This is a genomic window from uncultured Sphingomonas sp. (assembly GCF_913778135.1).
Classification (GTDB): Bacteria; Pseudomonadota; Alphaproteobacteria; order Sphingomonadales; family Sphingomonadaceae; genus Sphingomonas.
The window spans coordinates 1-55211 of sequence record NZ_CAJYVU010000036.1 but is presented as its reverse complement, the minus strand read 5'-3'; the positions used below and the strand labels follow the sequence as shown (position 1 = coordinate 55211).

Here is a 55211-nt window from a genome sequence, read left to right as displayed (position 1 = left end):
AGCGGGGGGACTGAGGAGAATACATTTGTCAGCAATCGTGCCGGTGATCCTGTCCGGCGGATCGGGAACGCGTTTGTGGCCGATGTCGCGGCCGGAGCGACCCAAGCAGTTCCTGGCGCTGACCGCGGCCGAGACAATGCTGCAACTGACCGCGGCGCGCGCGCACGGCGACGCCTTTGCAGCACCCATCGTGGTCGCGAATGCGGCGCATGCCGATCAGGTCGAGACGCAACTAGCCGAGATCACCGCCTCGCCGCAGGCGGTAATCCTGGAGCCCGCCGGCCGCAATACCGCACCGGCGATCGCGCTGGCTGCGCTCGAAGCCGACGGCAAGGCGCCACTGCTAGTCATGCCGTCGGATCACGTGATCGCCGATCCGGACGCCTTCCACGCCGCGATCCACGCTGCACTGCCGCTGGTCGAGGATGGCTGGCTCGTCACCTTCGGGATCACGCCAGATGCACCGGAGACGGGCTACGGCTACATCAAGGTGGGTGACGAGGTCGCTGCCGGTGTTCACCGCGTCGCGCGCTTCGTAGAGAAGCCGCAGCGTGATGTGGCGGAGGCGATGATCGCGAGCGGCGATCATGCCTGGAACGGCGGCATCTTCCTGTTCTGCGCCGATGCCTATTTATCGGCACTAGAGCAGTTCCGACCCGATATCCTCGCGGCCGCGAAGGCGTCTCTCAGGGGCGCGCAGCGCGATGGTGTGCGGGTTCACCCCGACAAGGCGGCGTTCGAAGCCTCGCCGTCGGACTCGATCGACTATGCAGTAATGGAGAAGGCCGATCGCGTCGCGGTGGTGCCGGTCGCGATGGGATGGAGCGATGTCGGCAGCTGGGACGCGCTGCATGCGATCGCCGACAACGACGAGCACGGCAATGTCGTGAACGGCGATGCGATCGTGCTCGACAGCCGCAATTGCCTGGTACGCAGCGATGGCGCGCGGATCGCGATGGTCGGCGTCAACGACCTGATCGTGGTTGCGAGCGGCAACGATATCCTGATCCTGCCACGTGGCCGCAGCCAGGACGTCAAGCTGCTGCAGGAGGAGATGAAGCGGAGTTGAGACGCACGCGGCGTGGCAGCCACGCCCAGCACTCCTCCGGTCCGGCTATTAACTGATCAGCTTCAATTTCGTCTGTGCGCAACTTGTTCAAGTCTAATGCCGATCACATGTGAACACCACTGATTGTAGCTGATCGACTGGCATACGTTATGGACGTTCATTCGTCGCATGTGCGGGAATGGTATACGAACATAGTCGGCTCGTGTGCATGCGACGTGCCGCACGTAAGTGGCCACATGTAGTGAGATACAAGGCGCTGCGTTGGCGCGCGGCATGTACGCGATCGGTATCTGTTTGGAAATTTCGCTGGAATGGTGTAAACAGGCTAAGTCCGTAGTAATTACGCGCCAGCGATGCCGACTGACGGGCACTTGATTTGCAAGCGGATCGATAATCGTCCATGCAACGTCGCCGCTTTAAGCTAACGCTACTACATACGCTACGTTGCTGTCGAATATAATTGTTTAAAGACTTATTGCTCTGCATTTCACGTGGTTACTAGTCTTTTGCCAATGAGACAAGTAAAATAACGGGTTATAAGTTTTATAATACTGTGATCTTTTATCCTATAACTTATTTATAGATTTTAGCGCACTTTTGATGTTTTAAACATGCGCAACGTACAAAACAGCTAAATTCATTATGTTCATACCACGTACACCCTCAGGAGTGATAAGGCCCTCGTGTGAATTAATGTAGGTAGCAAAGATTGCTTAGCTTATTGCCAGCTTCTGCTTTAGCTGAGATGTGTCTTTTTTGCCACTACCTTTTCGGGTGGTGATTGGCTACCCGGCATGGTCTTAGTGGTTAGTGTGTAACATGTTGGATACGACCGTCGCAGGAAAGCGGATGTCGCTGAAACGTCAAACGCGCATGCGGCTTTATGCCGCAATCCTGCTCGTTGACGCGGTGGCGGTGTCGCTGGGCTTCTGGCTGGCGCGCTACCTGCAGCCGAGTGTTTCGCCGGATATCCCGACGCTGGGACTGTTTGTCGCCACTTTCTCGCTGTTCCTGCTGCTTGAGGTTCGCAATCTGCGTCCATCTACGCTCGAGCAGTGGCTGCGTGGTACCGGTGCGAGCCTCGCATCTCTGATGGGCGCCATGTTGCTGGCTGTGTTCATCTCCTTCTGCCTCAATCGCGCCGTTTACGTGCCGCGTCTACTCGCTGGCACCTCGCTGCTGCTGTCAGGGGTGCTGCTGACCATATTACGTGCCTTGTTAGGCGCTGTCGGCGCGCGGTTGCTTGCTGGTTCAGCGGTATCGCGCCTGGTGGTGCTCGACGGCTTGGCAATCGATCTGCCACCTAACGTCGCAACGCTGGACGCGCGCCGGATCGATCCTGGCGCAGGAACACCGCACCCGTATTTTCTCGATCGGCTGGCACAGGCGCTGAAGGGTGTAGACGAGGCGTTCATCGCCTGCCTGCCCGAACGACGCGCATTCTGGGCTGTAACGATGAAGGGTAGCGCGGTGCGTACCGAGTTGCTGGTGCCCGAGCTCGATCAGTTCGGCGCGATCGGTAACAAGCATTTCGCCGGGATTGCCACCGTTCTCGTCTCCATTGGCGCGCTGCCACTTCGTGAGCGGGTGATGAAGCGCATGCTAGACCTCGCAATCGTAGTGCCCGCGATTATTCTGCTTTCCCCTCTGCTGCTCGCGGTGTTTGTCGCGGTCAAGCTTGACAGCCCGGGCTCGGCCTTCTTCGTGCAGCCACGGGTTGGTTACGGCAACCGGCTATTCCCAATGTTTAAATTTCGCAGCATGCGTAGCGAGCTATCGGACGCCGCGGGTGCGCAATCGACGTCGCGCCACGACAAGCGTGTGACCCGCATGGGCAAGCTGATCCGCGCGACTAGCATCGACGAGCTGCCTCAGCTGTTCAACATCCTGCGCGGCGACATGAGCTTCGTGGGTCCGCGCCCGCATGCGCTCGGGTCGCTGGCGGGTGACCGCTTATTTTGGGAGGTGGACCCGCGATATCACCATCGACACGCATGCAAGCCAGGACTTACCGGCCTCGCGCAGGTGCGTGGCTTTCGCGGTGCGACGCATCGTACCGAAGACTTAACCAATCGGCTCGATGCTGACTTGGAATACATCAACGACTGGAGTGTGCTTCGCGACATCCAGATCCTAATCGCGACATTCAAGGTGCTGGTCCACCGCAACGCCTTCTGAGCGAGGCGCTGCGGTGAAAGCACGACTTATGCCGGGATCGTGAACACCGATCCCGCGTCGACGCGGACGCCCGCGCCGGTGATGAAGCTCGCGCGTTCGGAGCAGAGGAAGGCGGCGACGGAGGCGACTTCCTCCGGGCGGCCGCGGCGACCGAGTACCATGCCGGGGCGCTCTTCCTTGAGGAAGCTGTCGATCGCCTCGTCGAAGCTGGTGCCTTTTTCCTCCGCACGCTTTTCCATCATCTTGTCGGTCATCGGCGTTGCGATGAACGCGGGCGAGACGGTGTTGACCAGCACGTTGTCACAGCCGTACGCCTTCGACAAACCCTTCGCCAAGCTCAGGATTCCGGCTTTGGACGCGCAATAGGCGAGTTCGTCGACATAGGGCTGCACGGCGTCTTCGGACGCGAACAGCACGATCCGGCCCCAGCCCTTCGACCGCATCGCCGGGATCGCCTCGCGGCACATCCGAACCGCTCCCATCAGGTTGATGTCGAGCGTTTCCTGCCAGCCGGCATCGTCAACCCCGAGGAAGTCGCCCGTCGCGCCCGTCACACCCGCCGCATTGACGTAGATGTCGGGGTCGCCGAGCTTCTCGCGCACTTCCTGCCAGAGCTTCTTCACCTCGTCAGGCTTCTGCACGTCGGCCGCAACCGCGATCACCTCGCCGAGCGACGACAGCTCTTTTGCCGCCTCGTCCAGCGTATTGTCGCCCTTGTCGGTCAGCGCGACGCGGCAGCCCGCCTCAAGCAGCAGCCGCGCGGTCTCCTTGCCCATGCCGGAATCGGCGCCGCTGACCAGTGCGACGCGGCCCTTGATACCCAGATCCATCAACGCTCTCCTTCTTGTTCGATATGGCGGACGTACGCAGCAATCAGCGCGGCGAGCGCCTCAGGCTGCTCGTAGGGGATGAGGTGCGCCGCATCGGCGACCGCCTCGATCCGTAGGTGGGTGTAGTGCGGCGCGTTGAGCCGGCGCTGCGCGTCCTCGCCGAGGTCGCCGTCCTCGCTCCCCGCGACGATCAGTGCGGGCAGGTCGATCACCCCTACCCTCGCGTCCCAGTCCTCGCACGCGCCCTGTTCCAGCCAGCCACGCCACGCCGCGGGCGAACTGCGTCGCACATCCACGATCGCCTGCTCGGCGAGGTCATGCGGCAGCGGACCCGCGGTGTTGGCGGAAATGAACTTTTCGGCCTGTGCGTGGGTAGCGGGACCATCGGCGAACCAGCCGATCATCTCGGCGCGGCGTGCCTCGTCCATCGGCTCGGGCGCGGGCGGCGAGGCCGCTACGAGGACGATGCCAGCGAGCCCGGCGGGGCGACGCGCGACGGTCAGCGTCGCGATCTTGCCGCCCATGCTGTGGCCGACGACGATCCAACGTGCGCTGTCATGACTTGCGACCTCGCCCGCGAACCAGTCGAGCGTCTCGGCAACACTCAGGTGTCCCATCGCTTCATGGTCGCCGAACCCCGGCAGGTCGAGCGCGACGCAATCATGGCCGGGCAATGCCTCGATCACCCGGTCCCACGACCGCGCGCTCGCGCCCAGCGCGTGGAGGAAGAACAATCGCGTCATGCACATCCGGGACAGTGAAGCTGATGCACGTTAAAGACCGGCGTGCGCGAAGCGTTCCCCCGCTGCATCGCGCATGCGCGAAAAGCCGGCCGCGACCATGCACTTGGTCGAAATCACGCCCGTCAGGGAACAATCCCAACTTATGTTGGTTGGTGCGGCCGAGGGCCGGCACTTCGGGGTTTGCCTCCACGCATGTACCCCAGGGACATTGATGGCCGACGAGACGAGTGAAACCCCGCCCGGCGGCCCGCCCCCGCATCTGGCCGGCATGGCGAATCACGACATGGGGGACGATCACAACACCATCTTCTTCGCGGCGGTGAAGACCACGCGGATGCCGATGATCGTCACCGATCCGAACAAGCACGACAATCCGATCGTCTTCGCCAACCCCGCGTTCATGAACATGACCGGCTATGAATGGGACGAGCTGGTCGGGCACAATTGCCGCCTGCTGCAGGGCCCCGACACCGACCGCGACACGGTGGCGGAGGTGCGCCGCGCGATCGAGCAGCGGCGTGAGACCTCGGTCGAAATCCTCAACTACAAGAAGAATGGCGCCTCGTTCTGGAACGCGCTGTTCATCTCGCCGGTGTTCGATGCCGACGGCAAGCTGATCTACTTCTTCGCCTCGCAGCTCGACGTGACGCGCCGGCGCGACGCCGAGGAAGGCCTGCGTCAGGCGCAGAAGATGGAAGCGGTCGGGCAGCTGACCGGCGGGGTCGCGCACGATTTCAACAACCTGCTGACCGTGATTCAGGGTTTCGGCGACATCGTGCTCAACAATCTGGAGAAGCCGGGCGAGTTCGACCGCGGCAAGGCCGCGCGCTCGATCCGCGCGGTGATGCAGGCGGCCGAGCGCGGTGCGACGCTGACGCAGCAATTGCTCGCCTTCTCGCGCAAGCAGAAGCTGCAGGGACGCGTCGTTAACCTGGTCGACCTGATCGACCAGTTGCAACCGCTGATCGAGCGGACCGCGGGCGGCGCGATCCGCATCGACATTCGCCATGCCGAGAAGACGTGCAACGCGCGGATCGATCCGACGCAGGCCGAGCTCGCGATCATCAACGTGCTCTTGAACGCGCGCGACGCGATGCCAAACGGCGGCACGATCACGATCCAGGCGTCAAACCGCACGCTCGAGGCGGGCGACAAAGGCTTCGGTGAGCTCGAGCCCGGCGATTACGTCATGCTGACGATCGCCGACCAGGGCACGGGCATGTCGCCGGAAATCCTTGCGCGCGTGACCGAGCCGTTCTTCACCACCAAGGACCAGGGCAAGGGTACCGGGCTGGGGCTCTCGATGGTCTACGGCTTCATGAAACAATCGGGCGGGTCGCTCCGGCTCTACTCGGAGGAAGGCCACGGCACGACCGTGCGCATGCTGTTCCCGTGCGAAGCCGCCAAGGTCGAGCCCGAGGGCGCGCAGCCGCAGCGGTCGATGGCAGACAAGCACGGCAACGAGACGGTGCTGGTGGTCGAGGATCAGGTCGATGTCGGCGACTATGCCGAGGCGGTGCTGAGCGAGTTCGGCTACACCGTGCTGCGGGCGGAGAATGCCGATCAGGCACTGGCGGTTCTCGACGGCGCGGGCGTGAAGATCGATCTCCTGTTCAGCGACCTGATCATGCCGGGCGGCATGAACGGCGTGATGCTGGCGCGCGAGGTCAAGCGACGCCGCCCGCGGATCAACGTGCTCCTGACCACCGGCTACGCCGAATCCTCGATCGAGCGCGTCGACGCGCGCGGCGCGGAATTCGAGCTGATCCAAAAACCGTACAAGCGCACCGAACTCGCCACCAAGGTGCGCCGCGTCATCGACGGTCCGACCGGGGTCGGCACGCACGGGGCATAAACCGAACCGATACCAAGAAGGGGAGTGCAGATGGAAAGCTACTACCGCGAACAGGCCGCATCCTGCGCCCGCGACGCCGACGCCGCAACGCTCCACCACGTCCGCGAACGCTGCCGTCGTTCGGAAAGCGCCTGGCTCCAGATGGCCGACCGCGCCGCCCGCACCGCGAAGTTCAAGGCAGCGAACGAGGGGTGATCTACCCCGGCGCGTGACGCGCCCGATCGAGCCGGGCTCAGTCGTACCATCGATAGGGACGACCGCGCCCGCGTTTGCGCGCGAGCTGATGCGGCAGCCGGGTCTCGAACCGTTTCATCTGCGTGAGGTAGTCGGGATCGAACCGGCTCGCACGCCGCAACCAGTATCGATAGCCGGCGCGATCGCCGCGGTTGAAGGCGTCCATTGCGAGATGCTGCGCAGCATATTCATACCCGCCCCTGTCCGCGCGGCGGTACAGCCCTGCCCTGCTGAACCGGTCGGCCATCCGCCCAGGACGATCAAACGTATCGGCGAGCGTCACCATCGCCGAACAATCCCCGCCAAGCGCCAAGTGCCACAGGATCGGTGTCCAAAAACCGCAGCCGTGCGCTTCCCTGATCGCCCAGTAGCGCGCCCATAATCGATCACGCTTTTCGTGGACGTCGCGCCGAGCCATCCATCATCTCCTTGCTACACGCCATGTCACAGGCTGTGCCGCGTCGATGATCGCGCCACAGCCGAACGCTGGTTGAGCAGGTTTCCACTGCCACGCGTGCCCCTCTAGGGCGTGCACAGCTCAGGCATAATGCCGCCTTTGCTCCACCGCTTACAAACGCGAATGCGAATATTGTTTCATATCAACGCTCTAGCTTTGCGCCAGAACTACTTACCAAGACAGTGATTATCACGCTTTATTATTATGTTATCGCTGCAGCTAATAGGACAATGATTGTTGCTTATTTTGTGTCATAGATGACACATTAATTTACAATGACGCATTCCCACTCACATGATCGTTGCGCGGAAACTACCACTGCAACATCATCCTCTCGGGCCGAAACGGTCGCAACATGCCGTCACCGGGGGGTGACGAGAGGGGAACAATAAGTGGCATCACCGATCCGTCGTTATCTGCTCGCGTCCACGTTGCTGATGGGGGCGTTCACCGCGGCGTCCGGCGCGTCGGCGCAGGTGACCCAGCCGGCCGAGGCCGCGCCCGAGGTAAAGGAAGAGACGACGCAGCAGGCGGACGCGGACGTCGTCGTCACCGGTTCGCGCATCGCCCGCCCCGACCTGACCACCGCCAGCCCGGTCAACGTCGTCAGCGGTGCGGAAATCGCGTTCCGCCAGCCCGCGACCGCCGACGACCTGTTGCGCAGCCTGCCCGCGGTGCGCCCGAACCTGGGTCGCGCGGTCAACAACGGCTCCGACGGATCGTCCTCACTCGACCTTCGCGGCATCGGCACCAACCGCACGCTGGTGCTGCTTGACGGTCGCCGCATCGTGCCGTTCGGTCTCGACAACATCGTCGACACCAATGTCATCCCGGTCGCGCTGCTCGAGCGCGTCGACGTGGTGACGGGTGGCGCCTCGACCGTTTACGGCGCCGACGCGGTCGCGGGTGTCGTCAACTTCATCACCAAGCGCAATTTCACCGGCTTCGACGCGCGCGCACAATACGGCATCTCGGAACGCGGCGACGCGCGCCAGTTCAAGGCCGATCTGACGATTGGCTCGAATCTCGCAGACGATCGCGGCAACGTCGTGCTGGGTCTGGGCTATACCAAGGCAGCCGAACTGCTGACCACCAACCGTGCGTCGGGCACGATCCCGATCAGCTCGGTCACGGGTCTGTTCAGCGGATCGACCGCATCGGTGCCGACGATCTTCACCTCGCCCAACGCCAGTGCTTTCTTCGGCTCGACTGCGGGCGCGCAGGGGATCATCGGCGGGGTGATCAATCCGACAACAGGAGCGCTCGACCGCGCGACCGCGGGCAACACCTACAACTCGAACCTCGGCACCTATTACCAGACGCCGATCGACCGCTACAACGTGTTCGCACAAGGCCGCTACGAGATCACCTCAGGGATCGAGGCGTACGCGTCGGCGATGTACACGCGCAGCGAGGTGCGGTTGCAGCTCGCCCCCTCGGCGACCTTCACCAACACCTATCAGCTGTCGCTCAACAACGCCTATCTGCCCGCGGCCGCGCGCAACCAGCTGTGCGCCGCACGCGGCATCACGGCAGCCGCCTGCGCGACCGCGGCTGCGGTACGCGGTGGTCCCGGCACGCCCGGCTATCTCGAGATCCCGGTGATCGCGCAACGTCGCTTCACCGAATACGGCCCGCGCGGCAATCCGATCGAATCGCAGCAGTTCCAGGTCCAGGCCGGCCTGCGCGGTGAGATCGTCAGCGGTCTGAAGTATGACTTCTCGGCGCAGTACGGCGAGACGACGCAAAACCAGGATCGCGAGAACTGGGGCTCGTTCACCCGCGTCCAGCAGGCGCTGCGCTCGTACCGCAACGGGGCTGGCGCACCCGTCTGCACCGACACGACGAACGGCTGCGTTCCGCTCAACCTGTTCGGGGCCGAGGGTTCGATCACCCCCGACATGATCAACTTCTTCGATCTCGACGCGCGTATTCGTCGCAAGACGCGGCTGACGGTCGTCAACGGCAACATCACCGGTGATTTCGGCCGCTTCGCCTCGCCGTTCGCCTCGGCGCCGATCGGGTTCAACATCGGTGGCGAGTATCGCAAGATCGAGGCCGCCTCCTTCCCCGACTTCCCGTCGCAGATCCAGGGCGAAGTGCTCGGCACCGGCGCGCGTACCCCACCCGATCGCGGCCAGTATGACGTGAAGGAAGCATTCGGCGAGATCATCGTGCCGCTGATCGCCGACGTGCCGTTCCTTTACCGCGTCACCGCAGAAGGCGGCATCCGCTATTCCGATTACTCGACCACCGGCGGGTCGACGACGTGGAAGGCGGGCGGCAGCATCGAGCCGGTGCGCGGTTTCAAGTTCCGCGGCATGTACCAGAAGGCGGTCCGCTCGCCCAACATCTCCGAGCTGTTCCAGAGCCAGGTGCAGGGTCTGGGCAATCTGACCACCGACCCGTGCCAGCTGGCGCTACCGAACGGCAATGCCGCGCTGACCGCGCTGTGCGTCGCGACCGGCGCACCCGCGAGCACGATCGGCAGCATCTCGCCGCCTTCGTCGACGCAGATCAACGTCACCACCTCGGGCAATCCGAACCTGGATGTCGAGCGCGCCAGCACCTACACCTTGGGCGCAGTGATCGCGCGCGAGGACGTACTGCCGGGCTTCTCGCTGACGGTCGACTATTTCAACATCAAGGTGACCGACGCGATCACGACGCCGGCGCAGGGTGACATCCTGAACGGCTGCTACTCGGCCGCGCTCAACCCCACCTTCGCGTATAACGGCTTCTGCCAGCTCATTCAGCGCAACCCACTGAACGGCACGCTGAACGGCGCGGGCGAGACGCCGGGCGTAATCCTGGGTGGATCGAACCTGGGCGTGATCCACACCGCGGGCATCGACATCGGCGTGGCGCAGCGCATTCCGCTCGAGGACTTCGGCCTCAACAATGCGGGCGCGCTGAGCATCGGTTTCAACGCTACCTGGCTCGACTATTACCACTTCCAAGCGACGCCGAACTCGATCAATCGCGACTGCACGGGCTATTACAGCACGAACTGCCTCAACCCGCGGCCCGAGTGGAAGTGGAACGCGCGCACGACCTACTCGCTCGGCGGGTTCGACGCCTCGATCCTGTGGCGCCACATTAACCGCGTCGACCTGGAGCCGTACCGCGCGACCGCGACCAACCCGCTGACGACCGCGCAGCCGGGCGGTCCGAACCCGGCGCTGTCGGGCAGCTCGACCGTGGTCATCAACGGCGTCACCTACACCGGCGTGCCGACCGCGGGCATCCAGCCCGGCTTCCGCTCGATTGACGCATATGACTACTTCGATCTGGCGCTTCGTTTCCAGGTCAACGACCAGCTCGACCTGTCGCTGACGGTCGACAATCTGCTCGACAAGAAGCCGCCAATCGTCGGCTCGGGCGTGGGCGGCACCGCGTTCAACAGCGGCAACACCTTCCCGACCACCTACGACGTGATCGGCCGCTACTTCACCTTCGGCGCGCGCGTACACTTCTAGGCGCCGGCGACATACCTGCGGGCGACCGAGACCCCGCCCGCAGTGTCCGCTCAGCCGCGTGAAGGGCCTCCACCCTTCGCGCGGCCTTTTTGGCTAACCCCCGCCGCTCTCCGATATTTGCATGGCTCTTCTTCGATGAAGGGCCAACCCGAACAGACGAAGCTTGTAGCGGTTCTCTCGAATATGCGGATCAAGTTGCTAAGGATGACTGAAGCGATGAGCGACAGCCCGCGTCATCGATCGCATCTTGTCACGTAGCTTGACTGATCTCGACGCGCCGGAAATCCAACCCCGGCTTTTCGCCTCGGCAGCGAACGCATTGGCTACCGGGTCACCGGACGACGAGTCGCTTTGGATCCACTCGGCAAGCAGCTTCTCATCGGACCACTCACCGATTTCTTCTGGTGAAGCATGAGGATCGGACATCGGATCAGCATAATGGCGCGACGCAAATTTACAAAGCAGCGCCGTCACATTCTGATCAAGATCGGACTTAAAACCATGCATTTTCGCAGACTGGTACATTCGCGCTGGCCTCCTGCACACGCTGCGACCTTGGCCCTGCTCTACGCACCAAGCGTTACAAACCGGTTAGTTGCCGGCACGCCAACTCACAGCGATCTGACGGGCACATCGAGATCGCATGCAGGGGATCGGAACAAGGCGAACTACGCCGAGTACCACATCGGTGTTATTGATAGTCACTTGCATTAGCTTTCGATCACCGCCAAGAGACCACCATAAGGTTCTTGGAGGAACACCATGTCTGCCCTGCTCGCTGCCCTGATGGCGGCTGCCGATCCCAGCGCGATCGCCATCGCAACCCAGCCTGTCGCCGCCTCCGACGCGGCGCCTGCCGACACGACTGCGGCTGCACCGCAGGCGGGTGAGGACATCGTCGTCACCGGCGCACGCACTGAGGGCAGTCAGGACTATACTATCCCCGGGCAGACCACCGCGACGCGGATGAACCTGTCGCTGCGTGACACGCCACAGTCGGTCAGCGTGGTGACGCGCGCGCAGATCGAGGATTTCCAGCTCAACGACGTCAATACGCTGCTCGGCACCGTGCCCGGCATCAACGTCCAGGCGGGCGAGACCGACCGCGTTTATTTCTCCGCGCGCGGGTTCGACATCCAGACGTTCCAGATCGACGGCATCGGCGTGCCGTTCGCCTTCGGCATTCAGACCGGTTCGATCGACACCGCCTTTTACGACCATATCGAAGTGGTGCGCGGCGCGCCGGGGCTACTGTCATCGACCGGCAACCCGTCGGCTGTCGTCAACTTCATCCGCAAACGGCCGACCCGCGACCTGCAGGTGCGCGCATCAGCGCAATACGGCTCGTTCGACCAGTATCGCGGCGAGGCGGATCTGAGCGTGCCGATCACCAAGGACGGCAGCGTCCGCGCACGCGCGGTCGGGGCGTATCAGGACGGCGACAGCTATCTCGATCGCTACGGCCTGCGCCGCTGGGTCGGCTACGGCATCGTCGAGGCCGATCTCGGCGCCAACACGACGGTGAGCGGCGGGTACGGCTACCAGGATCACAAGAGCCGCGGTGCGATGTGGGGCGCGATCCCGCTGACCTACACCGACGGCACGCCGCTGAACTTCAATCGCTCGTCGAACGTCGCACCCGACTGGTCGAGCTGGAATGTGATCGACCGGCAGATCTTCGGCGACATCACGCACCGCTTCGGCAACGGCTGGATCGCGCGCGCCTCGGCGATCCGCCGCGCGACTGATGAAAATAACACCTTGTTCTACGTCTACGGCAACCCGGTGCGCGGCGCGCCAAATGGAATCGGTACCGACGCCGATGGAAACTCGATCGGCATCGCGAGCTACCCAGGCAAGTTCCGCGCGACCACGCGCAATCTGACGATGGAGGCCTACATAACCGGCCCCGTCACGCTTCTGGGACGCGAGCACGAGATCAACATCGGCGTGAACCGCAGCGCGCAGGAGTACGTCCAACTCTCGAGCTACGACAACAGCACGATCGGCAACATCCTCCCCTATCCCGACCTGTTCGCGGGTGATTTTCCGCTGCCCAATTTCCCGACGACTTTCTCGACCGATCCCGCGTCGAGCCAGAACACGCACACGCGGCGCGAAACGGTCTATGGCCTCGTCCGGCTCAATCCCGGCGACGGCGTCAAGGTGATGTTCGGGGGCAACGTGACTCACGCCAAGAGCACCGGCTTCTCCTACGGCGCGAACACCGATTTCGACGCGACGCGCTTCCTCCCCTTCGCCGGCGCGACCGTGGACCTGTCGCGGAACGTGAGCATCTACGGAAGCTGGACGACGATCTTCAATCCGCAGAACCAGCTGCTCGACATCAACGACCGCATTATCGACCCGATCGAGGGCGAGAACCTCGAGGTCGGTCTAAAGGGCGAGTGGTTCGACGGACGCCTCAATGCGACGCTGGCGGCATTCCAGACGCGGCAGGACAACACCGCCGAGGCCGCCGGGATCAAGACCGTCGATGGCGTCACGCGCACCTATTACCAGGGCATCGACGCGCGGTCGCGGGGACTCGAACTCGACATCGGCGGGCAGCTCGCACCCGGCTTGCAGGTGACGGGCGGCTATACCGTGATGCGGATCGAGGATCCGGAGGGACGCCCCGTTCGCCGCTACGTCGCGCGCAACACCGGGAGGCTGAACGTCAGCTACACGCTGCCGATGCTACCGGCGCTGAAGCTAGGCGCGGCCGCGCAATACCAGAGCCGCATCATCTCGCCGACCGGCCTCGGCCGCCAGGGCAATTACGCGCTGCTCGACCTGCTGGCGGCGTACAGCATTACCCCGAATGTCTCCGCCGCGGTCAACCTGCGCAACGTGACCAACACCAAATACCTGACCGCGACCAACTTTGACGGCGGATATTATGGTGCGCCCCGGACGGTGATGGGGACGATCAGCGTGCGGTATTGATGCGGCAGGGCTGGACCGTGTGGTGGTGACGGTCCAGCATCCCCACGTGACCGTCAAAGGCATGAATGCTTCATCGACACCGGGAGTATTATCGACACCGGGGGTATTGCAGGATGGCCAGGTACCGCCTGCTTACCGCTGTCGCCTTTGCCGCCTCGGCATCCGCCGCGGTGGCACAGTTCGAATCGCCCGATCCGAAGGTATACGCCCGCGTGGAAGACCGCACACGTGCTCAGTTGCGTGGGGTGCCAGGCACCGAGGCCGATGTCGACCGCGGCTGCTATCGAATGGGCGAGCGCCTCGTACGCGAGTCCCCTCTGCTCGACGTACCGCGATTGCGTTATCTACGGACTAACGACTGCCAAGTGCGTCAAGATGACCCGCTCGCAACGCTTCCGCGGCATATGGGTCGACCACTTCGAGGGGCAGGCGTTCATTCCTGCCGGCAGCACACCGCCCCAATGGCCTGACAGCAAACTGCCCCCGGCCGAGTGGCGTGCGCAGTACGAACGTTCCCGCGCCGCCACGATCTGGCTCGACGTGGATCCTGAGAAGGTACCACCGAACTGGCATCGCAGTCAGCAACGCGCGGTAATCGACTTCATCGGCCGCAAGACCCGCTATCCGGGCCATTATGGTCACATGGGAATGGCGGGACACGAGATCGTCGTCGATCGCATCATCTCGCTTCAAAAGTGCCCCGGCGCGGCGGGTTGCAATTGAGCGATCGCTGATCGACCGATTTGACCCCGCGCGCGGTTCCGCTACAGGACAAGCGCGTCGGGGAGTGGCGCAGGCTGGTAGCGCACCTGGTTTGGGACCAGGGGGTCGCAGGTTCGAATCCTGTCTCCCCGACCATTGAGCGCCCATGCCGGCGCTCGGCCGCACGCCGCCTTTCCCAGCAAGCAAATATGCTATGCACTCTCGCTTACTCACCTACCATCAGTTCCACTGTCGCCGCGCTGCACCATAACGTCCTTATTAGTACGCGTGAGGTGATGATGACTGCTATCATGGTGGATTTTGTATGGAAAAACGGAGCGAAGAATCTGCTTCCAAGAAAATAAATCCTAATGTCGCTGCAGCCATAGAACGGCGGCAGTAGCCCGGGTTCGGGGTGGAACGACGTGACAGTGGCGACAGTCGTCGACCGTGCATGGCCGATGCTGAGGGAACATGATGCATTGGCAAAACGAGCTTGGCGAAATTATAGCGACGCGTGAGGCTGGGTGTCGTGCGTTGCCATGCTACGGGAGGACCCCCAGCGCCCGGCCGGGAAGTTTGAATGAAGCCACGATTTCTCACGCTCGATGCGCTGCGCTGCGCGGCGTCGCAGCGATCGCCGTCTACTTCCACCATAGCAACGGGATATCTGCGCCGCTCGGCATGTCGGCCGGGTACCGCGCAGTGGACCTGTTCTTTATCCTCAGCGGCTTCGTGATCGCGCACGCCTACGAAGAGAAATTGCGCCGCGACCTGACGCCGCTGCAATTAACGCTGCTTCGTATCGCCCGCATCTACCCGCTCTACCTCGTCGGCTTGATTATCGGCGCAGGCGGCGCTTTTCTGGCGGTGCTGCTACACGGTGGCGACCTGAGCATGCACGTTGTCGTAGTTTCCACCGTTGCGATGCTGTTCCTCCTTCCCTCGCCGGCCACCAATGCGTTCATGCCGCTTAATGTGCCGGCTTGGTCACTGTTCTTCGAACTGCTCGCCAACGCGATCTACGCGCAACTTGCCAAGGTGTTGAACAATCGCCGCCTCATACTCCTGATCGGAGCTGCAGCCGCGATCCTGACGTGGCTGTCGGTTCGTGCGGGAACGACGAACATGGGCGTCGAGTGGAGCGGGTTCGTCGGCGGAGTCATGCGCGTCTTGTTCTCGTTCTTCGCCGGCATCCTGCTCTACCGCGTTCGCCCGCGACGCATCTTACACACTCCATGGGCGTGGATATTGCCACTGATCGCGCTGCCGTCACTCTATCTCGCGTCGGAGGAACTTATACCGGACCTGCTATGTGTCTTTGTGGTATTCCCCACCATGATCTGGCTCGGCTCGGCGGTCGAGCTTCCGACGCGGCGGGTGGCAAATTTCCTCGGGGACACGTCCTACGGCCTGTACGTAATCCATGTGCCAATGATCCTGCTGTCCTACAAAACATTCAGCTATTTCGGCAGCGATGCGAACCGGTTTGCGCCCTGGACTGGATTGATCCTGCTCGCTGCGTTACTGCCGGGGATCTACATCCTAGACCGAATCTATGACCAACCTGTCCGCTCCTGGGTGGCAGCAAAGGTCAGATCGCGATTTCGTGGGTAGCTTCACGTAGCGGCGATGCGGATCGTGTCATCACCGGCGGTCGCTTGTGGTGAAGCGGTCGCTCGTCTAGGCGTATGGGCTTGTTGTGGGATGTAAGCGTTAAGTATGAACAAACCGGTTTTCTCGGCTGCCGCGTTGCTGTTGCTCCTTTCGGGATGCGTCGGTGGCGATCAGCTGATCGGGCGATCCGACTTGACCATCGTCCAGAACAAGGAACTACCGCCACCCAACAAGCAGGATCAAATCCTGCAACAGCGTTCCTATGTCGTTGGGCCGCTCGACCGCGTGATCGTTGACGTTTACGGCGCTCCCGATCTGTCACGCACGGTACAGGTTGATGCCAGCGGCCTGATCTCGCTGCCGCTGATCGGCAGCATATCCGCAGCCGGCAAGTCGCCGGCGGAACTCGCGCAACTCGTTGAAGCCAGGCTGCGCGGTCGCTACGTGAAGTCGCCGAGCGTGACCGTCACTGCCGATACGGTCAACCAGGTCGTAACGGTGGATGGGCAGGTGCAGAAACCCGGGCTGTATCCGGTGGTCGGGCGCATGACTCTGATCCGCGCCGTGGCCAGCGCGTCAGGCTTGACCGATTACGCCAACACCAATTTTGTCGTGGTTTACCGCAGGGTCAATGGCCAGGACATGGCCGCTCTATATGACCTCCGTGCGATACGTCAGGGCATATATGCCGATCCGGAAGTGTTCCCTAATGATGTTGTCTTCGTCGGGGAATCTGGCGGACGCCGCGCCTTCCAGACGATCATCGCGAGTGGCGGCCTATTGGTCGCCCCCGTGGTCGCGCTCCTGAACTAACGGACGGACATCGCAGTCGCATGAGTACGCTGGAATTTCACCGCCAGGGTGACGCACCCGTTGGCGCACCCGAAGAACCGGTGAACGCATCACCACCAACCATGCCCAATCTTCGCCCGGACATGGTCACCCAGGTGCTGACGATTGCCAGGCGTCGCAAATGGATTATTATTGGCGCATTGGCGATGGCCCTGGTAGCGGGCATCGTCATCACGCTGCTGATGACGCCCAAATACACGGCATCGACCATTGTCGAAATCCAGCGTGAAAACGGCTCGTTCATCAACGTCGAGGGCGCAGAACCCAAGACCGGTTTCGTTGATCAGGAATTCTACGAAACTCAATATGGCCTGCTGCGCTCCGACATGCTTGCGGAACGAGTTGCGCGTGATCTTCGCTTGTACGACGACGCCTCGTTTTTTGCGCTGACGCATGCTGGTCCGGAAGACTGGTTCGAGGGTGGTCGCGTGAAGCAGGGTGCATCGACGCGCGAACAGCGCATCCGCGCTGCGGGCGATGCGCTGCTGCGCCGCCTGGGTGTTCGGCCCGAACGCCTATCGCGACTGGTGACGCTCAGCATGACGACACCGGATGCGACATTGTCGCAGCGCATCATCAACGCCTGGGCATCCACCTTTATCAAGGTAACGCTAGAGCGTCGTTACGGCGCAACCGCCTACGCGCGGAATTTTCTCGACCAGCGTCTCGTGCAATTGCGCAACAGGCTGGACGAGTCCGAGCGGCGGCTGGTCAGCTATGCACGACAGGAAGCGATCATCAACCTGCCGACGGAAGGTGATGGCAAGGGCGAGGAGCGTTCGCTTGCGAGCGAGGACCTGATTGCGCTCAACACCGAATTGGCGAGCGCCAAGGCTGACCGGATTAGGGCCGAAAGCCGACTGAACACACCCGGCGGTACCGCTACCGAAGCGCTCAGCAATCCTACCCTCGGCACATTGCGTTCGCGTCGTGCCGAGCTCAGCGCCGATTACGCACGGTTGATGACGCAGTTCGAGCCGCAATATCCCCCGGCGGTCGCGATCCAGAACCAGATCGGCCAGATCGACCGTTCGATCAGCCGCGAAGAGTCGCGTGTCTCGGGAACGCTGCAACAAAATTACAATGCAAGTGCCGAGCGTGAGCGAGCCTTGCAGCAGCGTGTCGATCAGGCGAAGGGAAGCGTATTGGACCTGCGTCAGCGCAGCATTCAATACAATATCCTTCGGCGCGACGTCGATACCAGCCGTGAACTCTACAATGCGTTGCTCCAGCGCTATAAGGAGATCGGCGTTGCGGGTGGGGTCGGCGTCAACAATATCTCAGTTGTCGATGAAGCCGAACTGCCGCTTGGTCCGTCCAGTCCCAACTTGGTGCTGAACCTTGCATTGGCCGTAGCAGTAGGACTGCTACTAGGCATCGGTGGAGCACTGATTGCGGAGCAGCTGGATCAGGCAATCTCCGATCCAGCAGAAGTCGAGAACGCGCTAGGCGTTCCGCTGGTCGGCACCATCCCCAAGACCGCAGCCGGACAGACCGAGCAGGAGTTGAACGATCGCAAATCGATCCTAAGCGAGGCATATTTCTCGCTGCAGACCAACCTTGCTTTCGCCACCACGCACGGCATGCCGCGCACTATTGCCGTAACCAGCACGCGACCCGGCGAAGGCAAATCGACCACCAGTTACGCACTGGCACATTCGATCGCACGATCGTCGCGCCGCGTAATCCTGGTCGACGCCGACATGCGGTCGCCTTCTGTGCAGGAATGGCTGAAGCAGCCTAACAAGATCGGGTTGAGCAATTATCTCGCCGGCAACGACGATCTCGCCTCGATGATCCAGCAGACGCCGTTCGAGAACATGTCGATGTTGTTCGCTGGTCCATATCCGCCGAGCGCACCCGAATTGCTGTCGGATGATCGGATCGAAAAACTGATCAACGAGCTAAGCCAGCAATTCGACCATATTGTGTTCGACTCACCGCCGGTGATGGGCCTCGCGGATGCGCCGTTGATCGGTAGCCGTGTCGAGGGAACGGTGTTCGTCATCGAAGCCGGTTCGACGCAGAAGGTAATGGCACGGGTCGCGATCGACCGGTTGCGCGCCGCGCATGCCGCCTTGGTCGGCACGGTGATGACGAAGTTCAATCCTCGTCGCGCTCAGTTCGGCTACGGCTACGGTTATGGGTACGGCTATGGATATGGCCGGACGGACGAAGCATAACGTGGCCGCAGCGGTGATGCCGGAGCACGGCCATCGTTTCACGCGATCATGGTGGTGGCGCACGCTGATCGTCGTGCTGACCGTCACTATTGCGGCGGCATCGGCGATGTTGTCGGCGTCGCTCTATCTGTCGCGCATCGATCCCGTGCGGGCAGTGGCGTTGTGGCCCGGAAACTCGCTCGCGCGGGCCAACATGGCGAGCAATGGCCTGCTCGCCAAAATGCAGCGTTCCTCGGCTCCCGCCGCACGCGCCGCAGCGAGTGCCGCCCTCACAGCTCAGCCCGGCAACGTGGCAGCCGCACGAGTGATGGCGCTCGCCGCGTCATTGAACGGTGACGAGCCTCGCGCACTGCGGTGGCTCCGCTACGGCGAACAGCAGTCCAGACGCGACCTAAGCACGCAGCTCGCGCTGATTGAATATGCGGTCAACCGCGGCGAGATCGCCGAAGCGCTGCGCCATTACGACCGCGCGCTGCGTACCGAGCCGGAAAGCTATCAGCAGCTTTTCCCGATCTTATTCGCCGCCTCCGCCGAAGCCGCAGTCAGGGAGCCGTTGATAGCATTGTTGCGCCAACGTCCCTTCTGGCGCGAATTCTTCCTGTCGCAGCTGACGGGTGGCCCGACTCCCTTCGCCATCACCGCGCCGATCGTCGCCGCCGTCTCGCTCGATCCCGCCGTGCCGCGCGAGCGCGAGATCCTGTCACGCACGATCACGAAGGGCGTGGGCGAGAACCGGCTGGCAGCCGCGCGGCGCTTCGTCCCCGGCCCCGCCTCTATCGGCATCCGGAATGGCGGCTTCGAGGCGTCGAACAACTGGCCCCCGTTCGATTGGGCGCTCGCCGACGACGCCGAACTCGGATCGGTGATCGAGCAGGGTGTCCGCGATGGACGCGGTTCGGCGTTGTTCCTCGACGCCCGCAACGGTCGTTCGGGTGAGGTCGCGCATCAGGCGGAAGTGTTGCCCGCTGGACGCTACATGCTCACCCTTGCCGCCGGTGACGTGACCGGCGCCATGGACGAGCGGCCATTGGTCACGATCCGGTGTGCCGGATCGAACACTGCGCTGCTGACGTGGCGGCTGCCTACGCTGCCGACCGCGGGCGCTCAACTGCGTGCGCCCTTCACCGTTCCGCAGGGGTGCACGGGGCAGTTGCTGTCAATCACCGCCAGCAGTCCGGCAAATGAGGGGACCGATGCGCCGCGGCCATGGATCGACGATGTGGCGGTGAAGATGGCGCGCAGCACCTCATGAAGATCGCGATCATCGGCCCTTATTACCGCCCGCTCCTGTCCGGGATCGAGAAGATCATGGACATGCAGGCGCGTCTGCTGTCGGCACGCGGCCACGAGGTTCTCGTTCTGACCAGCAAGCTGCGCTTCCCTGACGGTACGTTCGACGTTCCAGAGCGCGAAACGATCGACGGCGTCGCGGTCCGCCGCCTGCATGTCGCCCGTCGTCGACCACCGTGGCCGATGAGCTATCCGAGCAATGGCGGATGGCGGATCGACGGACTGGCGCAGGCATTGCGCGAGTTCGCGCCCGACATCGTCCATGCCCATAATATCGGTGCACCCGCCTGGGCGGATGGCGCGGCCGCCTATGCGCGGGATGCCGGAAAGCCGTTCTTCTACTCAAGCTATCACCATCCCGACACACTGCGGCTCGATACGTTGCGCAAGCTGGTCCTGCGCCGGCTCAACCGCCATCCGCTGCGCGATGCGGCGCGCGTGTATCACCTGACGCGGTCCGATTTTGACAAGCTGCTGATCGACTACCCCGACGCGCAGGCAGACACGTTCGCGGTCCTGTCCGCAGGTATCAGCGCGCCGTTGGAGCAGTTGCGCGGCGTACCGCATGGTACGAACCTGCTGTTCGTCGGTCGGGTAGACGACGCACGCAAGGGCTTTTCGGTACTCGAGAAGGCCTATGATCGGCTTCGTGCGCAGCATGGCGATGCCGCACCGACACTCGCCGTGGTTGGTGCCGTAGGCGAGGAGACGCGCGCGCGCCTGTCCGCCAAATACGGCAGCACGATCGACCTGGCGGGGATCGTTGACGAGGCCGAGCTGGAGCGCCGCTATGCCAGTGCGGGCGTGTTTGTCATGCCGTCCTATTACGAAGGTTTCGGCATGCCGTACATCGAAGCGATGCGATACGGCGTACCGGTGGTCGGCACCCGTGTCGGTGGCATTCCCGAGGTGGTGCCCGAGGAAACCGGTCTGCTGGTCCCCCCCGGCGACGCCGACGCGCTTGCTGCGGCACTGACGCAGTTGATCGCGAATCCGGCGCTACGCTACGAACTCGGCACGGCCGGACGGTCGTGGTCCGAGCGGTTCCATTGGCCCCGTATCGTCGACCAGCTCGAAGCCGATTACATCGCCGCAGCAGAGGTAAAGCGATGAGCCCGTCGGCTTTGCGCATCCTGATGGTATCGCTGTCGCGCAACGATCCGATGGGTGGTGCCTCGCGCGTGTTCCACCTGCTGAACGAGGGGCTGCTGGCGCGCGGGCACGCTGTCACCACGATCCACCGCGAGGATCTGTTCACCGACAAAGAGCCGGGGCGGCTCGTCGGGCGGGTCGCACTGCCGCAAGTCGCGAGCCGCGCCGCGGCGCGGCTCGCGCCCGAGCGCTACGACGTCGTCTTCTCCGCGTCGGGGATGCTGTATCCTCTGTTTGGACGCATGGGGGCGGGCAAGACGTTGCGCGTTCATCACCTGCTCGGCGCCGCATTCTTCGATCATCGTGCAACCATGGACGAAGCCGCACGCGGCCATGTCGCGGTTTCGTCCACCTATCGCACGCTGACCGGACCGCTGCCGACGAAATGGGATCTGGCAGGCGCGCGCGCTGCCGATCTGGTGACGCTGAACTGCCGGCGCGACCTTGATTACATGATCGACCAGGGGATACCGGCGGAGCGGTGCCGCTGGATTCCGCTCGCCGTCCACCCCGATCTGCTCGCCGCCCTTAGCGCTGCGTCCGCCTCCCCGCCGCGCATGCCACGCTCGGCAATCTGGTTCGGGTCATGGTCGGATCGCAAGGGCACCGCCTATCTCGTCCGCGCCTGGGCCGAGGTATTGGCGCGTCATCCCGATGCCACGCTGACCCTTGGTGGGACCGGGATGAGCGAGGCAGCACTTCATGCCGCCTTCGCGGGGATGGACACGTCGCGCATCCGCGTGCTCGGGCGCGTCAGCATCGCCGAGCAGGTCGCCGCGTTCGAGCGCCACGAACTGTTTCTGTTTCCGTCATTGTCCGAAGGGTTCGGGCTCGCACTGCTGGAGGCGATGGCGTGCGGGCTCGCAGCGGTCACCACGACGACCGGCATGGGTGGCGACCTGATCCGCCCCGAACACGACGCGCTGATCGTTCCGGCCGCATCCGCGACGCACCTCGCCTCGGCAATCTGTCGCCTGTTCGACGATCCGGCGTTGCGCGAGCGGATCGCGGCCCAAGGGCGCCGGACGGCCGAAGCCTATACGCTCGAGCGTCTTGCCCTGGCCTATGAGGAGACGTTTATCAGCTACCGCGACAAGGCGGCGCGATAGGCGTCCACGGTCAGGTCGGCGGTTCTGTTCCACGTGAACGTCGCGGCGCGCGCGCGCGATGCCTGCCGCATCGCCTGTTCGCGTGCGGGATCACCCAACACCCGGGTGAAAGCCGCAGCGAGCGCGGTGTGATCGAGCGGATTGACGATGATGCCTGCGTCGCCGACGACTTCGGGAATGCTGGCGCGATCAGACACGATCACCGGTAGGCTGCACGCCATCGCCTCGAGCGGTGCGAGCCCGAACCCTTCGTACAATGACGGAAAGGCGAACAGGCTGGCACTCTGATAGGCGGTGCCCAGCTCCTCCTGCGGCAACAGCCCGGTCAGGATCACCCTTCCCGGCCCGGCAAGGTCGGCGATTGCGGCATGGATGGCGAGATGATGCGGCGCATCGTTACCGACGCGGCCGGCGATGACGAGATTGGTCGTGGCGCGCAGGTCCGGTTCCAGCAGTCCATATGCCTTGACCAGCGCCGCGACATTCTTGTGCGCGGCCGTGCCGCCAGCGTAGAAGATCGAGCGGGCGCCGATCCCGTACCGAGCACGGAACACGTCGACCTCGGCCGACGGGCGTTCCACCACGATGTCGGGCGCGCAGGCAAGCGGCGTGACATGGATGCGGTCGCGGTCGATCCTAAACAGCCGCTCGATCATATTGGCGGAAAAAAGGGAGTCAGTGATGATCAGGTGCGCGCGACGTGCGGCCTGCCCCAGCAACCACAAATCGACGCGTTCGCTTCGCGCGGTCGGGGGATGGTCCCACAAGAAACAATCATGGATGGTGATGACGCGCCTTCCCCCACCCCAGCAGGTCGTCGCATGATAGGGTATGTGGACGATGTCGGGGCGACTGGCCAGCGTATGCAGCGGGTAGCGCAGATTTTCCCACAACAGCTTGCCCTTCAGATCACGGATCGGCGGGCTGACCAGCGTCTGCCGATCGCGCGGCAATTCCTCAACCACGTGATCGGCTGCAAAGTGCAACGCAACGGATGGATGCCGTGTCTCCAATGCCGCGATCAAATTGCGCAGATAGGTTGGTACGCCCGCGAACCCGCCGTCGAGCGGCTGGACGTTTAGTTCGACGTTCATGAGCGATCCGGCGCAATTCGTGGGGAAATTGCTCGGCTAACGACTGGCTTCCCGACTGCCAAGCTTGATCGATCGCGGCGGTACGAGTGACGCGCTGCATTGACACCGTGTCGAAAGCAGTGGTTCGGGCGCGACCATAGCTGCTGCGACCTTGATCCGGGAACCTTTCGATGAAGATTACCATTCTCGTGCCCACCTATCGCCGCCCAGTGGACCTGCAACGCTGCTTGGGGTCACTGGAACGGCTGGACCGTTTACCCGACGAGGTACTGGTTGTGCACCGCCCCGACGACGACGACACCAAAGGTGTGCTGGCACAGGCGTGGGCCCTGCCGGTCAGAGCGGTTGAGGTTCGTGTCGAGGGGGTGGTCGCAGCAGTCAATCGTGGGTTCGATGCGACGACAGGCGACGTGGTCGTGATGATTGACGACGATGCCGCACCCCATCCCGACTGGCTGACGCGGATCGTTGCGCACTATGACGCCGATCCGAAGCTCGGCGCGTTGGGTGGGCGCGACGTGATTTATGTTGCCGGTGAGGCGGTATTGCCGGGCGAACAAGAGGTCGGCACGGTATCATGGTACGGGCGGATGGTCGGTGCGCATCATCTGGGTGTCGGCGACGCGCGGTCCGTCGCGGTGCTGAAAGGTGTCAACATGAGCTTTCGTACCGCCGCCTTGCGCGATCACCGCGCCGACGAGCGCCTGCTCGGGCGCGGCGCGCAGGTGCATTTCGAAGTTGGGCTGTGCAACGACATCACGAAAGACGGCTGGCGCATTGTCTACGATCCGCACGTGCTGGTCGATCATTTCCCATCGGTCCGCCACGATTCCGATAAAAGATCAGGCTTCGCGTTCGATGCCCAGTTCAACAAGGCGCACAACGAAGAGGTCATGATCCTCGACCACCTGAAATCGTGGCAACGCCCCGCATTTGTGATCTGGGGGTTCGCAATCGGGACCTCGGACGTTCCCGGACTGCTGCAACTGCCGCGCATCGCCTTGATGGGGCGTCAGGTACCGGTGCAGCGACTGGTCGCGTCGTGGCGGGGACGCGCTAAGGGAATGGGAACGTGGTGGCGGACGCACCGGTGACTGCGGTTGCGTTACGGTTTGACGTGGCGGCACGAGCCCGGCTGGCTTAGGGGGGGGGTGATGGCTGTTCAGTCTTTACCCGTGCCGTGGCGCGATCCGCGGACGCGCCGTGCCTTGGGGTTGCAGGCGATGCTCGCTCTGGGAACCGCGGTGATTGGGCTGTCGCCAGCGGCCGGGGTGCTCAACTTCCTATACACGCCGTTGATCGTGGCGTTCGCCGCGTGGCTGCTGTTCTTTCGCCCGCTGGGCTATATCGGTTTTGTCGTCTGGGTCTGGATGTTGACGCCGCTGGTGCGGCGGCTCGCCGATTACGCCTCGGGTTATCATGTCGTTAGCATCGTCATGATCGCTCCCCTAGCGGCCACATTGCTGTCCGTCATGGCTCTGCTGCGACAACGTCGCACGTTGCCCGTGAGCATCATGTTGCCCCACGCCGTTATCCTGATCGTGCTGATCTACGGTTTCTTTGTCGGCGCTCCAACAGCGGGACTGGTGGCAGCATCCTTTGCCTTCCTCAACTGGGCGTCACCGGTTCTGTTCGCACTGTACTTGCTGTGCACGCCCGGTTCGGCGGCCGACAAGGCGGACGCGCTTTCCGGCGCGTTCATCTGGGGTCTGGCGGCGATCGGCCTTTATGGCATCTATCAATTCTTCTACCTGCCACCGTGGGACGAATATTGGATGCGCTTGTCCGAGCTGCGGTCGATCGGTGCGCCGGCACCGATGATGGTTCGCGTGTTCAGCACGATGAACGGACCGGCGGTGCTCGCCTTCTTCGCGGGCGCCGGGTTGATTACCGCCATGGCATCGCGCGGGGCCATTACAAAATTCCCGATCATAGCCGGTGCGGTCACCTTCCTGCTGTCGCTCGTCCGCAGCGCCTGGGGCGGCATCGTGTTGGGAATCATCGTCCTCGTTTCGCGGTCCGATGCCAAGCGCAAAGCGGCTTATATCATCGGCATCGTCGTTCTCTCGATCGCCACACTCCCCATCATCGCCACCGGGGAAATTGGTCGGACGATCGCGCAGCGGTCGAGCAGTTTGGGTAATCTGTCACGCGACGACAGCCTGTCGGCACGGCTCGACATCTACAGCAGCTTCAGCAGTTCCCCGACATCAGCGGTGTTTGGCCTGGGGCTCGGCAACACGGGCGATACGGCTTCACGGCTAGGCAATACCAGTGGGGATGCCGCGGCCAACGTGATCGACAGTGGGCTGCTTGAAGTCATCTCCAACTTCGGAGTGGTCAGCATCTTCATGTTCGTCAGCTTGGGTGCGTTGCTGCTCGCGGCGTGGCGGTCGGCCGGTTTCGATCGCGCCGGCGCAGCACTCGCGGCGGTGGCGGTTGCATCGGCGAGCCAGTTCCTGCTCGCCAATCCCTTCTTCGGCCCGGCCGCGATATGCTTCTACCCGTTCGCAGCCTTGGCAATCCTGTTCGGCATCGAACATGGAGTCTTTTCCGTCGGACAGACGGCACCGCAGCGCGATCTGCGCGCAATGAGACAGACACGTTGAGGCACACACGTTGACGACACCGTTGCGCACGTTGCAGATCGGCCTAGAGTGGTTTCCTGAGCATGGTGGAGGGCTGGACCGCTACTTCCATGATCTTATGCGTCACGCTGATAGCGTCGGGATCAAGGTGCAGGGGCTCGTAGCCGGACGCGCTAGCGTCGAGGACGAAAGCAGCGGCCTGGTCACGAGTTTCACCGATCGTACCGCCGCTCTGCCACGCCGTTTGGCGGCGGCACGACGCGCAGTGCGCCACGCCTTACGCGAACGGCATACCGATCTGGTGGCATCGCATTTCGCGCTGCATGCCTTTCCTGCGCTCGATCAAATTAACGTGCCGCTGGTTATTCATTTTCATGGGCCATGGGCGGTGGAGAGTATGGCTCAAGGCCAGGGTAGTGCGGCAACCATGGTCAAGCAGCTGATAGAACGCAGTGTCTATCGACACTCCACTCGCTGCATTGTCCTGTCAAACGCGTTCAAGCGATTGCTCGTGGAACAATATGGAATTGATCCCGATCGCATTGATATCTCGCCGGGGGGAATAGACACTGATCGCTTCGCCGCGGTCGCCACCATGCCACGATCGCAGGCCCGCGAAGCGCTGGGTTGGCCAGTCGATCGCCCAATCGTGCTGGCGGTGCGGCGATTGGTCCGCCGTATGGGACTGGACCACCTTATTGCAGCAGTTGCGCACGTGGTGGCGCGCCACCCCGACCTCCTGCTGGTGGTTGCGGGACGCGGTCCCGAGCAGGCGGCCTTGCAGGCGCAGGTTGATGCGCTAGAGCTCAATGATAACGTGCGCCTGATCGGCTTCGTGCCCGATGACGACCTGCCCCTCGCCTATCGCGCCGCGGATCTGACCGTCACGCCAACCGTCGCACTTGAAGGTTTCGGTCTCATCACTGTGGAGGCGATGGCAGCCGGAACGCCCGCCATGGTGACCCCCGTCGGCGGCTTGCCCGAAATCGTGCAACCGCTGGCGCCCGATCTGGTCGTCTCAGGGCCGGGCACCGGGCCGCTGGCTGAGGGCCTGACCGGCTGGTTGGACGGACGGATCATTGTTCCGGACGAGGTGGCCTGTCGACGTCATGCCGAAACCCACTTCTCGTGGCCAGTTTCGCTTCAACGCATCAGAACGACGTACGAACGGGCGACGCGATGACCTTTCCTCGCACGCTGTTCGTCAACCAGAGCAGTGAGATCGGTGGCGGGGAGCTCGCCTTGTTCGATTTCGTCCGTTCCCTGCCCGGCGCACACGTTGCGGTGTTTGCGCCGGGACCGTTCCTGGACCTGCTTCAATCCGCCGGTGTCGCGGCATCGGTGGTCGACGCGGGTGCCGTTCTGGGCGTGAAGCGCGACGCCGGAATAACTGCGTCGTTGAAGGGCGGCATGGGACTTGCCCAACTGAGCCTGCGATTGCGCCGGCTCGCGCGCGATTACGACGTCATCTACGCCAATTCGCAGAAGGCGTTCATGGCTGCCGCACCCGCCGCGCTGCTCGCGCGCAAGCCGTTGATCTGGCACCTTCACGATATCCTGTCGCCCGAACATTTCAGCGGCGTGCTGCGACGCGTCACGGTGACGCTCGCCAATCGGATCGCCGACCGCGTGATCGCCAATTCGGCCGCGACGCGGGCCATGTTCGTTGAACAAGGTGGCCGAGTACCGGTGGAGGTTGTGCACAACGGCATCGATCCGGCACCCTTTTGCGACGGCGTTGACCCACGTGCACGTGCCGAACTAGCGCGAACGCTGGGAACGGGAGACGCACCGATCGTCGGCATCTTCGGTCGGCTGGCGGCGTGGAAGGGCCAAGAGGTCGCTATCCGCGCCCTAGCCGACTTACCCGACCATCACCTCGTTCTGGTCGGTGGGCCGTTGTTCGGCGAACATGCCTATGAGGAGCACCTCCACCGTGTGACCGCACAGTTGAACCTCGGTAGCCGCGTCCATTTTCTCGGCTTTCGGCGCGACGTTGCCGCCTTGATGTGCGCGGTCGACGTAGTGGTGCACAGTTCGATTTTTGCCGAGCCGTTCGGTCGGGTGATCGTCGAAGGCATGATGGCGAGTCGCCCGGTTGTCGCCACCGCGGCGGGTGGTGCGCTGGAGATCATTGAACATGACCGCTCCGGTTTGCTCGTACCACCAAATGACGTTCTTGCATTGGTGCAAGCACTTAGGCAGTTGTCAACCGATCCCGGTCATGCTGCGAAGTTGGCTCAAGGAGGCCGCGAGCGGGCATTGAATGTCTTCGCACTACCAGCCTCGATAACGCGATTGCGGAACGTGATCGAAGCGGTGGTTGGCGAACGCAACAAGGGAACCTAAAGAGCCGCGGGGCTCAAAGGGCAGTGGAGTAACATTCGAATGACCAAGCGTGCGCTCATTACGGGCATCACCGGACAAGACGGTGCGTATCTGTCGCAGTTCCTGCTCGACAAAGGATATGAGGTTCATGGTGCCGTACGGCGTTCGTCCCATGGCGGCGTAGCCGATCACCGGCTGCAATGGCTGGGGGTGCTTGATCAGATCAAGCTGCATGACTCCAACCTGCTCGACCTGTCGTCGCTGTCCAGGCTCATCCAAGAAATCCAACCTGACGAAGTCTACAATCTCGCCGCACAATCGTTCGTCGCGACCTCGTGGCATCAGCCGCTACTGACCGGCCAAGTCACCGCCATGGGCGTCAACAACATGCTCGAGGCGATCCGCCTCATGAAGCCGGATACGCGCTTCTATCAGGCATCGTCGTCGGAGATGTACGGCCTGATCCAGCAGCCCGAACAGTCAGAAACAACGCCGTTCTACCCGCGCTCGCCTTATGCGGTCGCCAAGCTTTACGGTCACTGGATCACGGTGAATTACCGCGAAAGCTTCGGCATGCACGCATCCTCGGGCATCCTGTTCAACCACGAAAGCCCGCTGCGCGGCCTGGAGTTCGTCACCCGCAAGGTCACCAACGGTGTTGCGCGCATCAAATTGGGCCTGTCCAATGAACTGCGGCTGGGTAACATTGATGCCAAGCGCGATTGGGGCCATGCGCGCGACTATGTGAAGGCGATGTGGCTGATGCTGCAGCAGGAGAGCGGTGACGATTACGTCGTCGCGACCAATCGCACGACCACAATCCGCGACATGTGCGAGATCGCGTTCAGCTACGTCGATCTGAAGCTCGACGATCACCTAGTCATCGATCCGGCGTTCTTCCGCCCGGCCGAAGTGGACGTGCTGTTGGGCGACGCCTCGAAGGCGCGCCAGAAGCTCGGCTGGGAAGCCGAGACGACGCTGGAGCAGATGATCCAGGAGATGGTCGATGCCGATCTGGCGCGTCTTCAGATCAAGCAGTCCGGCAACTGACTGAGGTCCAGATGGCCGTTTCACCAAGCAGCCTGAGCTACCGCTCGATATTGCTCACCGGCGGACAAGGGTTCGTCGGTGGGTGGCTGCTTCCTCGTCTGATCGACGCCTTGTCGTCAGAGGCGAGATTGACCATCATGGGACGTGGTGGCCAGCCCGCAACGGGCAGGATCAACCACGTCACGGCCGACCTGCGCGACGCCGCGGCGGTGCACGCGGTGGTGCGCGAGGTCAGCCCCGATCTCGTACTCCATCTCGCGGCACAATCGTCGGTTGCGCAATCTGCCGGCACCGCCGGTGACACATGGGCCATCAACTTGGGCGGCAGTCTGGCGCTCGCGCAGGCATGTGCCGCGATCGATTTCGCCGGCACGTTCCTGTTCGTCAGCAGCGCCGAAGTCTACGGCCTCGCCTTCAATACCGGTGTAGCCAGCGAAGCGACTGCGCTGCTTCCGCAATCCGCTTATGGCCGCAGCAAGGCAGCGGCCGAGGCGATGCTCGCGGACGCGCTACCGCGCGATGCGCGGTTGATTGTGGCGCGTCCGGGCAATCACAGCGGTCCGGGACAGGACGACCGGTTTGTCCTGCCGTCGTTTGCCAAGCAGATCGCTGACATCGAGCGCGGCAATGTCTCTCCTGTGCTGCGGGTCGGCAATTTGGAAGCCGAGCGCGACTTCTTGGATGTGCGCGACGTGATCGATGCCTATCTCGCGCTTCTTGCCACGGCTCCTAATTTACCCAAACGTACGATCTTCAACATCGCCTCCGGTCGCTCGCAGCGGATCGCCGATCTGCTGCAGCAACTGCTCGCGCTGAGCGATGCCCCCATCACGGTCGAGCGGGACCCCGACCGCCTGCGGCCAAGCGATATCGCTCGCGCCGCTTTGTCAAACGACGCGATCAGGCAGGCGACGGGTTGGCAACCGACGCGGATGATAGAGGCGATGCTGTCGGATCTGCTGGCCAAAGAACGACGTCGGACGATGTAACCGGCGATGGGATGACGAAGTCAAAATCTCAGCCATCAGGCATCACGCGCCGAGCGACCTTACCGGCGATGCTGCTGGGAATGCTCGGCTTGTCCGGTGCGTCGCAGGCTCGATCCGAGGTGGCCGACACGCCCGATGCTTCCGGCCTGTTCGTCGCGGGTCGAGGATTGCGCGTGGCATCTGGCCAAGTCGCATTCGCCACCACGGGCTATGCCGTCAACGGCCGCGGCGCGGCGCGCTATGTTCTGTCGCAGGACAGTGGCGCTGCACCGTGGCGGGTGCAGGTGGCTGATGGCCGCTGGTTCGAGCTCGCCGAGCCACAACCCGACACATACATGTTCGGTGGCGTCGGCGACGGCGTCCACGACGATACCGGGGCCATCCGCGCCCAGCACGATTACTGCCGGCGGTACCGCCTTTCGATGCTGCTGCCGGTGCCCCCCGTCACTTGGCGGACGACCGCGACGATCGAGAGTCGGGTGGGCATGTGGCGGGGCTTGGGCGAGCGTGTGCGCTGGCGGTTCGATCCACTCGACAGCGATGCGAAGGACATGCTCGCGTGCCTTGAGTTGCGTGAAGGCATTCGAAGCGTCGTCGAGAATCTCGATTTCGAAGGGCCGCATCGCTACAATCCCGCCGACCCGGCCACCTATGTCCGCGATCCGGCACGGGGACCACAGGCGGCGGACGGCGGCTGGTACGATGCTTTCTTCAAACCCGGATGCTGCGCCATTCGCGTGACCGGCAGCGCGCAGCCGATCTTTCGCAACGTCTGGACGAGCGGGAACCGTGCCGGCAGCTTCAAGGTTGGCATCTGCCTCGACACCGACGCGGGCCATGTCGAGGTTGGGTCGGGCTGCAGCCATTTCGACCTGATCGGCGTACGCGTCGTCCGCAATGCCGACGATTACAAGTTCCGCGGTGAACCGGTCATCACCAACGGGTTCTGCGGCATTCTGTTCGGGACGTCGAACCTGAACGGTTCCGCCAACGGTGGCTTGGGATTACGCGACGCTGAATTTTATATCGGCGCGTGCCCGTACGGCATCCTGCAGATGCACGATCACGGTGCCCCGGGCACCCCCCTGTCCAATCCGCGTCACCCGATCGAAGGCGTCTACGGCACGCTCGATGGATCGTTCTTTGAATTCATCGGCGAGGCCGCGGTGCAGACCCTGCCACGATCGATCTGCCGCGACCTCACCTACAGCGACATGGAACGCTTCTCGTGGGAAAGCCGCTTCGCGCTGCCCACCAGCCTGATCGCGGCCGACCGCAGACAATGCGCGCCCTTCCGGTTTGGTCAGCTCAGCCGCAACTGCCGGTTCGGAACGGTGCGCAGCAAACCCAGCTACGTGTCATCGCAAACGCACCATCCTGATGCGTGCAGTCTGCTGTTCCACTTCTCGGACGCCGACCCCAGCACGGTTGTCGCGCGCCCCTTGCTCGAGACGACCAGGGTTCTTGCATCGGCACCGGGTGCGAGCCTCCACATCGCGGACGGACGTGCGGTGCACGCCGGCGATCTGGTGCTGGCGTCCGAGTTTCTGTGCGACGGCAATCTTCTACAAGATCCGCTCAATCCGGCATCATGGGAACGGCAAACGGCGAATATCGCTGCTGCGTCCGATAAACGTTCGTTTCCAGCCGAGATGCGGCTGGAATTAACCGATGATCCTATAGTCATCACGCTTGCGCCAGGTAATCACAGCCTCCCCTTTGCCCGATTGCCCGAAACGTCCGTGATCGGGGTGGAAAGCTACATTACTGCGTGGATCAACGTGCCGGCGGGAAGCGCGCTGTTCCAGCTGATCGTAGACGATTCCGCTAATCCTGCGCGGAATGCGTTTACGTCACCTCCGACGGCGGGATGGACTCGACTGGCATTGAGCGGGGGAATTCCGCTGAACGCGGCGGCACGCAGGCTGGAGATCGCGGTTTCAGGTGGTCCGCTGCGTCTTGCAGGACTGATGGCGAGTGTCGGGCGTCGGCGTGCATTCAACCGCAACAGCGGTCCAACGGCATCGCGGATGCTGCGCGCGGGTGGTGGGCTGACGGTTAATGGTCAGTTGGCCGTTGCCGGCGTCGGCACGACATCTGCTACGCCCCCTTCGGGGAAAGCCGGCGCGCTACCGGTTGCCCCCACCGGTTACCTGTCGATCATTGTGGATGGTGTGCCGCGCTGGCTTCCGTATTACTGACGCTGTTTCAGCATCCTGCCCGTTGCTGATCGGCTAGGGTTTGCACCACGGACACGAAGTCGACGGTTGCTTCGGTCCAGTTCGGCCAGGCGAATGATTGCGCCTGTTCGCGGCGTGCCGGCAATGTTGCCAACATTTGACGAACGGCTTGGGCCAACGCCACAGATGACGTTGGATCAAAGAACAGACACGCGCTGGGAGCAATCTCACGAAATACGCCGATATCTGACGCAAGCACGGGCAGACCACGTGAAAGGCTCTCAACGAGCGGTAATCCGAAACCTTCGGCCCGCGAAGCGACGATCGTAGCAGTTGCGCGATCATATGCATCGGCGAGCATGGCGTCTGATACCTGATGCAAAACAATCAAGCGCCGACCGTTTTCACGATGATGCGCCAACCGAGCAAGAAGGGGTTCCACGCCCCACCCCGGCCGGCCCATCATCATCAGCTTGCCGGTAAAACCCTCCGCCCACAGTTGCTCGAACGCGTCGAGGACAAGAACGTGGTTCTTGCGCGGCTCAAACGTTCCAACCATCGCGAAAACAGGCGCCTCTTCCCAGAGACCTGCTGGCCACGTGAGTACATGGCCAGCGGTTTCCTGCGGTATGTCGTGTCCGAGGCGAAAGCTGGGGATGTTCCCTTGGGTAAGAGGCGGCAACGCCTTCTCGAGAGCAGCCGCTGCATCAGCAGAGATCGACAGGAACGCGACCTTACCCGCAGCCATGCGCAGAACAGCCGACCTCAATGTCTCGGTCAACTCCGAAGTGAAATATTCCGGATTGGTGAGACTAATTGCATCGTAGATCAACGCGACCGACGGGATGCCGCGGCGGCGAAGGCGGGTAGCGGTGCGCGGCGCGCTGCTACGAAGCCAGAATGAGTCAATGATGGCGTAAATGTCGCTGGACGCTGGTTTCACCGGTTGCGGCACGTAGAGTCCGGCCAGTCTCTCCTCGAGCCGGCGCAGCCGCAACCGTTCATACAAGTCCGGCATCAGGCGCAACACACGCTTGGCAAGGCGGGCTGCCGAGCCAACGGGCGCGGGTTCGCCTCCGCTGTCGCGACCCCCCAGCGGCGCGCTTGTCGCCAATGCTGCCCATCCATCCGGGGTCAGTTCATGAAGCGCATCGGCAGCTGAAACGACGGGCACGATCCGCATCCCCGCAATGGAGCTGAGCGCCTGTCCTTCCTGTACCAGCCGTCGCACGACACGCTGGATCCCGGTGTTGCCGCGCTCGATGACGATTTCCGAGACATCGAGATAAAGGTTTCCGGCTAGCGCGTTCATGCCGTTGCTCCCGAATTTCTAAGCGAGCGTCGCAGCTGCATGATGCCGTACAGCATCAATATTACCCGGATCGTCGTCGATCCCAGCATCGACAATCCGGCACCCACGATGCCGTAGCGTGGACCCAGCCACAGGAGCAGCGGCGCGATCGTGGCTAATCCCACGATCTGGTAAAATGACATACGTGCCGGACGACCGATGGCCAGGAACGCCTGTCCCAACACGATTGCCACCCCACCGACGACCGCCTCGATGGTCAGCACCACGAAGGCATTGTTGGCGGCAGCGAACTCTCCACCGAAAAAAACACGTAGAAAGAAGGATCCAAATAACAACGCAGGTAGTGCCAACCCTAAGGAAAGCACTGCCGCAATCAGCGCCACCTTGAAGGAGAGGTTGATCGCTTCCTGTGGCGTCTTGCTCGCTGCTTTCGGCAAAAGCACGGTAGCGATCGATACCGGCAATTGCTGAAAGACACGTGAAAAGCTAAGCGCGACGACGTATAGCCCCATTGCAGCGGGGGTAAGAAGCCAAACCACAAGGACACGATCGAGCTGGGATGACAAGGTACCAGCCACTTCGGCACCGTAATAACGCAGACCATAAGACAGCAACGCCTTGGTTGCGGATAGATCGGGTTTTGCCGTAAAACCGATTTGCTGGTTTACGGTACGTACCGCCCACAGTGTCACGGGAATATTAGGCAGCAGATAAGCGAGCGCAGCTGCCTCTACACTCATCTGTCGTGTAACCGCGAGCAATGCCAGGACCGCCAGAGTCACGACCGGTACAGCCAAGCGAACGTAATTGTAGCGCGCAATCGTGCCTTCCTGAAGAAAGGCGGAACTGAGGATGTTCAGCAAAAGGCCGAATGGCGTGAAGATCATGCACGCTTGGGCAACCCGCACAACATCGCGCGAATAGGAAGTCAGCAACCACGGCAGCAGCAACGTACCGATGATCGCTCCCAATCCTCCAGCGATCAGCCCCCCCCAGCTTGCCGCACTGACCAGGTGACGGCGCGTGTGGATCCCCTGTTGATTATGATAAACCAGCGCGGTTGGGATGCCGAAGCCTAGCGCGAACCCGAGAAACTGGGGCCACATCGTGATCGCTGCCAGCGCGCCACGACCATCGGGCGCCAACAGACGGGCGGTGATCACGCCGGTCAGCAGATTGATACCCAAGATCGCGACATTGGCGCCGGACGTCCCCATCGCTGCGCGAATAGTGGGGTTGTTCCACAACCGGTCAATTACCGGTCGCCGAGACCAGGTGCGACGTCCCCCATGCGCGGACGGCAATGGATCAGATGGCTCAGACGAGGGCGATATCATATCTGGTGGCCCCTAAGATCCGCCAGATGGTTCAACAAGCGGCGAACGCCCATCAGCCTTGTCACACTGCGTCAGCCGCAGACGCTTTCCCTCTCCGTTGTACCCGCAACAGCTTGACCGTTCGTGGGCGTAGTCGGACGCGGCGGCCGAGGCGGGATGAAGATGGGTTGGCCGTCGCGGCCGATGCCGGTCGTGCCGGATCTAGGGCTGCACTGCGAGGCCCAGGTCCGGCCTGCGGAGTCCGATCCTTCAGTGCGGGTACCATCGAACACGCGACGTTCGTATTCGCTCCAGCTTCGGCCGTCGGCATCGGTCCCCTGCCGCACGACCTGTTCGCCCAGCCTGCGCTCGACATAGGTCGAACCGTCGATTGAGCGGCAGGTCTGCGCGTCACCCGTGTTGAAACAGGTAAATCCATCGGCCTGTGCTGCCATCATGATCGCTACGATCACCAGCATTACTCACCTCCCGGCGTGTCGGTTAGCACGACCTACTATCCGCCATAGTAGGAGGTAGTGGCTCCTATCCCGGATATCGCGGCTCCATGCACAAGCGGCGATAAAGGATCGTCACGCCGCCTCCGACACGATAGAGCGCGTCCATGAGAAAGTTGACGGTGGATCGCGTATCACACAACCGACGTGATCGCCACATAGCGCGCGATTGGAAACGCCAGGGCCCGACAGCTATCCTGATCGTGCTACTGGTCGTCCTGGCGCTCGGTGGCGGAGCATCGCGCATCAATGTCGTCAGCCTGATGTTCGTGCGCCCAGCACTTGTGCTGGCGACGGGCGCGTTGCTGTTCTTCCCGGTTGTTGACGCCGCCCCAAATCGCAACGCGCGGTTCCTGATGTGGCTGCTGGGTCTGTTCGCCGTCGTGATCGCGGTTCAGCTCGTACCGCTGCCACCGGGCGTCTGGCAGATGCTGCCGGGGCATCAGGTTTACGCCGAGGTTGCGCGTATTGAAGGCGTCGCACAACCATGGCGTCCGATCTCGATCGTACCTGTCCTGACGCTCAACAGCCTTACCACCTTATTGGCCCCCCTCGCTTTTTTCATGGCGGTGCGTCGGATACCTTATCGGCAGACCAAGACGATCATCCTCGCGCTGGTCGTTGTCGCAATCGCGACCTGCATCATGGGTGCCATTCAGACAGCAGGCGGCGATCGCAGCGCGGCCTATCTGTACCGTTACGCCAAGCCCGGTTACGCGCCTGGTCTGTTCGCCAATCGCAATCATCAGGCCGCCTTTCTCGCTGCCATGCTGCCGTTGACGACCGCCTGGGCCTTAATGCCACGGCAAGCCCGCGATCCCGCGTCACGTCGACTGTGGATCGCCGGGTCGGCCGGAGCGTTATTCATGTTGTTGATCATCATGACAGCATCACGAACCGGTTTGGGGCTGGCCGCCATCGGACTTTTTGTCAGCGCGTGGATGATGCAACGAAGCCGTCGCAAGCAGCAGCGGCCGACAGATGATCCGGATGGACGCTCTTGGAAGCGCTGGCTGCTCGCCATCGCATTCATCGCGGGCGTGGCGTCGATCATCGCGCTTCCGTTACTGACCGGGCGCACCGCGGTGCTCGAGCGTCTTACCAGCGGTGGCAATGACGCAAGCGCGGTGTTGCGCGTCGCCGCCCTGCCGATCACCGTGGACCTGATAGGTCGGTTCTTTCCGCTGGGAAGCGGATTTGGCACGTTCGACACTGCCTTCCGTGCGGTCGAGCCCGATCGACTGCTCGCGCCGGGTTATTTCAACAACGCGCACAACGACTTGATCGAACTTGCCATCACTGGGGGCGTGCCCAGCGTGCTGCTGCTGCTGGCATTGTGCGGGTGGTTGGGGAAACGGGCGGTCACCGCGTTCGGGCGGCACACCGAACGGTCGGCTTCGCTCGTCGTGACGCAAGGCAGCCTTGCCTTCCTGACAATCATCTTGCTGGCCAGTCTGTCGGACTATCCGCTGCGCACGCCGCTCCTGGCCGGATTGTTCGGCCTTGTCGCCGCGCTCGCCACCCGCCGGGGTTTTGCACAAGCTGTGAAAGAATTCTGATGAAAGTCGCGATCGTCCACGACTGGCTCACCCTCAAGGGTGGGGCGGAAACCTGCTTGCGCGAATTTCTCGACCTTTACCCGCAGGCGGATCTGTTCTGCATCGTCGATTTCCTGCCCGAACATGAGCGCGCCTTCCTGGATGGTCACCGGGTCACCACCAGCTTCGTTCAGAAGCTGCCCGGCGCGCGCAAACATTATCGCACGTTCCTGCCGCTGATGCCGTTGGCGATCGAACAACTCGACGTTACTGCGTACGACCTCGTCATCAGCTCGTCCGCGTCGGTCGCGAAGGGGGTCATCACCGGCCCCGATCAGATCCACATTTCGTACACGTACAGCCCGATCAGATATGCGTGGGACCTGCAGCATCAATATCTAGCCGAAAGCGGGCTCACCCGCGGCCTGAAGAGCATGATCGCGCGGTTTTTTCTTCACTACATGCGTATCTGGGACAATCGCACCGCGCATAACGTCGATTACTTCATCGCCATATCGCACTTCATCAGCCGTCGTATCCGCAAGGCCTATGGACGGGCGGCAGCGGTCATCTATCCGCCCGTCGACCTGGATCGCTTCATGCCAGTTTCGACGCACGAAAATTTCTACATCACCATCTCCCGCATGGTGCCATACAAGCGCATCCCGCTGATCGTTGAAGCATTTGCCGCCATGCCCGACCGCCGGCTCGTCGTTATTGGTGACGGACCCGAGATGGAGGCGGTACGCGCAGCGGCAGGTTCCAACGTCACCATCATGGGCAAACAGCCCGACGATGTTGTGGTCGACCATCTTCAACGCGCCAAGGCATTCCTGTTCGCAGCCGAGGAAGATTTTGGCATCGCGCCGCTGGAGGCACAGGCGTGTGGGACTCCGGTCATCGCCTATGGTAAGGGAGGCGCGCTGGAGACGATCTGCGGCGAAGATTGCGACGGACAGACCGGGGTGTTCTTCTTCGAGCAGACGGTTCCCTCGATCGTCGAGGCGGTCGAGCAGCTCGATCGTCGCGCCGACGCGATCACGTGGGAAGCGTGCCGGCAGAACGCCGAGCGCTTCTCGATTGATAAATTCCGCGAGGAGTTCTCCGGATTCGTTCAGAAGGCCGTCGCTGAACGGCGTAATCCGATGTTACACCATCCTGAAGATATGGCCCGCCTGAGTTAGTTGGTGATCGGCTAAACGTTAACAAGGGCGGAACCGCCTCATCAATCTCCGATCGGGCTCTCGCCGTGCTTCCTAAGCACGTCATTGAACGCTTCCGCCATCAGTGCCTGGAGGCTACGACCCTGACGTCTGGCGAGCATGTGCATCGCGAACGACATTTCGGGCGTGAAGAACCCTGCGATCTGCTTGCGGCCTTCGCGGCTGATCGGGCGCGTGGAGGCGCGTTCGATGCTTTCCCCTGCCCCGGTAATCGGCTCGGCAGTACGTGGAGCGAGCGTGGCGGCGGGTGCCGGCTGTGCGGCGGTCTTCAAGTTGGCAAAGCTAGGCTTGCGGCTCATGCGCGGACCTTTCTGAAGCGTGGGGCTGACATGCCTAACTGTCGACACGTCCACTTGTAGAATTCACGAACCTCGCTCGCTGCCTTGCCGGCGGGTTCGATCTCGGTGACGGTCGCGCCTTGCGCTGAGGCATGGCGATAGGCAGCGCGGTCGGGCAAGATCACCGGGCAAGGCGGCGTGCCGTAGCCTTCGACCAGCTCGCCGGCCTCCTCGTAGACGCGCGGCGCGTTGGGGCTGCCGGCGGTGAAGACGACGAACGCGGGCTTGCGCAGCAGCTGCACCAGCTTGGCCGTGGTCTGGATCGCTGACAGGTCGAAGGCGGAGGGGCGGCACGGGATCAGCACGAGGTCGGCGAGCTCGACTGCCGCGCGCGCGGCGCTGTCGGCATGCGGGGGCGTGTCGATCACGATCACCTCGGCCCCCTGTCCGCGCGCGGCCTCGACTTTGGCAGCGAGCCTGGGCGGTGGGCTGTCGATCACCTCGGGCGCGCGGTCGCCGCGCCAGGCGGCCCATTGGCTGGCGGTCGCCTGCGGGTCGGTGTCGATGACGAGCGACACCGCGCCCGCTTCCTGCGCCACGGCGGCGAGGTGGAGCGCGAGCGTCGTCTTGCCCGCCCCGCCCTTCTGGCTGATAATCGCAATTGTCGGCATGGGTGCGTTCCTACCTGTCGTGGTGTAGACATGGCAACATGTTTGTGTCCTGCGCATTGCGATGCGCTGATGCACAGCGCACAAGCGCCCGCGAGGAGAGGTAGTGATGACGCTGAGCGGATGGACCGGACGAGTTGCGCTGCTGGGACTGGTAACGACTGGCCTTTCAGCTTGCGTTGCCGTTGCCGCAATCCCCGCCATTGCGGGTGGCGTCGCGGCGAAGAAGGCCGGCGATTACGCCGCGACGACGCGTGCCCGGAAGCAGGCAAGTGGCGAGCTGCAAGGGCGGGTACTTGCAAGTTCGACGGCCGCTCTTCCCCGATCAGGCACGGTGCGGATCACTACCGCGACCGCCCTGCCCCCGCCAGATAGCGCCCGCTCTTCTGCCGCTCAGGCCTTGAGTACCCAAACCCAACCTCCCGCTGCCCCACTTCCAGCCGACCTGAGCGCGATGCGTCCCGGTGTTGCTTATACGGGTGCACTCCCCTCCCCCTACGCAACGCCAACCGCGCCCGTTGCCAATCTCGCGATGACGCAGCGAGCGCGCTGGACCGATGTCGGCCGCTACGTCGCCGGCCTGCCCGGCTCGCTCGATGACAGCGCGCTGCTGGCACGCGGCAGCACTAGTGAGGCACCTGCATGGGTCCCATGCACCGGCCCTCGCGCGGTGCTAGTCCGGCTTGAAACCGCGATGACGCAGGACGGCGGACGCTGGCGGTTCGATCGCGAGGCACAGCAATGGCTCGACGCGTTTCAGACACTGGAGGTGCCGGTGGTGTTCACCAGCCCCGCCCCGACAACGGCGCGGTCTGACATCGAAGCTGCCTTTCGCAACGCCGGGCTGGCTAAATTGCTTGATCTCGGGGAGGTGCGGCTGGGTCTTACCGCTGGTGCGATGCCAGCCGAGCGTGCGACGATCGCCGCGCAACGCTGTATCGCGGCGGTGGTCGGTCGCGACGCGAGCGACTTTCCCAACGGTCTGCTTCCCGACACCAGCCCGCCGGCATTGCGTTCGAGGTGGGGGGCAGGGTGGTTTCTTATTGGTGTAAGTTAACTTGTCGACACCTCGACCTGTCGTGTTGTGGAAGTGGTGCCAACAAGGTGCCAGGTCCGCTGTGGTGACGCCCGCACCAAAAGCGACTATCACGCAGGCATGCGTTTCGATCTAAGTCCATTCCACTTCGTCGCGCTGGCCCTCTCCGGTGTAGCGCTGCTCGGCCCCGTAGCGGTGCTCGCGCAGACGCGGTCGGTGCGTGATACCGCAACCGCTTATGGTGCACGCCTCAACGCCAAGGGACTGCCCGCGAGCATCAACCCGGCGCGGATCAACAATCGTATATCCAGCCGGCTTGACAATCGTTTGAGCCTTCGTATCGAGCGTTACCGCCCGGAGGCTTCCGCCAATCCAACAGCGGCGTTCCAGGCTACAACCACGGACGACAAGAGCCGCACCGCAGCAGCCGATCGATCCTGACGTCGGCGGGCAGTGACCGTTCATCACGTCGCCGGCACCTGGCCGAAATCGAGCGCAGCAAAGCCGGCCGGCAACATGACGCAGCAACCTACGACCTGTCACAAAGTCGGCATGCATGATTGTCGACATGTGTTCGTGTCGGTTCGAACCGTTGATGTTTGGTGTAATGAAAGCTGAGGAACTCAGCAGCCGGAGCGTGGTACCGGCACGTTCCTTCACACATCGACGCGACGTTCCCGCGCTGTCGATAGTCGCGCCCGCATACAACGAGCGCGGGAACATCCGCCCGCTGACCGTTGCGATCACGCGCGCGATGGGGGAGGTCGCGTGGGAGCTGATCGTCGTCGACGATGACAGCCCTGACGGCACCGCGGGCGAGATCGCCACGCTGGCAGGGGAAGGGGCACCGATCCGCTGCATCCGGCGTGTTGGACGCCGCGGGCTCGCCTCGGCGGTGGTCGAAGGCGTGCTCGCGGCACAAAGCGAGCTGGTCGCGGTGATCGACGCCGACCTGCAGCACGACGAGACACGGCTGCCGGTCATGCTCGAGCTGCTCCGGACGACCGACGTCGATCTTGTTATCGGCAGCCGGCACGTTGAGGGCGGCGGGGTAGGGGAGTGGGATCAGCGTCGCCAGCGGATGAGCCGCGTTGCCACCTGGATCGCGCATCGCCTTGCCGGCGTCCGCGTCAGCGACCCGATGAGCGGGTTCTTCGCGGTGCGCCGCTCGGTGGTCGAGGCGACGATCTACGACCTGTCGCAGCAGGGCTATAAGATCCTGCTCGACATCCTGACTGCGTCGCCCACGCCGTTGAATGTTGCCGAGGTCGGCTATGTCTTTCGCGAGCGCCATGCCGGCACCAGCAAGCTCGACGTCGTCGTGCTGCTCGAATACGCCTTCCTCCTGATCGACAAGCTGACTCGCGGATTGATCCCGCCGCGCTTCGTGCTGTTCTGCGCCATCGGCGGGCTGGGGCTGGCATGTCACCTCGTCGTGCTCGACCTGGCCGTAGGGCAGGGGGTTACGTTCCTGCGTGCGCAGGGGATCGCGACGCTATGCGCGATGGCGTTCAATTATGTGCTCAACAACGCGATCACCTACCGCTCGGCGCGGTTGCGCGGGTGGCGGTTCGTCGTCGGCTATCTGGTGTTCAGCACAGTGTGCAGCCTGGGTGCGCTCGCCAACATCTCGGTGGCCAATCTGACGCTGCGTGAGATGGGAAGCTGGCCGCTCGCTGGGATTGCGGGGGCGCTGATGAGTTCGGTGTTCAACTTCGGCGTCGCGACGCATTTCGTCTGGCGACCACGCCGGCCGCGGCGTCGTGCGAAGGTTGTGTTACGCGCGCCAGGTTGAGCCGGCGCGGAAATCCTGCCCCACCACGAACGGCGGGGCAGGGGATCAGCTCAGTTGCTGTCCGAGTTGTTGTCATCGTCAGCGATGATGACGATGCCGGCGATGACGGCCGCAGCAGCGACGATCGCGATGATCACACCGCCCCCAGCCAGCTCGTTCTTCTTCGACGACGCGGTCGAAGCGCGAACCGACTTGCTGACCGACAGCGACGAAGCGGGGTTGGCAGGCGCTGCCGCAACCGGAGCGACGACGAGCGCGGAAGCGGCCGCAGCCGCGAAATACTTGGCGAACATGATTGAACTCCCGTGTGTACGAGCCTGCTTCTTTAGCTGCATTGCAGCGAAACGTCGAGCCTTCTCGTCGCCAGTTTGGTCGGTTTCATCGCAATAATGTGCACCATCAGCAGTGAACGCACCGCCTGTGAAGCTCTTACCCACGAACACACCAATCTACATCTACCTGACGAGTTGGCGTTTGCGGATCGAGATGACGACGTTTCTTACCACGTCTGGATTGCTCGAGGTTGGATTGTCCGCATTCCATCGCCAATTTCTTTAGAAGATAGATGATTGAGTGAGGGATTACGGATCAGCGTGAGACTCGCGCTCGGCAACCGTGCAGCGGCCTCGCGCGCGTCGATCCCGGCACCGAGTTTTGCAAGCATCCGCCCGAGCGGCCCGTCAAGCGTCGCAAGCGCTAGTTCGCGGCAGCTGAGCGACTGCCGCATGACCTGTTGCTCGGCATCGCGTGTTGCCAGCCGCTGCGCCTCGTCGTCGGGCAGGGAGGCGGGTCGCATCCACCGCGGCAGATGCGCGGCGATCCCGCGCGGCAGCGTCAGGCGATAAGCGTTGGAGGTCTGCGCGATCTGCGGCCCCGCGCCTTCGGTATGCAGGCGCGCGAAGCGGCGCTGGCGGACGAGGAAGCCGATCTCCTCGAGCAGCCGCAGCCCGCGCGCGACCGTCGCGCGGCCGAGCCCGGTGACGCGCGCGAGATGATCGTAGCTGGGGTAGACGCGTCCCCGGTTGAGCCGCGAGAGCGCGAGCAGTTCCTCCAGCACGCGCACTGCGCCCGCGCTCAATTGCGCAACCAGTCGTTCGGACGCGCTGAGCACCCGCTCGCCGCGACGAGCCGCGCGGCGCAGCATCCGCCCGGCGTCGAGTGCGCGCCGTGCGACGCGCAGCAGATGGTCGGTCTCGCCCTTTGCTGGCGGAGTGAAGAACGCGTGCTCGAACGTGCCCGCCTCGCGGCTGCCGCGCAGCACCGGGCGCGGCGTCGTCTCGCCATGCGAGGGTAGTGCCCCTGCGCGGCGCCCGATCCGCGCAAGCGCCAATGCGCCCGCCTCGCTGAGCGTATAGGCCGTCATCTTCCATCCCCTCATCAGGGGTCGGGACCAAGGCAAAAAAAGGGCGTGGCGCGAAACGCGCATCCTTGAAACGGACAGGTTTCAGCGGTATGTGGACGGGGTAGGGATTGTTCTCGTGTACCCCGGTTCGACGTTTGGCGACGTCGTTCCATCAAACCTTGGGATGCCCGGCCTTCGTGCCGGGCTTTCCTTTATGTGGTCACGACCGCTTCCTTTACGCAACATCCGGCCATGCGGCCGATCTCCCTCACGATGTCGCAAGAAAAATCCAATAAAGGAAGCGGCTACGGTTCGTGCTTTCGAGTAGGAAATGCAGAAACTCGCGTGATTTTCTTACTTCTGTCGGTCCCTATTCGTGCTTTCGAGTAGAATAACACAGGAAAAGTTCGTGCTATCGAGTAAGAAATAGCCGCGATCTTCGTGCTATTGAGTAGAATTAACCCACGTTATTGCCGCGCGTCACTCACCCGATTCGGTCGGCGCCAAGTCGGCCGATTCGCCGAGTTCGGCGACCGGATCGGGGCGGTAGTAGATGATAACCCGCGCAGGCGTCGCGCGGCGCCCTCGGCGCGCCGGTTCGGCATCACCGTCGCCCGCCGGGGCAGGGGCTTCGTCCTCGACCAGCTCGATCGCGTAATCGGGGATCGCATCCGATCCCGCGATCTGCCGGATCGCGGCGCGAAAGTTCGACAGCGGGTTCTGATAGCCGATCTGGAGTCGGAAGGTCGCGAGATCGATCTCCATCCGCCCGTCCTCGCAGGTCGAGCGCGCGACCTCGTAGATGCGCCGCTCGATTGGCCCGAGCTGGAAATAGGTCGCGGCGTAGTTGAGTACCTGTCGGTCGCGCAGGATCGCGCGGAACAGCCAATCGCACAGTCGTACCTTGACTGCCTTCAACCGCCGTTCCCCCGTCTTGGTCTTGGAATAATGCAGCCGCGCCTCGGACAGCCACGAGAAGAAGCCCTCCTCCCCTTCGCCGCCCGCCTCGATATTGGTCTTGATCTGCGTACCCTGCAGCCGCTCGAGCGCCTCTGAAAGACGCTGGTACGAGCGCGCCGAGTGGTTCGAGCCGGTGACCGAGAACAGGTCGTGCGCGGTGAAGATAAAATCCTGCGCGACGTCCTCGCCCGCCTCCAGCTTTGCCGCCATCAGGCTGGCGATGTAGAGCACAATCTCCTTGTCATAGATCGTCGCAACGCCGTTGGCGGACGGCCGCACCTCGATCGAAACGGTCGCGTGCTCGTAGCTGAGCGGCTTCATCCACGCGTTCTTGCTGAGCGCGAAGAACGGAAACGCCATCAGCGACCGCTCGCCGCGGATCTCGCCGTACAGGGGGCTGTCGAGCTGGAACAGGTCGCGTTGTGACAGCGCCTTGCCGTCACGCTTGCGTGACGCCGGAGTGTTGCGGGCAGGGGAGGCGGGCTTGGCGGGCACTTGGGTCATGCGGGATATTTCCTACTCGAAAGCACGAACTTTGACGCGGAAGACCACGTGTACCGAGGCGCTGCACCCGCAGACACGCTGCAAATTCGTGCTTTCGAGTAGGAAATGTGAGAGGCGGTCCCGAACGACATTCGGTCGTTCTATCGCGGCTCGTGTGAAAAGTCTTGGACGGGCACAATCGGGTGTACGCTCACGCCAGGAAGGCATGCATGACAGCGAATACGGTGCGGCGGATCGTTCCCAAACGCCACGTCGACGAACGTGGCTGGTTGACCGAAACCTACTCGGACCCGGCGTTCGCGGCCTTGGGCATCGATTGCCGCTTCTTGCAGGACAATCATGTCCTCTCCGTGTCTGCCTTCACCTTGCGCGGGTTGCACTTCCAAGCTCCCCCACGGAGTCAGGCCAAGCTGGTGCGCTGCGTGCGTGGATGCATCTTCGATGTAGCGGTCGACATACGGCGCGGCTCGCCGACCTACGGACAGTGGGTCGGGTCCGAGCTCAGCGCAGCAAACGGGCATCAGCTGTTCATCCCTATCGGCTTCGCGCACGGTTTTGTAACGCTCGAGTCCGAGTGCGAGGTCATATACAAATGCTCTGACACCTACGCGCCCGATCACGACGGTGGCATCCGCTGGGACAGTGTCGGCATTGCTTGGCCGCTTCAGACGGGCCAAGCACCGATCCTCTCGGCAAAGGACAGGACGTTGCCGCTCTTTAGCAACTTCGACAGTCCTCTCTATTATCAGGGAGGCCCGCTCACGCCACTTTCCTGAAGGCATGTCATGCGTATCTTCATCACTGGCGGGGCCGGCTTCATCGGCTCGGCGCTCGTCCGTCATCTGATCGAGCACACCGATCACGAAGTGCTCAACTTCGACAAGCTGACTTACGCCGGCACGCTGTCGACTGTCGAGCGCGTCGCGGACTCGAACCGCTACCGCTTCGTGCAGGGCGACATCTGCGACGCCGACGCCGTCCGCGCGGCAATTACGGAGTTCAAGCCGGACGTCATCACGCATCTGGCGGCCGAGAGCCACGTCGACCGCTCGATCGACGGACCCAGCGCGTTCGTTCAGACCAACGTCGTCGGCACCTACACGATGCTCGCCGAGGCGCGCGCCTACTGGCTGGGGCTGGACGAGGAGGCAAAGGCCGCATTCCGCTTCCACCATATCTCGACCGACGAGGTCTACGGAGCGCTGGGCGATACCGGCCTATTCACCGAGGACACTCCCTACGATCCGCGCTCGCCCTATTCGGCGTCAAAGGCGGGTTCGGACCATCTGGTGAGCGCCTGGGGCCACACCTTCGGGCTGCCGGTGCTCATTACCAATTGCTCGAACAATTACGGGCCGTACCACTTCCCCGAAAAGCTGATCCCGCTGATGATCGCCAAGGCGCTGGATGGCGAGCGGCTGCCGATCTACGGCAAGGGTGACCAGGTGCGCGACTGGCTGTTCGTCGAGGATCACGTTCGCGCGTTGCAGGCGGTGTTCGAGCGCGGTGAGGTTGGGCGCACCTATAATATCGGCGGGCACAACGAGCGGCAGAATATCAAGGTCGTGCGCACGCTCTGCGAGATCCTCGACGAGCTGCGTCCCCGCGCCGACGGCAAGCCTTACGCCGAGCAGATGAGCGAGGTCGCCGACCGCCCCGGCCACGACAAGCGCTATGCGATCGACGCGGCCCGCATCGGCGACGAACTCGGCTGGTACCCGCAGGAGACGTTCGAGAGCGGCATCCGCAAGACGGTTGAATGGTATCTCGCCAACGAGGATTGGTGGCGTCCGCTGGTTGCGGCCAAGGCGTCCACGCGCCGTGGGGTAGCGGCTTGAGTAATGTCGACACGTCGATGAACCGACATAGCGACACGGCGAGAGGGGTAATCCTCGTCACAGGTGCCAACGGCCAACTCGGCACCGAGCTCCAGCGGCTCACCTGGCCCGCGGGGGTGCAGGTGGTGGCGATCGGCGTCGCCGACCTCGACCTGACCGACGCCGCTGCGATCGGGCAATACGTCGCGGTCGGACATAACGGGCAACGGTTCGCGGCCGTGATCAACGGTGCGGCCTATACCGCGGTCGACAAGGCCGAGAGCGACCTCGTCACCGCCTGGGCTGTCAACGCGATGGCACCCGCGGCGTTCGGCAAGGCGTGCGCGGACGCCAACATTCCGCTCGTCCAGGTATCGACCGATTACGTCTTCGCCGGCGACAAGACGGGCGCGTGGGAAGTCGACGACGCGGTCGCACCTTTGGGCGTCTACGGCGCGTCGAAGCTTGGCGGCGAGCTGGCGGTTCGCACCTCGGGTGCGCGTCACGTGATCGTGCGTACCGCTTGGGTGGTGTCGGCGCACAGCAACAATTTTGTAAAGACGATGCTCCGCGTCGCCGCGACCAACCCGAGCGTACGGGTCGCCGACGACCAGCGCGGCTCGCCGACGGGCGCGGCCGATCTGGCGCAGGCGCTCCAGACGATCACGCTCCGGCTGATCGCTGACGCGGACGCGCCGACCGGCACGTTCCACTTCTCCAACGCCGGCAAGATCACCTGGGCGGGTTTCGCGCGGGAGATCTTCCGCCAGTCCGCAAAACGCGGCGGTGCGTCGGCCGAGGTCACCAGGATTACCACCGCCGAATACCCTACGCCGGCGAAACGCCCGGCCAACTCGCTGCTCAGCCACAAGGCGATTGGTGCGGCCTACGGCATCCAGCCCCGCCCCTGGCAAGACGCACTCGGCGACATCCTCGACGAATTGATCGGAGACGTGAAGTGAAGGGCATCATTCTGGCAGGCGGCTCGGGCACGCGGCTCCACCCGGCAACGCTGGCAGTGAACAAACAGCTGTTGCCTGTCTACGACAAGCCAATGATCTATTACCCGCTGTCGGTGCTGATGCTCGCCGGCATCCGCGATGTGCTGATCATCTCGAGCCCCGAATATCTCGACAATTACCGTCGCTTATTCGATGACGGCTCCGCCTTCGGCATCTCGATCGCCTATGCCGAGCAGCGGAGCCCCGATGGTCTGGCACAAGCGTTCACGATCGGCGCCGACTTCATCGGCGACGACGATGTTGCGCTGGTACTGGGCGATAACATCTTCTTTGGCGCGCGATTGATCGAGCTGCTCGGGCGCGCCGCCTCGCGCTCGCACGGTGCGTCGATCTTCGCTTATCGCGTTGATGACCCGGAGCGGTACGGCGTGGTCGAGTTTGACGATACCGGCTGTGTCGTAAGCCTGGAGGAGAAACCCGCACAGCCGAAGTCGAACTTTGCGGTGACAGGGCTCTATTTTTTCGACCAGCGTGTCATCGAGTTCGCGCGCACCCTGAAGCCGGGACCACGCGGCGAACTCGAGATCACTGATCTCATCCGCCGTTATCTGAAGGCGGGAGATCTGCATGTCGAGCAGATGGGGCGAGGTTATGCTTGGCTCGACACCGGCACGCACGACAGTCTGCTCGAAGCATCCGAGTTCGTCCGCACGCTGCAGAACCGTCAGGGCATTCAGATCGCCTGCCTCGAAGAGATCGCGTTCGAGCGCGGTTGGATCAGTGTCGACGACGCCCGTGCAGCGGGTGAGCGCTACAAGAAAACCGCCTATGGCCGCGCGATCCTCAATGCGGTCGAGGACGCGCAGTGATGTGCTAGATTGTCCCGATGCTCCTGCGTCTTCTCCTGCTCGCCCTACCATTCACGCTCGCCGGATGCACCGGCGCACGGGTGAGCGACTGGCCGGTGAAGATCGGGCGGCCGTACAGCGTGCGCGGGGGTGACCTACGTACCTGCGGCTGTGCCGAGTTATGAGGCGGTAGGATACGCTAGCTGGTACGGGTCCGAGTCAGGCAACCGCACCGCGAACGGCGAGCGGTACCGGGCGCGCTGGGTGAGCGGAGCGCATACAACCTTGCCGTTGCCGAGTTACATTGAGGTCACCGCGCTTGGTACCGGACGGACGATTCTGGTGCGCGTCAACGATCGCGGGCCGTTCTCGTCCACGCGCGTCATCGACCTGTCGCGCGGCGCGGCGCGGTTGCTCGGGGTCCAGCAGGCGGGGCGTGCGGCAGTGCATGTGCAGCTGGTCGACCCGCCCGAGCGCGACCGTGCGCGGCTGCGGCGCGGCAAGCCCGCCGCGGTTCGGCGTGATGCCTCGTCGGGACAGCTGGCGGCGTGGCGCTCGGTGCTCGCGGCACGTTGATACATAGCGACGCTATCGACGCACACCCGAGACGAACACGTAAGCTAGTTGCACGCGGGGGTGTGTGCGTGTCGACAGCACGACACGCACACATTCTTACTCCGCCATGTAGCGCGCGAAGGCATCCTTCCATTCCGGATGCCAGCGCGAAAGGGCGGGGCGGTTCTCGGTGACGTCACCCGCCGTCCAGGCGATCCGCTTGGCATCCTGTTCGCGCGTCGTCTCGTTGTCGGGGCACAACAGGTAGAAGTCGCCCGCCTCCAGTCCGGCGAACATGTAGTTGACGACCTGCTCCGCGCTCCACGCCGCCTCGGGCTTGTCTACCCCGCGTGCAGTCATCCCGGTGTAGGTGTAGCCGGGGATCAGCAGGTGCGCGGTCACGCGCTCGCCGGTTGCTTTGCGCAACGTGTGTGCCAGCCCCTCGGTCAGCGCCTTCACGCCTGCCTTGCTGACGTTGTAGGCGGTGTTGCCGGGCGGCTGGGTGATGCCCTGTTTCGAGCCGGTGTTGACAATCATCGCCGGCTCGGCACCAGCGATCATCGCGGGCGCGAAGGCGGCGACGCCGTGGAGCACGCCCATCAGATTGACGTCGATCAGACGGCGCCACGCCGCCACACCCGCGAGCACGTCGCCGCCTGCACCGATCGCGGCATTGTTCATGAGGAGGGCAGGGGTCTCGCCCAGTTCCTCCGCCAGCGAGACCAAGGCATCGGGGTCGGCGACGTCAAGCGCGTGCGCGGTCGCGCCTTCGATTACGCGCGCGGCTGCGTTGAGCGCATCGCCGGCGCGGTCGGCCAGCGCAACGCGCATGCCGCGTTGCGCGAGCGCGCGCGCCGCGGCGAGCCCGATCCCACTCGCCGCGCCCGTCACCACCGCGAGGTGACCGGGCGCGATCGCGGCGAATGTGGGGGCGCTCACCGGTCGATCGTCGCCATCGAGGGATATCGCTCGCCACTCGCCGCGCCGGGAGGCAACACCTCGTCGATCCGCTTGAGATCGGCGTCACTCAACGTCACGTCGAGTGCGCCAAGATTATCGTCGAGGTACTTGCGCCGCTTGGTTCCTGGGATCGGCACGATTTCGTCGCCCTGTGCCAGCACCCAGGCGAGCGCGAGCTGCGCGGGCGTGCAGCTCTTCGCCGCTGCCATCTCCTCGATCTCGCGCACGAGGTCGAGGTTGCGCTGGAACGCTTCGCCCTGAAAGCGCGGCGAGTTGCGGCGGTAGTCGTCCTCAGGCAGGTCGTCGGGCGACTTGAACTGCCCTGTCAGGAACCCGCGACCGAGTGGGCTGTAGGGGACGAAGCCGATCCCGAGTTCGCGGCACACCGGCAGGATTTCGCTTTCCGGATCGCGCGTCCACAGCGAATATTCGGTCTGCAGCGCGGTGATCGGGTGGACGGCGTGCGCGCGGCGGATCGTGGCGGGCGCGGCCTCCGACAGGCCGAGATACTTGACCTTGCCCGCCTGCACGAGCTCGGCCATCGCGCCGACCGTTTCCTCGATCGGCACCTCGGGATCGACGCGGTGCTGGTAGTAGAGGTCGATGAAGTCGAGCCCGGTGCGCTTCAGGCTGGCGTCGCAGGCTTGGCGGACGTACTCAGGACGGCCGTTAATCCCCTGGAAGCTGCCGTCTGCGCCACGGACGTTGCCGAACTTGGTCGCGACCACCACCCATTCGCGGCGATCGCGTACGACGCGCCCGACCAGCTCCTCGTTCGCACCGACGCCGTACATGTCGGCGGTATCGAGAAAGGTGACCCCGCGATCGAGCGCGTGGTTGATCGTGGCGACGGACTCGGCCTCGTCGCGCCCGGCGTAGAAGTCGGACATTCCCATACACCCGAGCCCGAGCGCGGAGACTTCGAGACCCTGGCGGCCGAGCTTGCGTTTCTGCATGGTCTTGGTCCTTCGTTAGAGCGTGTCGAGTGGGCGAGGGGCGGCGCGCGGAAAGGCGCGGTCGAGCGCGGCAAGGTCGTCCGCGCTCAGCACAAGTCCGGCTGCGGCCGCGTTCTCCGCGACGTGCGCTCGCGTGCCTGCCTTGGGGATCGCGATCACATTGTCGCGGGTCAGGAGCCAGGCGAGTGCGACCTGCGCCGGTGTCGCACCGCGCGCCTCCGCGACCGCGTTCAACGTAGGGTGGCTGAGCAACCGGCCCTGCTCGACCGGGCTGTAGGCCATGACGGGCATGTGCCGCTCGTTTAGCCAAGGAATCAGGTCGTGCTCGGGCGCGCGGCGCGAAAGATTGTAGAGGATCTGGTCGGTCGCGCAGTTCGCACCACCGGCTGCGACGAGTTCTTCCATGTCGTCGGTGTCGAGGTTGCTCACTCCCCAGCGCGCGATCAGCCCGCGCGCGACCAGCGCCTCCATCGCATCAACCGTCTCAGCCAGGGGCACGCTCCCGCGCCAGTGGAGCAGGTAGAAGTCGACCGTATCCGTGCCGAGCCGCCTGAGGCTCGCCTCGCACGCGCGTGGCAGCGTGTCGCGCCCGGCATGGTGCGGATACGCCTTGGTGACGAGGAACACGCGGTCGCGTAATCCCGTGATCGCCTGGCCGACCAGTTCCTCGCTGCGGCCATCAGCGTACATTTCGGCAGTGTCGATCAGCGTCAGCCCGCGCTCGACACCGTCGCGCAGCGCCGCGATCTCCTCAGGTCTTGCGTCGGCGCGCTCAGCCATGTTCCACGTTCCCTGCCCGAGCGCGGGAACGTGGGTGCCGTCGGGCAGGGTAAATTGGCGCACGGGCGTGCTCAGGCCGCCTTGTCCTGCGCTAGGCTCGCCGCGTCGATGACGTAGCGGAAGCGGACGTCGCCCGATTTCACGTATTTGTACGCCTCGTTAATCTCCTGGATCGGGATCAGCTGGATGTCGGGGGCGATGTGATGCTGCGCGCAGAAGTCGAGCACCTCCTGCGTTTCCGCGATCGATCCGATCAGCGAGCCCGCGATCGTCTTGCGGCCCATTACCACGTTCATGTGGTTCCACCCCGGCATCGGGGCGAGCGCCCCCACCGCGACGAACGCGCCATCGTGGCGCAGCAGCGGAATGAACGGGTCGACCTCGTGCTTCTCAGGCACGGTCGAAATGATGAAGTCGAAGTGGCCCTCGATCGCCTCGTACGCCTTCGTGTCACCCTCGACGATGCTCTTTGCGCCGAGCCGGTGGGCCTCGGCGACCTTGTCCTTGTCGCGCGTGAACACGGTCACCTCCGCGCCCATCGCGCGCGCGATCTTTACGCCCATGTCGCCCAGTCCACCAAAGCCGACAACGCCGACCTTGCTGCCCGCCTTCACGCCCCAATGCTTCATCGGCGAATAGGTGGTGACGCCCGCACACAGGATCGGCGCCGCGGCCTCGATCGGCAGGCTCGCGGGTATCTTGAGCACGAAATCCTCGCGCACGACGATCTGGTCCGAGTAGCCACCGAAGGTGTTGTCGCGGCCGTACATGTTCTCGCCCGTCTTGGCCTGTTTGGCGGGCTTCATCGGACCGTTGTAGGTCGCGAGCCAGCTGTTCGGCCCCTCGCAATACTGCTCGTCGCCGGCGAGGCACAGCGCGCATTCGTGGCAGCTGTCGATCATGCAGCCGACGCCGACCAGATCGCCGATCGCGTGTTTCGTCACCAGCGAACCCTTGTTCACGACGCGCCCGATCACCTCGTGCCCGGGCATGCACGGATAGACGGTGTTCCCCCAGTCGTTCTCGCACTGGTGGATGTCGGAATGGCACACGCCGCAATAGAGCACCGCGATCTGCACCTCGTTGGGCAGCGGATCCTGCCGCTCGAGCTGCATCGGCTTCAGCTTGGCGTGTTTGCCGGATGCGGCATAGCCGATGGCCTTGATCGTCATGGTCGAACGTCCTCGCACTGGTCAGTTGCGAGGCAGAACGAGCGGAACGCCGTCTCTATCCGTGTGCGCCTTCAGTTGGGTGCGCTGAGTACCAGCCGATACGCCGCGCGCCCGTCGATGCGTACCTCGAGGACCCCCGACCAGTCGCCGCTGCCGTGCTGCGTCAGGTCGAGCAGGGTCGCGCGCCGCCCCGGCTCCAGCCGCGCCGCGCCGCCCTGCGTCGCGCGGTTGCCGCTAGACCCGGCGGTCAGCGTATAGTCGACGCGGACGGCACGCGTGCTCTCGCCGATCAGCACGACGTGGACGCCGTCGCCCGCACGTGTGACGATCGCGCGGACCGGTTGCGCGGCGGGTGCCTGCACGGCGGGCGGTTCGGGGGGCAGGATCATGGCTTGGGAGCCTTGGGCAGCGGCGTCGTGGCCGGCACAGTGTCAGGATGCGCGTCGCTTACCGTCGCACCCGCCGCAGCCGCGATCCGTGCCGCGAGATAGCCCTGCGTCGCCGGATCGAGCACGGGCGGCGTATTCGGCGCCGGCCGCGCGTCGTTCGCGCCGAACACGGTGACATAGGCGCGCTCGACATCGACCGAGCCGACCGGGGCGGGAGATTTGGGTAAGGGGCGCGGCTGGCGCACTGCGCGCGGCTCGGGGGGCAGTTGCGCGACCGCGGCATCGTCGCCCGTCTGCGGCTGCTCGGTTTCGGTTAGCACGGGGGCAGGGAGTGCGGGTGCGATCTGCTCGACCTGCGGCAATGCGCGAGGGGGCGGGGTAGGGGCCTGGCGCAAACCCTGCGCGATGGCGCTACCCGCAAGCGTCGACACGGCACACGCCACGACGCAGCCGTGTATAACACGCGACATGTCGACAGATCGACGCACGTGCGTCACTTGCCGGTCTGCACGACGACCGCCTTGGCGCCGCCATCCTGCACCATCTTGATACCGAGATTATTGCCGTTCTGCGTGATCGTCGCGCTGTTGTCGCTGTTGTGCTGGGCCAAGTCGATCGCGTTGCCCGACCCGTTCTGCGTCAGGCTGGCGTAATTGCGCGTCCCGCTCTGCAAAAGGGCGATGACGTTGGCGTCGGCGCCGATCCCGCCACGCTGGGTGAGGAACGCCTGGTTGCCGACGCCTGCCATCTGCACGCCCGCGACCGCGACGCCCGATTGCGTCACCACCGCGTCGTTGCCGATCCCGCGCATGTCGAGCGTCAGCTTGATCTGACCCGCCGGCCCCGCGGTCTGCTTCACCCGTGCGCGCTGGAACTTGCCGTCCTGGCGTATCTCCGCGCTCGCCGCGCCCGACTGCACCACTACGGCCGACTGGATCGCGCCAATTTGGTCGACGAAGGCATCGCTGTGGATGCCGTCCTGCGCTGCGGCGGGTGCCGCGATGAGGAGGCAGGTGACGGCGAGGAGCGCGCGAACGGTCATGGAAAACCCTTGAAAGTACCGGGCGACGCGAACGCCGCCCGGCTGGGAGGTGTTACTGGCGAACGACCGCGAGCAGCCCCGCACCGTTCTGCGTCACCGACGAATTGTTGCCGTTGGTCGACTGCGTCACATACGCCCAGTTGGTCTGGGTGCCGGTCTGGCTGATGAACGAGGTGTTGTTGTTCCCCGACTGCATCAGCTCGGCGTATTGGACGCTGCCGTTCTGGTTGACGGTCGAGGTGTTGTTGTTGCCGCTCTGCGTCACATAGGCCTTCTGCTTCGACCCGCCCTGCGACAGCAGCGAGCGGTTGCCGT

49 protein-coding genes, 1 tRNA gene and 2 pseudogenes are annotated in these 55211 nt (G+C 63.5%); 31 read left to right on the top strand and 21 right to left on the bottom strand.

Annotated elements, in window-relative coordinates; all coding sequences use genetic code 11:
- Positions 1–25: 25 nt before the first annotated feature.
- A complete protein-coding gene (locus QZ847_RS03750; protein WP_294353177.1) occupies positions 26–1069 on the top strand; it encodes a mannose-1-phosphate guanylyltransferase/mannose-6-phosphate isomerase in 1044 nt (347 codons plus the stop codon).
- A gap of 819 nt (positions 1070–1888) precedes the next feature.
- Positions 1889–3247: a sugar transferase gene (locus QZ847_RS03745; RefSeq protein ID WP_294353175.1), complete on the top strand. Its 1359-nt coding sequence runs from the start codon at positions 1889–1891 to the stop codon at positions 3245–3247.
- 26 nt (positions 3248–3273) lie between these two features.
- On the opposite strand, the gene QZ847_RS03740 is transcribed toward QZ847_RS03745, so the two are convergent.
- Entirely contained in the window at positions 3274–4077 is an 804-nt protein-coding gene (locus QZ847_RS03740; RefSeq protein WP_294353173.1) for an SDR family oxidoreductase, read from the bottom strand.
- Positions 4077–4820 carry an alpha/beta hydrolase gene (locus tag QZ847_RS03735; protein ID WP_294353172.1) on the bottom strand — a complete coding sequence of 248 codons (744 nt, stop codon included), beginning with the start codon at positions 4818–4820 and terminating at the stop codon, positions 4077–4079. Before QZ847_RS03735 ends, QZ847_RS03740 begins: the two co-directional genes overlap by 1 nt.
- A 211-nt stretch (positions 4821–5031) precedes the next feature.
- Here QZ847_RS03735 and QZ847_RS03730 point away from each other — a divergent pair, with 211 nt between their 5' ends.
- The gene (locus tag QZ847_RS03730) at positions 5032–6675 is read left to right on the top strand and encodes a histidine kinase famiy protein (protein WP_294353170.1); all 1644 of its coding nucleotides are present in this window, start codon (positions 5032–5034) and stop codon (positions 6673–6675) included.
- A gap of 30 nt (positions 6676–6705) precedes the next feature.
- The gene (locus QZ847_RS03725; protein WP_174195254.1) at positions 6706–6870 is read left to right on the top strand and encodes a hypothetical protein; all 165 of its coding nucleotides are present in this window, start codon (positions 6706–6708) and stop codon (positions 6868–6870) included.
- Between the two features lie 37 nt (positions 6871–6907).
- Here the strand turns inward: QZ847_RS03725 and QZ847_RS03720 are convergent, their stop codons facing one another.
- A complete protein-coding gene (locus QZ847_RS03720) occupies positions 6908–7327 on the bottom strand; it encodes a hypothetical protein (RefSeq protein WP_294353168.1) in 420 nt (139 codons plus the stop codon).
- A 431-nt stretch (positions 7328–7758) separates the two neighbouring features.
- Here QZ847_RS03720 and QZ847_RS03715 point away from each other — a divergent pair, with 431 nt between their 5' ends.
- Positions 7759–10845 carry a TonB-dependent receptor gene (locus tag QZ847_RS03715; protein ID WP_294353166.1) on the top strand — a complete coding sequence of 1029 codons (3087 nt, stop codon included), beginning with the start codon at positions 7759–7761 and terminating at the stop codon, positions 10843–10845.
- A gap of 198 nt (positions 10846–11043) precedes the next feature.
- Here the strand turns inward: QZ847_RS03715 and QZ847_RS03710 are convergent, their stop codons facing one another.
- Positions 11044–11370 (bottom strand): hypothetical protein, encoded by a 327-nt coding sequence (locus tag QZ847_RS03710; RefSeq protein WP_294353164.1) that lies wholly within the window; start codon positions 11368–11370, stop codon positions 11044–11046.
- Between the two features lie 237 nt (positions 11371–11607).
- On the opposite strand from QZ847_RS03710, the gene QZ847_RS03705 reads away from it, so the two are divergent.
- The 9 genes from QZ847_RS03705 to QZ847_RS03665 all read left to right on the top strand — a co-directional run bounded on the left by QZ847_RS03705 (position 11608) and on the right by QZ847_RS03665 (position 22699).
- On the top strand, positions 11608–13794 hold the full coding sequence (locus tag QZ847_RS03705; RefSeq protein ID WP_294353161.1) for a TonB-dependent siderophore receptor: 2187 nt from the start codon (positions 11608–11610) through the stop codon (positions 13792–13794).
- A 375-nt stretch (positions 13795–14169) separates the two neighbouring features.
- Positions 14170–14517 carry a hypothetical protein gene (locus tag QZ847_RS03700; protein WP_294353160.1) on the top strand — a complete coding sequence of 116 codons (348 nt, stop codon included), beginning with the start codon at positions 14170–14172 and terminating at the stop codon, positions 14515–14517.
- 58 nt (positions 14518–14575) lie between these two features.
- Positions 14576–14652 (top strand) — tRNA-Pro (locus tag QZ847_RS03695).
- A gap of 423 nt (positions 14653–15075) precedes the next feature.
- The gene (locus QZ847_RS03690) at positions 15076–16113 is read left to right on the top strand and encodes an acyltransferase (protein ID WP_294353158.1); all 1038 of its coding nucleotides are present in this window, start codon (positions 15076–15078) and stop codon (positions 16111–16113) included.
- A 105-nt stretch (positions 16114–16218) separates the two neighbouring features.
- Positions 16219–16926, top strand: coding sequence for a polysaccharide biosynthesis/export family protein (locus QZ847_RS03685; RefSeq protein WP_294353156.1), 708 nt, complete (start codon positions 16219–16221; stop codon positions 16924–16926).
- A 20-nt stretch (positions 16927–16946) separates the two neighbouring features.
- Positions 16947–19148, top strand: coding sequence for a polysaccharide biosynthesis tyrosine autokinase (locus QZ847_RS03680; RefSeq protein ID WP_294353154.1), 2202 nt, complete (start codon positions 16947–16949; stop codon positions 19146–19148).
- A gap of 1 nt (position 19149) precedes the next feature.
- A complete protein-coding gene (locus tag QZ847_RS03675) occupies positions 19150–20400 on the top strand; it encodes a hypothetical protein (RefSeq protein ID WP_294353152.1) in 1251 nt (416 codons plus the stop codon).
- Complete coding sequence (locus QZ847_RS03670; protein ID WP_294353150.1) at positions 20397–21551, top strand: glycosyltransferase family 4 protein; 1155 nt, start codon at positions 20397–20399, stop codon at positions 21549–21551. The genes QZ847_RS03675 and QZ847_RS03670 overlap by 4 nt, the downstream gene beginning before the upstream one ends.
- Entirely contained in the window at positions 21548–22699 is a 1152-nt protein-coding gene (locus QZ847_RS03665; protein ID WP_294353148.1) for a glycosyltransferase family 4 protein, read from the top strand. Before QZ847_RS03670 ends, QZ847_RS03665 begins: the two co-directional genes overlap by 4 nt.
- On the opposite strand, the gene QZ847_RS03660 is transcribed toward QZ847_RS03665, so the two are convergent.
- Entirely contained in the window at positions 22675–23793 is a 1119-nt protein-coding gene (locus QZ847_RS03660) for a glycosyltransferase family 1 protein (RefSeq protein ID WP_294353146.1), read from the bottom strand. The two genes, QZ847_RS03665 and QZ847_RS03660, sit on opposite strands and share 25 nt — an antisense overlap.
- A gap of 170 nt (positions 23794–23963) precedes the next feature.
- Here QZ847_RS03660 and QZ847_RS03655 point away from each other — a divergent pair, with 170 nt between their 5' ends.
- From QZ847_RS03655 to QZ847_RS03625, 7 genes are all read left to right on the top strand, one after another.
- Positions 23964–24887, top strand: a complete 924-nt coding sequence (locus tag QZ847_RS03655; protein ID WP_294353144.1) for a glycosyltransferase family 2 protein — start codon at positions 23964–23966, stop codon at positions 24885–24887.
- Positions 24888–25001: 114 nt separating this feature from the next.
- Entirely contained in the window at positions 25002–26402 is a 1401-nt protein-coding gene (locus tag QZ847_RS03650) for a hypothetical protein (protein ID WP_294353143.1), read from the top strand.
- A 10-nt stretch (positions 26403–26412) separates the two neighbouring features.
- On the top strand, positions 26413–27564 hold the full coding sequence (locus QZ847_RS03645) for a glycosyltransferase family 4 protein (protein WP_294353142.1): 1152 nt from the start codon (positions 26413–26415) through the stop codon (positions 27562–27564).
- Positions 27561–28730: a glycosyltransferase family 4 protein gene (locus tag QZ847_RS03640; protein WP_294353141.1), complete on the top strand. Its 1170-nt coding sequence runs from the start codon at positions 27561–27563 to the stop codon at positions 28728–28730. The genes QZ847_RS03645 and QZ847_RS03640 overlap by 4 nt, the downstream gene beginning before the upstream one ends.
- Before the next feature lie 39 nt (positions 28731–28769).
- Positions 28770–29759, top strand: coding sequence for a GDP-mannose 4,6-dehydratase (gene gmd / locus QZ847_RS03635; RefSeq protein WP_294353139.1), 990 nt, complete (start codon positions 28770–28772; stop codon positions 29757–29759).
- Positions 29760–29770: 11 nt separating this feature from the next.
- Positions 29771–30748, top strand: a complete 978-nt coding sequence (locus QZ847_RS03630) for a GDP-mannose 4,6-dehydratase (RefSeq protein ID WP_294353137.1) — start codon at positions 29771–29773, stop codon at positions 30746–30748.
- A 68-nt stretch (positions 30749–30816) separates the two neighbouring features.
- Entirely contained in the window at positions 30817–32949 is a 2133-nt protein-coding gene (locus tag QZ847_RS03625) for a hypothetical protein (RefSeq protein WP_294353135.1), read from the top strand.
- Positions 32950–32956: 7 nt separating this feature from the next.
- On the opposite strand, the gene QZ847_RS03620 is transcribed toward QZ847_RS03625, so the two are convergent.
- The 3 genes from QZ847_RS03620 to QZ847_RS03610 form a co-directional block, all read right to left on the bottom strand.
- A complete protein-coding gene (locus QZ847_RS03620; protein ID WP_294353133.1) occupies positions 32957–34240 on the bottom strand; it encodes a glycosyltransferase family 1 protein in 1284 nt (427 codons plus the stop codon).
- Positions 34237–35457 carry an oligosaccharide flippase family protein gene (locus QZ847_RS03615; protein ID WP_294353132.1) on the bottom strand — a complete coding sequence of 407 codons (1221 nt, stop codon included), beginning with the start codon at positions 35455–35457 and terminating at the stop codon, positions 34237–34239. The genes QZ847_RS03620 and QZ847_RS03615 overlap by 4 nt, the downstream gene beginning before the upstream one ends.
- Before the next feature lie 191 nt (positions 35458–35648).
- Positions 35649–36035: a hypothetical protein gene (locus QZ847_RS03610; RefSeq protein WP_294353130.1), complete on the bottom strand. Its 387-nt coding sequence runs from the start codon at positions 36033–36035 to the stop codon at positions 35649–35651.
- Positions 36036–36178: 143 nt separating this feature from the next.
- Here QZ847_RS03610 and QZ847_RS03605 point away from each other — a divergent pair, with 143 nt between their 5' ends.
- Together QZ847_RS03605 and QZ847_RS03600 are read left to right on the top strand one after the other, a co-directional pair.
- The gene (locus QZ847_RS03605) at positions 36179–37630 is read left to right on the top strand and encodes an O-antigen ligase family protein (RefSeq protein ID WP_294353128.1); all 1452 of its coding nucleotides are present in this window, start codon (positions 36179–36181) and stop codon (positions 37628–37630) included.
- On the top strand, positions 37630–38793 hold the full coding sequence (locus QZ847_RS03600; protein WP_294353127.1) for a glycosyltransferase family 4 protein: 1164 nt from the start codon (positions 37630–37632) through the stop codon (positions 38791–38793). The genes QZ847_RS03605 and QZ847_RS03600 overlap by 1 nt, the downstream gene beginning before the upstream one ends.
- A 41-nt stretch (positions 38794–38834) precedes the next feature.
- Here the strand turns inward: QZ847_RS03600 and QZ847_RS03595 are convergent, their stop codons facing one another.
- Together QZ847_RS03595 and parA are read right to left on the bottom strand one after the other, a co-directional pair.
- Positions 38835–39131 (bottom strand): ribbon-helix-helix domain-containing protein, encoded by a 297-nt coding sequence (locus tag QZ847_RS03595; protein ID WP_294353124.1) that lies wholly within the window; start codon positions 39129–39131, stop codon positions 38835–38837.
- The gene (gene parA / locus QZ847_RS03590; RefSeq protein WP_294353122.1) at positions 39128–39781 is read right to left on the bottom strand and encodes a ParA family partition ATPase; all 654 of its coding nucleotides are present in this window, start codon (positions 39779–39781) and stop codon (positions 39128–39130) included. The genes QZ847_RS03595 and parA overlap by 4 nt, the downstream gene beginning before the upstream one ends.
- Before the next feature lie 529 nt (positions 39782–40310).
- On the opposite strand from parA, the gene QZ847_RS03585 reads away from it, so the two are divergent.
- The 3 genes from QZ847_RS03585 (at position 40311) to QZ847_RS03575 (ending at position 42609) form a co-directional block, all read left to right on the top strand.
- A complete protein-coding gene (locus tag QZ847_RS03585; RefSeq protein ID WP_294353120.1) occupies positions 40311–40835 on the top strand; it encodes a hypothetical protein in 525 nt (174 codons plus the stop codon).
- Positions 40836–40934: 99 nt separating this feature from the next.
- Positions 40935–41255, top strand: a complete 321-nt coding sequence (locus tag QZ847_RS03580; RefSeq protein ID WP_294353118.1) for a hypothetical protein — start codon at positions 40935–40937, stop codon at positions 41253–41255.
- A gap of 196 nt (positions 41256–41451) precedes the next feature.
- Entirely contained in the window at positions 41452–42609 is a 1158-nt protein-coding gene (locus QZ847_RS03575; RefSeq protein ID WP_294353117.1) for a glycosyltransferase family 2 protein, read from the top strand.
- Positions 42610–42659: 50 nt separating this feature from the next.
- Here QZ847_RS03575 and QZ847_RS03570 read toward each other — a convergent pair whose 3' ends face one another.
- The 3 genes from QZ847_RS03570 to QZ847_RS03560 form a co-directional block, all read right to left on the bottom strand.
- Entirely contained in the window at positions 42660–42902 is a 243-nt protein-coding gene (locus tag QZ847_RS03570) for a hypothetical protein (RefSeq protein ID WP_294353115.1), read from the bottom strand.
- 206 nt (positions 42903–43108) lie between these two features.
- Positions 43109–43972, bottom strand: a complete 864-nt coding sequence (locus tag QZ847_RS03565; RefSeq protein WP_294353114.1) for a helix-turn-helix domain-containing protein — start codon at positions 43970–43972, stop codon at positions 43109–43111.
- Between the two features lie 459 nt (positions 43973–44431).
- A complete protein-coding gene (locus tag QZ847_RS03560; RefSeq protein ID WP_294353112.1) occupies positions 44432–45415 on the bottom strand; it encodes a replication initiator protein A in 984 nt (327 codons plus the stop codon).
- Between the two features lie 209 nt (positions 45416–45624).
- Here QZ847_RS03560 and rfbC point away from each other — a divergent pair, with 209 nt between their 5' ends.
- From rfbC to QZ847_RS03535, 5 genes and pseudogenes are all read left to right on the top strand, one after another.
- Positions 45625–46191, top strand: a complete 567-nt coding sequence (gene rfbC, locus QZ847_RS03555; RefSeq protein WP_294353110.1) for a dTDP-4-dehydrorhamnose 3,5-epimerase — start codon at positions 45625–45627, stop codon at positions 46189–46191.
- A 9-nt stretch (positions 46192–46200) separates the two neighbouring features.
- Positions 46201–47253 carry a dTDP-glucose 4,6-dehydratase gene (rfbB, locus tag QZ847_RS03550; RefSeq protein ID WP_294353108.1) on the top strand — a complete coding sequence of 351 codons (1053 nt, stop codon included), beginning with the start codon at positions 46201–46203 and terminating at the stop codon, positions 47251–47253.
- Positions 47250–48194, top strand: coding sequence for a dTDP-4-dehydrorhamnose reductase (gene rfbD, locus QZ847_RS03545; RefSeq protein WP_294353106.1), 945 nt, complete (start codon positions 47250–47252; stop codon positions 48192–48194). Before rfbB ends, rfbD begins: the two co-directional genes overlap by 4 nt.
- Positions 48191–49063 (top strand): glucose-1-phosphate thymidylyltransferase RfbA, encoded by an 873-nt coding sequence (gene rfbA / locus QZ847_RS03540; RefSeq protein WP_294353105.1) that lies wholly within the window; start codon positions 48191–48193, stop codon positions 49061–49063. The genes rfbD and rfbA overlap by 4 nt, the downstream gene beginning before the upstream one ends.
- Positions 49064–49080: 17 nt before the next feature.
- A pseudogene (locus QZ847_RS03535) lies at positions 49081–49618 on the top strand (septal ring lytic transglycosylase RlpA family protein).
- 96 nt (positions 49619–49714) lie between these two features.
- Here the strand turns inward: QZ847_RS03535 and QZ847_RS03530 are convergent.
- From QZ847_RS03530 to QZ847_RS03495, 8 genes and pseudogenes are all read right to left on the bottom strand, one after another.
- Positions 49715–50536 carry an SDR family NAD(P)-dependent oxidoreductase gene (locus QZ847_RS03530; protein WP_294353102.1) on the bottom strand — a complete coding sequence of 274 codons (822 nt, stop codon included), beginning with the start codon at positions 50534–50536 and terminating at the stop codon, positions 49715–49717.
- Positions 50533–51513: an aldo/keto reductase gene (locus QZ847_RS03525; RefSeq protein ID WP_294353099.1), complete on the bottom strand. Its 981-nt coding sequence runs from the start codon at positions 51511–51513 to the stop codon at positions 50533–50535. Before QZ847_RS03525 ends, QZ847_RS03530 begins: the two co-directional genes overlap by 4 nt.
- Positions 51514–51528: 15 nt before the next feature.
- Complete coding sequence (locus QZ847_RS03520) at positions 51529–52356, bottom strand: aldo/keto reductase (protein WP_294353097.1); 828 nt, start codon at positions 52354–52356, stop codon at positions 51529–51531.
- Positions 52357–52364: 8 nt separating this feature from the next.
- On the bottom strand, positions 52365–53465 hold the full coding sequence (locus QZ847_RS03515; RefSeq protein WP_294353095.1) for an NAD(P)-dependent alcohol dehydrogenase: 1101 nt from the start codon (positions 53463–53465) through the stop codon (positions 52365–52367).
- A 71-nt stretch (positions 53466–53536) separates the two neighbouring features.
- Positions 53537–53854, bottom strand: a complete 318-nt coding sequence (csgH, locus tag QZ847_RS03510; RefSeq protein WP_294353093.1) for a curli-like amyloid fiber formation chaperone CsgH — start codon at positions 53852–53854, stop codon at positions 53537–53539.
- The gene (locus tag QZ847_RS03505) at positions 53851–54285 is read right to left on the bottom strand and encodes a hypothetical protein (protein ID WP_294353091.1); all 435 of its coding nucleotides are present in this window, start codon (positions 54283–54285) and stop codon (positions 53851–53853) included. Before QZ847_RS03505 ends, csgH begins: the two co-directional genes overlap by 4 nt.
- A 62-nt stretch (positions 54286–54347) precedes the next feature.
- Positions 54348–54896: a hypothetical protein gene (locus tag QZ847_RS03500; RefSeq protein ID WP_174195239.1), complete on the bottom strand. Its 549-nt coding sequence runs from the start codon at positions 54894–54896 to the stop codon at positions 54348–54350.
- A gap of 52 nt (positions 54897–54948) precedes the next feature.
- A pseudogene (locus QZ847_RS03495) lies at positions 54949–55211 on the bottom strand (Curlin associated protein); the annotation flags it as partial.

Excerpts from the sequence above, each read along its gene's own strand:
- QZ847_RS03745 (WP_294353175.1), top strand. The coding sequence starts at position 1,889 with ATGTTGGATACGACCGTCGCAGGAAAGCGGATGTCGCTGAAACGTCAA.
- QZ847_RS03740 (WP_294353173.1), bottom strand. The coding sequence starts at position 4,077 with ATGGATCTGGGTATCAAGGGCCGCGTCGCACTGGTCAGCGGCGCCGAT.
- QZ847_RS03735 (WP_294353172.1), bottom strand. The coding sequence starts at position 4,820 with ATGACGCGATTGTTCTTCCTCCACGCGCTGGGCGCGAGCGCGCGGTCG.
- QZ847_RS03730 (WP_294353170.1), top strand. The coding sequence starts at position 5,032 with ATGGCCGACGAGACGAGTGAAACCCCGCCCGGCGGCCCGCCCCCGCAT.
- QZ847_RS03725 (WP_174195254.1), top strand. The coding sequence starts at position 6,706 with ATGGAAAGCTACTACCGCGAACAGGCCGCATCCTGCGCCCGCGACGCC.
- QZ847_RS03720 (WP_294353168.1), bottom strand. The coding sequence starts at position 7,327 with ATGGCTCGGCGCGACGTCCACGAAAAGCGTGATCGATTATGGGCGCGC.
- QZ847_RS03710 (WP_294353164.1), bottom strand. The coding sequence starts at position 11,370 with ATGTACCAGTCTGCGAAAATGCATGGTTTTAAGTCCGATCTTGATCAG.
- QZ847_RS03705 (WP_294353161.1), top strand. The coding sequence starts at position 11,608 with ATGTCTGCCCTGCTCGCTGCCCTGATGGCGGCTGCCGATCCCAGCGCG.
- QZ847_RS03700 (WP_294353160.1), top strand. The coding sequence starts at position 14,170 with ATGACCCGCTCGCAACGCTTCCGCGGCATATGGGTCGACCACTTCGAG.
- QZ847_RS03685 (WP_294353156.1), top strand. The coding sequence starts at position 16,219 with ATGAACAAACCGGTTTTCTCGGCTGCCGCGTTGCTGTTGCTCCTTTCG.
- QZ847_RS03680 (WP_294353154.1), top strand. The coding sequence starts at position 16,947 with ATGAGTACGCTGGAATTTCACCGCCAGGGTGACGCACCCGTTGGCGCA.
- QZ847_RS03670 (WP_294353150.1), top strand. The coding sequence starts at position 20,397 with ATGAAGATCGCGATCATCGGCCCTTATTACCGCCCGCTCCTGTCCGGG.
- QZ847_RS03665 (WP_294353148.1), top strand. The coding sequence starts at position 21,548 with ATGAGCCCGTCGGCTTTGCGCATCCTGATGGTATCGCTGTCGCGCAAC.
- QZ847_RS03660 (WP_294353146.1), bottom strand. The coding sequence starts at position 23,793 with ATGAACGTCGAACTAAACGTCCAGCCGCTCGACGGCGGGTTCGCGGGC.
- QZ847_RS03655 (WP_294353144.1), top strand. The coding sequence starts at position 23,964 with ATGAAGATTACCATTCTCGTGCCCACCTATCGCCGCCCAGTGGACCTG.
- QZ847_RS03640 (WP_294353141.1), top strand. The coding sequence starts at position 27,561 with ATGACCTTTCCTCGCACGCTGTTCGTCAACCAGAGCAGTGAGATCGGT.
- gmd (WP_294353139.1), top strand. The coding sequence starts at position 28,770 with ATGACCAAGCGTGCGCTCATTACGGGCATCACCGGACAAGACGGTGCG.
- QZ847_RS03630 (WP_294353137.1), top strand. The coding sequence starts at position 29,771 with ATGGCCGTTTCACCAAGCAGCCTGAGCTACCGCTCGATATTGCTCACC.
- QZ847_RS03625 (WP_294353135.1), top strand. The coding sequence starts at position 30,817 with ATGCTGCTGGGAATGCTCGGCTTGTCCGGTGCGTCGCAGGCTCGATCC.
- QZ847_RS03620 (WP_294353133.1), bottom strand. The coding sequence starts at position 34,240 with ATGAACGCGCTAGCCGGAAACCTTTATCTCGATGTCTCGGAAATCGTC.
- QZ847_RS03615 (WP_294353132.1), bottom strand. The coding sequence starts at position 35,457 with ATGGGGACGTCCGGCGCCAATGTCGCGATCTTGGGTATCAATCTGCTG.
- QZ847_RS03610 (WP_294353130.1), bottom strand. The coding sequence starts at position 36,035 with ATGCTGGTGATCGTAGCGATCATGATGGCAGCACAGGCCGATGGATTT.
- QZ847_RS03605 (WP_294353128.1), top strand. The coding sequence starts at position 36,179 with ATGAGAAAGTTGACGGTGGATCGCGTATCACACAACCGACGTGATCGC.
- QZ847_RS03600 (WP_294353127.1), top strand. The coding sequence starts at position 37,630 with ATGAAAGTCGCGATCGTCCACGACTGGCTCACCCTCAAGGGTGGGGCG.
- QZ847_RS03595 (WP_294353124.1), bottom strand. The coding sequence starts at position 39,131 with ATGAGCCGCAAGCCTAGCTTTGCCAACTTGAAGACCGCCGCACAGCCG.
- parA (WP_294353122.1), bottom strand. The coding sequence starts at position 39,781 with ATGCCGACAATTGCGATTATCAGCCAGAAGGGCGGGGCGGGCAAGACG.
- QZ847_RS03585 (WP_294353120.1), top strand. The coding sequence starts at position 40,311 with ATGACGCAGCGAGCGCGCTGGACCGATGTCGGCCGCTACGTCGCCGGC.
- QZ847_RS03580 (WP_294353118.1), top strand. The coding sequence starts at position 40,935 with ATGCGTTTCGATCTAAGTCCATTCCACTTCGTCGCGCTGGCCCTCTCC.
- QZ847_RS03570 (WP_294353115.1), bottom strand. The coding sequence starts at position 42,902 with ATGTTCGCCAAGTATTTCGCGGCTGCGGCCGCTTCCGCGCTCGTCGTC.
- QZ847_RS03565 (WP_294353114.1), bottom strand. The coding sequence starts at position 43,972 with ATGACGGCCTATACGCTCAGCGAGGCGGGCGCATTGGCGCTTGCGCGG.
- QZ847_RS03560 (WP_294353112.1), bottom strand. The coding sequence starts at position 45,415 with ATGACCCAAGTGCCCGCCAAGCCCGCCTCCCCTGCCCGCAACACTCCG.
- rfbC (WP_294353110.1), top strand. The coding sequence starts at position 45,625 with ATGACAGCGAATACGGTGCGGCGGATCGTTCCCAAACGCCACGTCGAC.
- rfbB (WP_294353108.1), top strand. The coding sequence starts at position 46,201 with ATGCGTATCTTCATCACTGGCGGGGCCGGCTTCATCGGCTCGGCGCTC.
- QZ847_RS03525 (WP_294353099.1), bottom strand. The coding sequence starts at position 51,513 with ATGCAGAAACGCAAGCTCGGCCGCCAGGGTCTCGAAGTCTCCGCGCTC.
- QZ847_RS03515 (WP_294353095.1), bottom strand. The coding sequence starts at position 53,465 with ATGACGATCAAGGCCATCGGCTATGCCGCATCCGGCAAACACGCCAAG.
- csgH (WP_294353093.1), bottom strand. The coding sequence starts at position 53,854 with ATGATCCTGCCCCCCGAACCGCCCGCCGTGCAGGCACCCGCCGCGCAA.
- QZ847_RS03500 (WP_174195239.1), bottom strand. The coding sequence starts at position 54,896 with ATGACCGTTCGCGCGCTCCTCGCCGTCACCTGCCTCCTCATCGCGGCA.